Consider the following 50,322-nt stretch of genomic DNA (forward strand, 5'->3'; position numbering starts at 1 on the left):
GAGGAGGTTGCGGTCCCGGAGGTACCCGTGGAAGCGGGCTAGGTCCTCAATCCCCCCCGCGAAGTAGAACTCCCTCCCTCCCCGGTACCGCTCCCGGGTGTAGACGGCGAACTGGCGCATGAAACGGGTGAAGAGGCGGTAAGGGACGAAGCCCGTGGGCTCCAGGAGGTAACGGGCCTCCCAGGGCCGGTCAAAGGGGGTGGCGGTGGCGTAAAGGGTGAAGAGGGCCCGCCAGGCGGCCTCCACGTGGGCCTCGAGGTAGGCCACCCGCTCGGGGTCCTCCACGACGGCCTCTCCCGTCCAGAGGTCGGGGTAGGCGGCCCCGTTTTCCGTGATGTAAAGGGGCCAGGGCACCTCCCGGCCGAGGTGCTTCAAGAGGTGGTAAAGCCCCTCGGGGTAGACCTCCCACCCCATGGCCGTGACCGGCCCCTCCGGGGGAAGGTAGCGCACGGGCAAAGGCCCCGTCCCCGGGGCCACGCGGACGGGGGCGTAGTAGTTCACCCCTAGGAAGTCCAGGGGCCTTGCGACGAGCTCCAGGTCACGGGAGAGGTTGGGAGTGGGCGGGGGGTCTTGAAAGGGGCTTTCGGGATACCCCCTGCCCAGGATGGGGTCCAGGAAGTAGCGGTTGTGGTAGCGGTCAGCCACGTCCACCGCCTCGGGGTCCTCGCCGTACACCGGGGCGAAGTTGAGGACGATCCCCACCCGCTTCGCCCCCGCGGCCCTCAAGGCCTCCACGGCGAGGCCGTGCCCCAGGAGGAGGTGGTGGGCGGCGCGAAGGGCCGCCTCCAGGTTCCTGAGGCCGGGGGCGTGTTCCCCCGTCCAGTGCCCGAGGAAGGCCGAGCACCAGGGCTCGTTCAGGGTGGCGAAGAAGGGCACCCGGTCGGCGAGGGCCCGGGCCACCGCCTCGGCGTACTCGGCGAAGGCGAAGGCGGTCTCCCGGCTCCGCCAACCGCCCCGGTCCTCGAGGGCCTGGGGCAGGTCCCAGTGGTAGAGGGTGAGGAAGGGCGTGATCCCCGCCGCGAGAAGCCGGTCCACCAGGCGGTCGTGAAAGGCGAGGCCCTTGGGGTTGATCCGCCCCCGGCCCTCGGGGAGGATCCGAGGCCAGGCCACGGAGAAGCGATAGACCCCCACCCCAAGGGATTGCATAAGGGCAATGTCCTCCTCGTAGCGGTGGTAGTGGTCGCAGGCGGGCTCCCCTGTGCTTCCGCCCCAGATGGCCCCCGGGCGGCGGGCGAAGGTGTCCCAGATGGAAGGCCCCCGCCCGTCCTCCTGGGTGGCCCCCTCGATCTGGTAGGCGCTGGTGGCTACCCCCCACAGAAACTTTTCGGCGTTCTCGGCCATGCGCGTTCCTCCTCCCAACGCCTAGCCCTTCACCGACCCGGCGGTGAGGCCTTGGATGAGCTGGCGCTGCGCGAAGAAGAAGAGGACGAGGACGGGCAGCGTGGCCACCGTGGCGGCGGCCATGACCAGGTCGTAGCGGTTCTGGTAGTTGCCCACGAAGTTGCGGATGCCCACGGGAATGGTGGCGGTGGCCTCGGTGGTGAGGACCTGGGCGAAGAGGAGCTCGTCCCAGGCGGTGAGGAAGATGTAGACGGCCGTGGCCGCGAGGCCCGGGAGGGCCAGGGGCAGGATCACCCGGTGGAAGGCCTGGAAGGGCGTGGCCCCGTCCACCATGGCCGCCTCCTCCAGCTCCTTGGGAATGGAGGCGAAGAAGCCCCTGAGGACCCAGATGCTCAGGGGAACGAAGAAGGCGGTGTAGGTGAAGACAAGCCCCCCGTAGCTGCCCACGAGGCGCACCTCGAGGCCCAAAGCGGAGCGGACCCAGTTCTGCACGTAGATGTACATGATGTAGATGGGGATCAGGAAGAGGATTCCGGGGATCACCTGGGTCACGAGGACGCTTCCCCCAAAAAGCTCCGCTCCGGGGAAGCGGAACCGGGCGAGGGCGTACCCGGCGAAGGTGGCCACGGCCAGGGCGAAGGCCGTGGTCAGGGAGCAGACCAGGAAGGAGTTTTTCAAGTAGTGAAAGAAGGGCAGGACGCGCCAGATGTCCAGGTAGTTGCCCCACTGGGGCGCCTTGGGGAAAAGACTTCCCGTGGCCGCCTCCAGCTGGGTCATGAGGGAGGTGTTTGATCCGGCCCCCTGAGCTTAGCGCACCACCCGTATCCGCACGCCCGGGATCTGGCTCCAGGCCCGGTCTGTGGTGAGGATCTCCAAGCCCCGCACCTTCCCCGTGGCCAAGCAGGCCCGGTCCCCAAGGGAAAACCCCAAGGGGCGGGTCAAGGGATCCAGGGCACCCGCCTCGAGGGCTTCCTCCAAGGTGAAGGGCACCACCTCGAGGCCCATCGCCAGCAGTCTGGCCACAATCCGGTCCGCGTCTTTTCCTCTACCCTTGAGCTTGCCCACCACCTCGGCCAGGTTCACTGCGCTGATGGCCGCCCCCTCACGCAAGGCCTGGCGCACCACCTCGAAGCCGGACTCCCTTTGCAGGTAGGCGAGCAAGGCGGAAGCGTCCAGAAGTTTTTCCTCAGGCATCCCGCTCGGCCTCCAAGCGCCGTTCCCGCAAAAGCTCCTCGGTAAGGCTTTCCTTGATGTCGGAAAGCTCCTCCCAAAGCGCTTCCTCCACCCGTTCCCAAGGTTCCAGCACCAGGCGACCCTCCTCCACCAAGGCCACCAACCGGGTCCCCGGCCTAAGGCCCAAGGCCCGGCGCAAGGGGCTCGGGAGGAGCACCCTTCCCTGGGCATCAACCGTTAGTGTGGTGGAGTGGACCTTTTTCACCATATAAGCCATTCTACACCACGTTCACATCCCCCCGCACGTCTAGCCCTTCACCGGCCTCTCCTCCGGAGAAGGGTGTACAAGCTTTTTCGCGGCCCTGAGCTGAGGCTTTCCCCAGTTTGGGGTAGTATGGAAGCGCTTTTACAGGAGGGAATATGCGGCGAATCCTGGCGCTGGTAGCGGTCCTCGGCTGGGCCTTGGGGGTGCCGGTCACCTTCCGCTACACCCCGCCCCCGGGGTTGGAGGTGCGGACAGTGAGCCTCAGGGGCTCGTTCAACGGCTGGGGCGAGACCCCCATGAAGAAGGAGGACGGCTCCTGGACGATAACCTTGGATCTGGAACCAGGCGAGTACCAGTACAAGTTCTTTATCAACGGCCAGTGGCCCAAGGACATGTGCCACGACCCCACCTTCGGCACCCCAATGGTGGACCCCACGGCCGCAGGTTGTGTGGACGACGGCTTCGGCGGCCAGAACGCGGTGATCGTGGTCCAGGCCCCATTAGCCCCGGGCGGGCCGGTGGCCCTGGAGTTCGCCCATGACCCCAAGGAGGCCCGCTACCTCTCCCTGGCGGACGGAAAGCTTTCCCTTCGCTTTAGCGCCGCCGAAGGGGTGGTCGCCAAGGCCTAGCTGGAGGCGGGCGGGGAGCGGTTCCCCATGCACCGCCAGCTCTTTTTCCCGGGAACTGAGGTGTGGCGCGTGGCGGTGGCGCCTGGGATCGGGGCGTACCGCATCCGGGTCCAGACCCAAGACGGCCGGGAAGAGGTCTTTGGCCCCTTTACCCCCCCTGCGCACCCCTTTGCCGAGGTGCCCTGGGTAGGGGAAGGGGTGGGCTACCAGATCTTCCCGGAGCGCTTCTTCAACGGCGACCCCAGCAACGACGCCAAGGCCCTGGAGACCGATGAGTACCAGTTCAACCTGGTCTGGCAGCGCTCGGGAGAGATGGGACCCCACCTCTCGGGCTGGACCGACCCGCCCAGCGTGCACCACTGCTGCCACCAGTACTTCGGGGGCGACCTGGTGGGCGTCCTGGCCAAGCTTCCCCACCTCGAGGCCCTCGGGGTCAGCTTGATCTACTTCAACCCCCTCTTTGACTCGGGCTCGGCCCACGGTTACGACACCCACGACCACCTCGAGGTCTCGCCCAAGTTCGGCGACAAGACCCTCCTGAAGAAACTTTTGGAGGAGGCCCACCGCCGGGGAATGCGGGTCATCTTTGACTTCGTACCCAACCACACCGGCCTGGGCTTCTGGGCCTTCCAGGACGTGGTCCGGCGGGGGCCGGCTTCCCCCTACTGGAACTGGTACTTCATCAAGCGCTGGCCCTTCACGCCGGGGGACGGCCAGGCCTACGAGGGCTGGTGGGGCCTGGGGAACCTGCCGAAGCTCAACACCGCCAACCCGGGGGTCCGGCGCTACCTCCTAGAGGTCGCCAAGTACTGGCTGCGCTTCGGCTTTGACGGCGTGCGGGTGGACGTGCCCGGGGATCTCCTGGATGCCCACGGCTTCTTCAAGGCCCTCCGGACCGAACTCAAGGGGCTCAAGCCCGAGGCCTACCTGGTGGGCGAGATCTGGCAGCGCGATACAAGCTGGCTCCAGGGAGACGAGTTTGACTCCCTGATGAACTACGCCATCGGCCGGGACATCCTGTTGCGCTTCGCCAAGGGGGGAAGCCTGGCCCTTTACAACGGGAGGCGGGCCTTGGCCGACCTCTCCCGGACCTACGCCCTCTACCCCGAGGCCGTGGCCGGCATGGGCTTCAACCTGATCAGCTCCCACGACACCGCCCGGCTCCTCACCGAGGTGGGGGGCGGGGGCCTAGGGGACGTCCCAAGCTCCGAGGCCCGGGCCCGGCAGCGGTTGGCCGCAGCCCTCCTCTACGCCCTCCCCGGGGTCCCGGTGACCTTCCAGGGGGACGAGTGCGGCTTTACCGGGGAGAAACCCGATAAGCCCCCGTACGACCTCCAACGGTACCCCTTTCAGTGGGACCGGTGCCGCGGGGAGACCCTGGCCTTTTACCAAGGGCTGGCCTGGCTGCGCCGGGAGCTCCCCGCCCTGAGGAGCGCGGTCTTCCGGGGGTATCTGGGGGAAGGCCACCTGCTCGCCTTCTTCCGCGGGGAGCCGGGAGAAGGCGAGGTGTTAGCGGCCTTCAATAGCGGCCTCGAGGCCACCCCCCTGCCCCTGCCCCCGGGGGGCTGGCGGGACCCCCTCGAGGGGCGCACCTACCGGAACCAGGTGGAGATCCCGCCTTTGGGCTTCCGCTACCTGGTCCATTCCGGTGGCTAGGGACCTTGGGGTTGTGCTGCGGGGTCCATGCGCCTTATCGGCGGGGCCACCCAGATCCTCCCTGGCCCGAAGGTTCTTCGGGGCGTTTTTTAGCCCCACCTAAAGGCCCTCTCCCATAGGGGCCTCGCCCACGTCCCCCTAACCCCCGGAGAGGCTGGAGCGGATCCTTTCCGCCTCCCGGGGGGCGGGGATACCGATCCCGCCTGCTTCGGGGAGGGGTCCCACCCGAGGCTCCGGGGGTGAGCCCCGAGCGGGACACCCAAGAACCTTTCCTGGCCCGGTATGCGGCGGAAAAGGGCCTCCAGGGAAGGGACGTGGCCCTGGGGGGAAGCCTCTACCAGGACCTGGAGGCACAGGGCTTCCACGAGGCCCAGCGCTACCGGAAAAGCCCGCCCCATGCCCTGGCCCACGGGATGCGCAAGGAGGAGGCCCTTCGGGCGCTCTTGTAAAGGCCCACCCCTCCACCCCCCAAGAGGATCCCAGCCTGCTCGGGGTGCGCCTACTTTGAGCTCCACTTCGTGGAAGAAGGGGATGGTTAAGCCGGTCTACGCCTTCTCCTCGGGAAGGCTTGGCGGGATGGCCAACACCATCGTCCTGGAAACCCCCGAGCACAAGCGCCACCTGCCCGTGGAGCAGGTACCGGGGCTCTCCCTCTTTGGCGAGGTGGACCTCAACAAGCGCTTCCTGAAGTTCGCCGCCCCGAAGGGCCACCTGGCCGAAGGCGGTTTCCAGCCTACGGGGGTAGTGGCCGTTCTTGCGGCCGCCGTGTTCCCGAAAGAAGGCCGCAGAGTACGCCCCCTGGGCATGGCCCTGGTCGGCGTCCAGCAGGATCTGCAAGACCTCGGTCCCCGTCTCCAGGACCTGGCGCAAAAGGAGCTCGCCTTCCTCCCCGGCCACCGCCGGCCCGTGCCCTTCGCCGAGGGGCCCAGGGCTTTTCGGGTTAGGATGGGGCCGTGATCCCGACGCGCTACGCCGCCTACTGCCCAAACTGCGGCGGCGAGGCGGAAAGCGAGCGCCTCGCTGCGGGGCTTGCCTGCGCCCGCTGCCAGCCGGACCCCCAAAAGCCTCCCCTCCCCGGGGCGCTCGCCCATTTCGCCGCCCAGGAAAAGGCCCTCGCCGACTGGACCCGCTTCTTTACGGCCCAGGTGGGCGCCCCGCCCTGGCCGCGGCAGCGGGCCTGGGCCGCGCGGGTGGTGCAGGGGCGCTCCTTCGCCATGCTCGCCCCCACGGGGATCGGCAAGACCACCTTCGGCCTCCTCACCGCCAGCTGGCTTGCCAGGGAGGGGCGGCGGAGCTACCTCGTCTTCCCCACCCGCCTCCTCGTGGCCCAGGCGGCGGAGCGGCTTCGGGCCCTGGGCGCCCCCTTCGCCGCCTACACCGGGAAGCCCCGGGAGAAGGAAGCCCTCCTCGAGGGCGGCCGCCCCATCGGCCTCTTCACCGTGGCCTTCCTCCACAAAAACCACGCCCGGCTCCCCCGGCCCGTGGACTTCCTCTTCGTGGACGATGTGGCCAGCCTCCTCAAGTCGGCGCGGAACGTGGACCGGGTCCTGGGGCTTCTGGGCTTCGCCCCCGAGGACGTGGAGAAGGGCCTCGCCCTCATCCGGCTCCGGAGGAGGCACCCTGAGGAGGCCGAGCGGAGGGCCGAAAGGCTGAGGGGGAAGGCCCGGGGGGTCCTCGCCGTGGCGAGCGCCACCGCAAGGCCGCACTCGCCGCGGGTCCACCTCTTCCGCGAGCTTTTGGGCTTTGAGGTGGGCACGCCGAGCTTCGCCCTGCGCAAGGTAGCCGACCTCTACGAGGAGGCCTTCGGGCTCTCCCAGGAGGAACTCTGGGCCAGGGGGGCGGAGTGGGCGGGGCGGCTTGGAAAGGGGGGGCTTTTCTTCCTCCCCGGGGACCTGCCGAAGGAGGCCGCCCTGGACCTCGCCCGCTTCCTCCGGGCCCGGGGCCTCAGGGCCAAGGCCTATCTGGAGCCCGAGGCGCTCGAGGCCTTCCGGCGGGGCGAGGCAGACCTCCTCGTGGGGTTCGCCTCCTGGCGCAACCCCCTGCCCTTTTGCCCCTCCTGGAGGACCCAAGGCTTAAGGCCCTGGTCCGAAGCCTCGCCAGGAGGCCCGGGCTCCAGGAGAAGGAGGTCGCCCCCCTGCGAGAAGCCCTCCTGGAGCGGCTCGCCGACCCCGCCTTCCGCGCCCGCGTGGCGGAAAGCCCCGAGGTGGGGCTCACCTTCGTGGGGGAAAAGCCCGTCCTGGTCTTCGCCGACGTCACCGGCTACCTCCAGGCCTCGGGGCGGACGAGCCGCCTCACCCCGGCGGGGCTCACCCAGGGCCTCGCCCTCCTCCTCGCCGAGGACAGGAAGGCCTTCACCGCCCTCGTGCGCCGGCTCGGCTACCTCCTGGAGGCGCCGCCTCTCCCCGTGGCCGAGGCGGACCTCGAGGCCCTCTTGAAGCGCGTGGACGAGGACCGGGAACGGCTCGCCCGGGGGAGCGGGGTAGCCTTGCCCTGCCCGAGCGGGTGGTGGTGGTGGAGTCGCCCAACAAGGCCCGCACCCTGGCCGGCTTCTTCGGCCGGCCCATGCGCCGCTACCTCCCCGGCCTCGTGGTCTACGAGGCCCTCGCCGAGGAGGGGTACCTGGTGGTCACAGCCACCCGGGGCCACGTCACCGACCTCGCCCTCCGGGGCGGGCTTTACGGGGTGGAGACGACCCCCGCCTACCGCCCCCGGTACCACCCCTTGCGGGCCTGCCCCGAGGGGAGCGTCCCGGACCCCTTGTGCCCCGACGGGACGGAGAGCAGACTTGACCGTTATACCGCATAGAGCCCCAGGAACCTGAGGGCGGAGAGGGGATGGAAGGAGAAGGTCTCCAGGGCCGCCTTCTTCTTCCGCACCCCCCTGCGGTACAGCAGGGACACCAGAAAGGCCCGGAGGACCGCCAAGACTTGCGCCCCCACGCCCCGCACCTGGCAGGCGTCCTCATGGAGGAGGACGTCCCGTACCCAAAAGGACCGGTTCTCCATCTTCCACCGGGAAAGGAGAAGCTCCCCAAGCCGCCTCGCGTCTGCTTCCTCGGTCCCCAGGCTGGGGAGGGCGTAGCTCGCCGCGCGCCGTACTTCCCCCGTCCCCTTGTACACCCCACCCCCGTCCCCTTGTACACCCCACATTCCGCACCCCCTTTACTCCAGCAGGTAAAGAGGGTGTCCAGCATGCGGCCCATGCGGTCGTCGTTGAGGAGGCCTGGGGTGACGCCCTTTCCCAGAAGCCACTCCGTGGGCTTACCCTCCCAGTAGTGGCCGAAGAGGTAGAGGGGAGAAGAGACAAAGCCTAGGGCGTTCATAATGGCCGCTTACAAGGTAGCCCCTTCGGGGCTGACCAGGGCCACCCCCGTGCTCACCTTTTCCCCCGGGCGGGGGCCCACCCGTTCGTCCACCAGGGGGACCAGCCCGATACGGTCCACGGTGCTGGCCACCAGGCCCAGGTGGCCGAGGTCGTACACCCGCAGATCGGGTGTGGCTTCCATCCCAAAATCCTAAGGCCAGGGGAGGAGGGATGCGGAATGTGGGTTGAAGGCCGTCGTAAAGGTCCCCCACCGGGAGCCACGCGGCCCTGGCCAACCGCTCACCAGCAAGGGCAGTGTGGCCGGATAGACCCGGGCCGCGAAACCCGAGGGCGGGCGCTTACCTCCTCCAGAGCCGCTCCATCATCGCCCCAAGGGGAGCGGCGAAGACTCCCTCCCCCAACGGGGAAGGTCTCCCCTCCCGGGTAAATCACGAAGGCCTCCTGGGGCTTGAGGTCCTTCAGCGCCTCGTGGAACCCCCGGGAAGGCCGGGGATCAAGGCTCCGCTTGACCTCCACGGCCCAGAGCCTCCCCCCGGGCAGGAGGAGGACCAGGTCCACCTCCGCCCCGGCCCGGGTGCGGTAGAAGTAGGCCTCGCCCCCCTCGGGAAGCACCTGGAGGAGGTTCTCCACCACGAAGCCCTCATAGCTCCTCCCCACCACGGGGTGGGCAAGGAGGTCCTCCAAAGTGCGGAGCCCCAGGAGGGCGTGGACCAGACCGCTGTCCCGCAGGTAGAGCTTGGAGCTTTTCACCAGGCGCTTCCCCACGTTGGCCTCAAGGGGAGGCAGGCGCCTCAGCAGGTAGAGGTCCACCAGAAGCCGGAGACCTTTAAGCTCCTGGCTTGTGACCGAGGGGCCCAAAAGGAGCTGGTGGACCTCCTTGAAGGAAACGCGAAGGCCAACTCTAGAAGGGCAGATACAGGATGGCGTTCTCCAGCTCCCCAGGTCGCGCGGCAGTCAGAAGGAGCTCCAGATCCTCCAAGATCCGGCCCACGCCGACCCCCCGGCGCAAGAGGATGAGCCCAGACATGGGCCTGCCCTCCTCTATGCGCCGCGCGGCCTCGGCGCTCAGGGTGGCGTGGTCCCTGGACACCAGCACCCGTCCTTCCCGGGCGGCCCACTCCAGGACCTCAGCGTCTGATCTCCCCCCAAGGCCCACGTCCACTACCCGAACCACGTCTAGCCCGGGGTGGCGCCGCTTCAGGCCCAGGAAGAGGGCCCTTTCCACGTTCTCGTCCAAAAGGAGCTTCACGCCCTACCCAGCCGGGCGAGAAGGGCCTTGGGGAAGTGGACCCGGGCCCGCTCCTCCGCCTCCAGAGCCGCCCTCTTCGCCCTCTCCCGGTAGGCGGCCACCTCCTCCGGGTGGCGCAGAGCCCAAGCCAGGACGGCGTACACGTCCGCAAGGCTTAGGCTGGGGTAGGCCAGGACCATCTCCTCGGGGGAGAGCCCCCCCTCGTAGGCGTCCAGGAGGTCTTCCAGGTAGACCCGGGTGCCCTCTACCCGGAGGCCTCCGGCCTCGTCCGCCACTAGGGGGATCCGCTCGGTCAGGACCATGCGCCCCTCAGTATACTCAGGAGCCGCCCCGCGCGCCTAGACTTTGTAGTCGGTCAGCGCATGCCTTCCTGTGCTCCTTCTCGCGGAGATTGGAGTGCCCTACGCCGTTTTGCCCGCTGACCGAAGAACCTTGGGTGGAGGGCTTGCACCTTGAGGGGGGTACTGTTATAAAACAGGTAGAGGAGGAGCTATGGCACCCCCCTTGCCGGAAGGGCAAAAGCGGGTCTTTTTAGAAGCGGCGCGGCTCCTGCGCCGGGGCCTTTCCCCCACGGCCCATGACCTGACCCGGGCCTTGGGCTTGCGGCCGCAGACCGTGCGCCAGCACCTGGAGGCCCTGGCCCGGAAGGGCCTGGTGGTCCTCTATCCCCAAGGGCACGGCCGCCCCACCCACGTGGAGCTTACCCCGGAGGGGAGGCTGCTTGCGGGCCTCGCCATCCCGGTGGTGGGAAGGGTTCCTGCGGGGCCCCTGGAGGAGGCTCTGGAGGAGGTGGAGGGCCTCATCCCCCTGCCCGCACGCCCTAACCTTTTCGCCCTCGTGGTGGAAGGGGACAGCATGGCGGAGTACCTCCTGGATGGGGACGTGGTGGTGGTGGAGCGGGGAGTAAGGCCGAGGCGAGGGGAGATTGCCGCCGTGCTTCACGAGGGGAAGACCACGCTCAAGTACATCTACCCCGAAGGGGACATGGTGGTCCTCAAACCCCACAACCCCGCCTATCCCACCCTGCGCTTGCCCGCCTCGGAGGTGGAGGTCCAGGGAGTGTTTCGCTTCCTTCTCCGGGGGCGGGAGGCCCTCGAGGCGATGCGGCTTCTTTTGAGGTGGAGCTATGAGCACTGAAGCCCTTTTCCGCGTTCGGGTTGAAGAGGAAGGGAGGTCAGGGTTCCGGCTGTTGCGGTTGCTCCCCTCGCGGGAGCGGTTGGTGGTGGTTCTACGCGAAAGCGCCCTCGAGGGGCTTTTGCGCCTTCCCGAGGGCTCCTTCCGCAGGCTGGCCCACGGCGAGGCCAGCGTGGTGTCCATGGCCAGCCTGCTCCCCGAGGAGCGGCTGCAGCTGGAGACCCTGGGCTACGCTCGGACCTTCAGGCGGCCCAAGGGGGAGGTGGCGGCGGAGGTCTTCTTCCTCCAGGAGGAGATCCCCCTGGTTTGGGCGAGGCTGGACCTGGACGGAGCGGGGGTGGTGCTGGAGGCCTTCTTGGAACCCGAAGAGGTGGTTTAGGGGCCCGGGGGCCTAGCGGCCCCACGGGAAGGGGCGTGGACCCGCTCACCCAGGCGATCGACACGGTGGACCTGCCGGAGCTCGTAGCCCGGCTCTTCCCAGAGTCCGGGGCCAGGCCCGGCAGGCCCGGGCTTTACCGGGCGGTCTGGCGGGGGGACAAGAAGCCCTCCCTCTCCCTCTTCAAGGCCGGGGGAGTGTGGTTCTTCCGGGACCACGCCACCGGGGAGAGCGGCAACGCCTACCACCTGCTCCTCGCCGCGGGCTTCTCCAAGGCGGAGGCGGTGGAGATCCTCCTCGGAGAAAGGCCCCTCCCTGAGCTCCCGAAGCGGCTCCGGCGCGGGAAGGAGAAGCCCAAGCCCCCGGTGGACCTGGGGGCCGCCCTCTCCGAGGCCCAGGCCCGCCTCAGGGAGGCGAAGGAGCTCCCCGAGGTCCTGAAGGGGCGGGGGCTCACCCTGAGGGAGGCGGTCCTCCTCGGGATGGGGCTTTCCCCCGAGGGGGACCTCTACCTCCCCATCCACGACCCCGAGGGAAGGCTGGTGGCGGTGAAGGTGCGCCACCTGAGGCCCAGGGACGGCCAGCGCTATCGCTACCTCACCCGGGGGTGCGGCACGCCGCCCTGGTACGGCCCGGGCTACGGGAAGCGGGCGGGGGTCCTGGTGGTGGAGGGGGAGCTCAACGCCGTGGCCCTCTACCTCGCCGTAGGGGACCTCCTGGACGTGGTGGGGGTGGCCGGGGTGAACGGCACCCTCCCGGAGCCGGACGGGAGGCCCACCTTCCTCCTCTTGGACGGGGACGAGGCGGGCCGGGCGGCGGGAAAGCGGTGGCAGGAGGAGCTTGGGGGCCACCTCCTGGCCCCCCTGGAGGGCGGGGACGCCTGCGAGGTGGCCCACGGGCAGGGGCGGGAAGCCCTCAGGAAAGAGGTCCTGGCCCGGGTGGGGGAGGCGCTTTTGGGAGGTGAGCCCTAGTATGGAACCCATGGAGATTGCCCTCATCCCCCTCGAGGGCGGCCACGCCCTGGTGGCCGAGGTGGGGGTTTTCGCCATCGGCAAGGACGCGGAAGCCGCCCAAGCCCTGGGGCAAAGGCTTTACGCCCACCTGGGCCTCCCCGTGGTGCCCCTGGTGGTGGGGGGGCCCAGGCGGGGCTACCACCAGGGGGTCTTGCACCTGGGGAGCCTGGAGGAGCACCTGCCCCACCTCCCCCGGGTCCTCACCCCCGGGGAGGTGCAGGCCCTGGCCCGCTTCCTGGAGGGCGGGGGACCCAGGCCCGAGGTGCGGCTTCGCCTGCCCGCCAACCCTTCCCCCAAGCCTTCTCCAGCCGCAGAACAGCCCTCAGAACCCTTGCCCCCTCAGGCCCAAGAACCCCTTCCCCAGGGAAGCCCAAAGCTCCCCCCTGGCAGGGGCGCGGTCTTCGTGCGGGGCGGGGACTGGCGCAACCGGGAGGTGGTGGCCCCGTCCGCCGGGGAAGCCCCTTCCCCTGCCCGTCCCGCCCCGGCCCCCAAGCCCTCGAGGCCCCAGGCCCCTCCTTCCCCCCTCCGGCACCTGGTCTGGCTTCCCGCCCTCCTCGTCCTCTACGCCGCCTTGACCCATCTGCCCGGCCTGGTGGCCTTGGTCCCTGCCCTGGGCTTCCTCCGCACCCAGGACCGCCTCCTCAAGCGGGGGGGCTCGGCCTGGGACTGGACTGGGGCCTTCCGGCGGGTGGTCTACGGGGTGAGCCTCACCCTCTTCCTGGGGGTGGCCCTCCGCTTCCCCCTGGAGGCCTCCCTCACGGGGGCCCTGGCCTGGGCCCTTTTGCCCTCCCTGTGGGGGGCTTTGGCCCTCTACCGCCCCCTGCCCTTGGGGGAGGCCTCGAGGCTCTACGCCCTGGCCTGGGGGGACGCCCTCTTTTGGCTTGGGGCCTTCGCCCCCCTGGCCTTCTACCTGGGGGCGCCCCTCCTTGGGGTCTTGCTCCTGGTGCCCGCCCTCTTCTGGGCTTTGGGAAGGCACCTGGACCCATACATAGCAACATAAGGTTGCGCCATAGGCAAAATATGTGGCAACATAAGGGCGTATGCGAAGCGCCCTCCTTGGCCTTTTCCTTTTGGCGGGCCTGGCCCAGGCCCAGGTGGTCCTCAAGACCTACTACGCGGAAGACCTGGTGCGCTCCCCGGGCGTTCTGGAGGTGAGCCCGGGGTTCACCACCGTCCTGGACTTCTGGGACCAGGTGGATGCCGCTTTCAGCGCTAAGCGGGAACTCCTCAGGATCGAAGGCGGCGGCCCCCGGCTCCTCCTTTCGGCGGGGATGGTGGGCACGGCCACGGGTCCCGTCCCGGTGAAGTCGGGGATGACAGACCTGGTGGTGGAGGTGGGGGGGAGAACCCTCCTCTTCACCGTGCGCATCGCCCCCGGGGAGTACCCGAGGCGCTACCAGATCCTCCTCCGGCGGGGGCAGGGGGGGACCTACGCCCCCACGGGGCAGGGGGTGGCCCCCACGCCTCCCGCTCCTCCGGTGCAGGCTTCCCCTAAAGTGGAGGCTCCGGCACCCAAGCCCCAGCCGCCCCAGGACCCCGGCCCCCAGGTGGCCTTCACCACCGCTGTCCAGGCCCCCATGGACGCCTCGGGGCGGGTGAGCGTCTTCTTCACCCTGGAAAACCGGGGGCGCAACCCGGTGAGCTTCGCCCTGAACGACCTCGAGGTCCTCCAGGAGGGAAGGCCCTTACGCTTCAGCGTGCGCCGGGATCCCCTGAAGGCGGTGCTGAACCCCGGGGAGGGGCAGAGCGGGGTGATCCTGGTGGAGGGGGTAAAGCCCGGGGAGCTCCTCCTCAGGTGGCGGGGGGTGGAGCTGGGCCCCGGGCGGAGCTTCGCCCTGGAGCGGAGGCTTCTGGGGACCACCCTGGAGATCCAGACGGGGGACGGGCGTTAGGGGGTGTCCCGTGAGCCGCACCCACGAACTCCTCCGGCCCTGGACCGAGGGGCCCTTCACCCTGAAGGAGGCGGCAGAGCGCTACGGGGAGGCCCTGGTGGCCGAGGCTTTGCGGGAGCGGATCCTGAAGCCGGTGATGACCCGGCTGGGCCCCGTCCTGGTGCCCGCCTCCCGGGGCCGGGTGGCCCTGGGCCTCACCCGCCACTACACCCCGAGGCCCGCTCCCCTGGAAGACGCCCTCCTGGTGCGGCGGCAGGTGGAGGAGATGGTGGCCAGAGGCTACCGGGTCTTGAAGCGCAAAGGGGGCCGGGCGGTCTTGGAAGGGGAAGGGGAGCGGGTCTTGGTGGTGGGAGGAGCCCAGCGGGGCCTCCTGGAAAGCCGCCCCCGGCGTAAGGATCCCCTGGAGGCCACGGCGGGGCGGGTGGTGGTCCTGGTGCCCGAGGGGCAGGCGGTGCGGAGAGGCCGCCCCCGGGTGGAGGTGCGGGAGGTGGCCCTTGGAGGTGGCTAGGCAGTTTGCCGACCTGGTGGAGAGCCTGGTCCCCCCAAGGGGCTTCATCCTGGCCCTGGTGGCCTTCGCCGTGGTCATGGGCGGCCTCCTCATCGCCATCGGGGAGAAGGACCGGGGGATCCTCTACCTCATCGCCGCCCTTCTGGGGGGCATCCTGGCCGCCTTCGCCCGGCCCCTGCTGAGGGGGCTACTGGGCATATGAATGAGGTCCTCTGCGCCGTAAACCGCCTCATCTGCGCCTTCACCCCACCTGTGGCCCTGGTCCTAGCCCTGGTGGTCCTGGCGGTGGTCCTCCTGGGCTACCGGGTGCTCATGGGGGACCTGCGGCGGGCCAAGTGGACCCTGGCGGCCCTTATTCTCCTGGGGGCTTTCCTGGCCCCCATCCCCAACGGCAGGGGGGGCTACACCGCTGCCTTCTACCCCTTCGTGCGGGCCCTCACGGGCGGGTACGGGGGATGCACCTTCCGGGGACCGCCCCCGCCCTACACCCCCAGGCCGGATGAGGCCCCGGTGCGGGGGCTTTCGTGCGGGGGGCGGTAGGTTGCTAATCCCAAGCAGCCTGTAGCACCCTTGAAGCCTCGGGCAAAACCCGCTTGAGGGTCGCTACCCTTTCCCGTATGGGCACCCCCCAGACCTGCCCCACGAACCTGCGGGCGAAGGCCTCTCCCTTGGCCCTGATCCTCTCCCGGGAGTAGGCCCCGGCATCGTACTCCACGGCCACGGGGCCTTCCAGGGTGAGCCAGACGGCATCGGGCTCCTCCACGGGGTGCATTCTGCGGTAGCTCACGCGCCAGACCTCGGAGTCGGGGGGCAGGCCCAGGAGGAGGCGCATCTCCGCCAGGCCCGCCAGGTGGCGGAAGGCGGCCAGGGGCAGGTGGGCCAGGTCCGGGCGGACGAGGAAGGCCACCCGCTTGGGGGCCCGGTAGTGGGTGAGGCCCAGGTAGCCCTCCACCCGGAGGGCGTCCTCTGGCACCTCGAGGCCCCACCTTTCCACCTGACCCAAGGACCAGGCTCCGTCCAGTAGGAGGGCAGAAGGCGTCTTCACCATGGCTACAACCCCAGGACCAGGACCTCGAGGCCCACCCCCTCCGCCACCTCCGCCAGGCGCACCACCGCCTTCTGGCCCTGGGGCACGGCGAAGAGGTCTGCTGCCGCCGCCCCCAGGAAGAGCTCCAGGGGCGGGGCCTGGCCCTGCTGGATCACCGTGCCCGTGGGGCTTGTGGTGATGGTGGTCTGCTGGCTCCGGGCCCTAACGTAGTCGGAGAGGCCCCGCAGGGAACCCCGCACCAGGTCGGCCACCAGGGAGGGGGCTTCCTCCCGCACCTGGGCCTGGAGCCCCTGGGCCCGGTCCTGCCCCAGGACCACCGCCTTCACGCCGAAAGTCTTCCCCCCTAAGACCGCCTGGTCCAGGCTCACCTCCACCCGCCGGGTGGGGGAGAGCTTGGCCTTGCCCAGGAAGACCGCCCCGTCTTCCGTTTCCACGGCCACGGGGACCTCCTCCCCCTCGGGCACCACCAGCTTCACCGCCAGCCGCCCCCGCAGGCGGGTGCCCGGGAGGTAGGGGGAGGCCCCTTGGGAGGCTTGCGGCGTCTGGGAGGCCTGGGGGGCTTGGGCCTGGCCCGGCTGGGCCTGGGCTGTGGGCCCAGCGCCGAACACCTGGGGCATGGCCTCCTGGAAGTAGCGGAGCTCCCCGGAAGGGGGTGAGGAAGGGGCGGGAGCCGAAGGGGGCGTGGGGTTTTGGGCGGGCTTATAGGCCACGAAGGAGGCCATGGGCGGCACCTGCCCTTGGGCCTGGCCCTGGGAGGAGGCCTGGTAGGCGGCGAGGGCTGGCCCCTGGGCCGCCTGGGCACCTAGAGGCACCCCCAGGGAGCTTCCCTGGCCCTGCCCCTGGCCCTCCTGGGCCTGGGGGCGGAGGAAGGCGGTCATGGTGGGCCCCTGGGCCACCTCCTGGCCGGGGGCGGGGCGGGTGTAGGCGGTGAGGGGAGGGGCGGCCACCTCGGTGGGGGTCTGGTAGGTGGCGGTGCCCGTGGTCTGGGGCGGCGGGGGCACCTCCCCCACGGCCCCCGGCGTGGGCGGCGGAGGCACCGCCTCGGTTCCGGGCACGGCCCCGAGAGCTACGGGAGAGCCGGGAGCCTCCGGGTTCGTGGGGGTGGCCTCCAAAGCCCCCGGCGTTTGGGATGGGCCTGGCGCCTGTGGGGCGAGGGCTTCCCCGGAGGGCGTGGGAGAAGGGACGGGAGCGGTGCTGGCCACCGGCCCTTCCCCTGCCCGCACCTCCTGGGCGGGTGGCTTGGCCTGGGCCGCGGGAGCTTTGCCCGAAGGCAGGTTGTTCATCCCCCAGAGGAAGATCACCGCCCCCATGGCCCCGCCCACGGCCCACAGGATCTGCTTGGGCCTCGAGGGCACCCACTCCCCGGTGAGCTCGTCGTAGCGCATGAAGAGGCGGTTGATGAGGTCCCTGATGAGGGCCCGCTTTTTCACCTCCCGGCGCACCTCCTCCTCCGGGGGGACCACCTGCTCAAAGACGATGCTCTTCTCCAGAAGCTCCTGGAGCTCGGGGTCGGTGGTCCTGAGCTCCTCCAGGAGGCGGTAGAACTCCGGCTCGTCCGGTTCCGGTACGGGCCTGCCCAGCTTGCTCTCCACCTGTTTGCGCACGTCAGGATCCAACCGCATGCCCTCATGTTGCCATATAGTGCGGGTGTTGTGCTATAGTAATGGCCGTATGAGGTGGAAAGGGGGTGGGAACTGGACCAATCCCATGGGGGCTTCGGCTATAGGCAAGACCCTTGCCGGGGACCGGGCATGTTTTGCCGCAACGATTGGGGCAACCCCGGTATTTCCAGGGCGTATTCCCGGTCTGGGGCAAGCGGCCAGGGGACTGGGGCTGAAGGTGCGCTCAGCCTCAGGTGGCTAACGAGGAGGTAAACGTGCGCACTTGGGTACAAAAGGCGAAGGCTTTCCTCTTCTCTGAGCATGGCAGGTTCCTGGTTCTGGCCCTTTTGGCCAGTCTGGTCCTCTTCTCCGGCGTGGCCCATGCCCAGGCGGACCAGGCCTTCAACAACGTGACGGCAGCCATCTGCACCATCGTGAAGTACCTGAAGGGGCCCATCGGCCTGGGGATCATCGTCCTCATGTTCGCCATCGGGGGCATCAGCCTGGCCATCGGGGGGCGCAACGCCATGCCCCTCATGATCGGGGCGGGCATCGGGGGGATCGTCATTGCCGCCGCTCCCTACTTCGCCAAGATGTTCATCACCACATCGGAAAACCTTCCCCCGGCCTGCAGCGGGGTCATCTAGGGGGTGAGGCGTGCTCAGGCTCCGGGTGTGGCGGCTCTACCAACCCCTCACGCTCCTGGGCTTGGAGCTTTGGCAGCTTTTCCTGGGGGCGGTGGCCATGACCTTCGGCTTGCAGATCGGGGGAGCCCTGCCACACCCGGCTCTGGGCCTGGTGCTGGCGGGGCTTATGGGCTACGGGGCCATCAAGTATTCCGATCGGCTCCGGCTCCGCTTCCCGGGGGCGAGCCTCTGGCAGGAGGTGGCCTGGATCACCCAGAAGGAGCGGTACAAGCCGGAGCGGGACGAGGACACCACGCCTCTCATCTATGACGAGCGCTGGAACCGCTAATCCCTTCTCCCGGGCGCGGGAGGCTTCCCTCACCGCGCTCTTGCCGTACTGGGAGATCCAAGACGGCCTCATGGTCCTCTCCGATGGCCGGGTGGAGCTTGGGGTGGCCCTGGAAATGGGCCCCACCCTCTTCGTGCACACCGCCTACATGGAGGGCCTGGTGGCCGTCCTGAAGAGCCTCCTTCGCACGGCCATCCCCGAGGGGGCCCGGGCCCGGCTCCTGGTGGAGGTCTCTCCCTCCCACCCTTCCCGGGTGGAGGCCTACCGGGAGGGGGAGCCTGCCCACCCCGTGGCCCGCTTTCTACAGGACAGGCGCTACGAGGCCTGGCGTTGGCGGTGGGAGGCCGAGGGGGTCTTGGAGAAGCGGGTCTACCTCACCGTCCTCCTGGGGCGGGTGCGCCACCGGAAGAGGCGGGTGCCCTTCACCCGGGAGGAATGGGCGGAGGTGGTGCGGGAGGCCTCGAGGGTCAGGGAGCGCATCCTGCAGACGGCCATGGCCTACCGCATCCGGGCGGTGCCCCTAGGGGACCAGGAGCTCTTTGCCCTGGCCTACCGCTACCTGAACCCCGCCCTGGCCCTGGCGGAGGTGCCGGAGTACCGCCCCACCTGGCAGCGCTACCCCCGGGAGGCGGTGCGGCGCATCCCCTCCCTGCGCCCGCCCACCCTGAGGGCCCTCCTGGCCCGGAGTGAGGTGGACAACTCCTACCGGGACGCCCTCTACGTGGGGGGCATGTGGGCGGGTATTCTCTCCCTCTACACCGTGCCCGACGAAACCTACGCCGAGATGGGGGACATCCTGGCCCAGGCGGGGGGAAGCCGCTTCTACCTGGTCATGGACTTCTTCCACGAGCCCCACGAGATGGCCCTCAGGGCCCTCAAGGCCCGGGCCCGGCGCTACTACGCCGCCAGCCAGTCGGGAACCTATGTGGACCCCAACGTGCGGGTGGGGCAGGCGGAGACCGAAGGGGCCATCACCCACATCTCCCAAACGGGGGACCACGTGTTCCAGGTGGGGGTGAGCCTGGTCCTCCTGGACCGGGACCGCCGGGCCCTGGAGGGGCGCATCGCCCAGGCCATGTCCGCCCTCTCCAAGGTGCCCGGGAACCCCTTCCGGGTCCTGAGGAACGGCCTCCTCACCCCCTGGCTCAACCTGGCCCCCCTCTCTGGGGGCCTAGCGGAGGAGCGGGTCTACCTCCTGGAGACCAACGCCGCCCACTTCCTCCCCACCACCGGGGCCTGGAAGGGGAGCCCCAGGCCCGTGGCCCTCTTCCAGAACCGGCAAGGGGCCTTGGTCTACGTGGACCCCTTCGACAAGCGGCTCAGGAACTACAACGGCATCGTGGTGGGGGGCTCGGGGAGCGGCAAGACCTTTGCGGTGCAGTACCTCATCTCCGAACTCCTCCGGGACGACAGCGTGAGCGTGGTCATCCTGGACCGGGGCAAGAACTACCAGGCCCTGGTGGAGGCCTTCGGGGGGGCTCTGGTGGAGATCCGCCCCGGGGCGGGCACCGCTGTGAACCCCTTCGACCTGGACGAAGGCGAGGTGGAGCCCTCCCCGGAGAAGAAGGGAGACCTCCTGAAGATCCTCCGGGCCATGGTCCCTCCCGGGGAGGACAAGACGGAGGAGGCGGTGGAGAACGCCATCCTGGAGGCGGCCATCGAGCAGACCTACAAGCGGGCCACCACCGTGGACCTCCTCGATGACGGCACGGAGGAGAAGCGCTACCTGGGGGCGCGGCTTTCCGACCTGGTGAAGACCCTCCTCACCCTGGACGAGCTGGGCGGGCGAAGCGTCTCCCCCTCGGAGAAGGAGGTGGCCAGGAGCCTGGCGCTGAGGCTCCAGTCCTGGACGGGGGACTCCCCCATGGGCAGCTTCGTGGACCGCCCCACCAGCGTCCCCGTGTCCAGCGCCCGGGTGGTCTGCTACGAGCTCGAGGGCCTGGACGCCTACGAGGGCCTGGACGTGGTGGGGACCATGCTCATGGCGGGCCTCATCTGGAAGCGGGCCCTGGAGGGGAAGCGGCGGGGGGAAGAGAGGCGGATCCTGGTGGTCTTGGACGAGGCCTGGAAGGTGTTCAAGAACCGCTACGCCGCCAACCTGGTGGAGGAGCTCTACCGCCGCTTCCGCCACCTGGGCGGGGGCATCTGGTCCATCACCCAAAGCCTCCAGGACTTCCAGGGGGAAAGCGCCGGGCGCATCGTGCAGAACACCACCTGGTTCTTCCTCCTCCGGGTGCAGGGGGAGGACGAGTACGTGCAGAGCCTCTTCCACCTCCCCGACCGGGCCATGGCCGTCTTCCGCTCCCTGGGTGGGGTCAAGGGGAAGTTCAGCGAGCTCATGGTTTGGAGCGTGCGGGACGACCAAAAGGAGGGGGACGTGCTCCAGCTTTGGCCCACCCCCTACGACTACTGGCTTTTCACTAGCGCCCAGGAAGAGGCGGCCAAGCGGCGGAAGCTGGTGGAGGCCTACGGGGGGGACGTCCTCAAGGCGGTGCGGGACCTGGCGGAGGGGCGGGCATGAGGAGCTTCCTTTTCCTCCTACCCCTCCTTCTGGCTCCGGCCTGGGCGGTGCGGGTGGAGTGGCTTTCCCCCAGGCCCGGGGTCTACGAGGAGGGGCGGGTGGTGCGCCTCGCCGCCCGGGTGGTGCCGGAGGAGGGGGAGAGCGTCCTCCAGGTGCGGGCGGTGGCCCTGCCCTCGGGGCGGGTGGTCCTGGAGTCCCGGCCCGGCCTGAAGGGGGGAGAGGTGGCCCGGTACTGGGACACCACGGGCTTCGGGGGCACCCAGGCGGTGCGGCTGGAGGTGGCCTACGCCGGAGCCCGAAGCGGCACCGCCTACGCCCTCCTCCCCTTGGGGGTGAGGGGGGGCGTGGGGGCTTCCGCCAGCCTCGAGGCCCAGGGCCTCGCGGAGAACCTGGACAACTTCATCGCCCAAGCCTGCCGCTACATCGGCTTCTACGACCTGGCCTCGGTGCGCTGGCTTTGCACCGCCCACCGCACGGTGCGCAAGGCGGTGCGGTACTGGAACCAGCTGGGGGACATGTGGGAGGACTTCAAGAACCAGGCCATCTACTACGGCACGGGCCTGGCCTTGGACTGGCTGGGCAAGAGCCTGGGCCTCCACACCTTGAACCCCGTGGTGGACCAGATTGATCAGAGCCTGGACAGCTTCATGAGCGACATCCGCCGGAACAAGGAGGCCATCCTGCGGGCCCTGGCCCGGGCGAGGGCCAGGCAGGTGGAGGAGATCGAGGGGTGGCAGCCGGGCACGGACTACCCCTACTGGGGCCCGGAGTGGTGGACCCGGGTGGTGGCGGGGGCCGTGCCCTTCCTGGGCTTCGAGGCCACCCAGCAGAGCCTCAAGGACCTCCAGCGCACCGCCCAGCTTCTGGAAAACCAGAGCCGGGTGGCCCAGAACGTGCAGAACCAGCAGGAGAACACCAGCCTGGAGAGCACCCTGCAGGACCTCTGGGACACCCTGGGGGCCGCCTGGAACTTCGTGGCCGAGGCGGTGAGCAAGGGGTGGGCCAGCCTCACGGGAGGGCTCAGCGGGGCTTCGGCAGAAAGCCCCGGGCTTCCCCTGCCCGCCCCAGGCCCTGGGGGGAGCCCAGCCCCTTCCCCGGGAGGGGGCCTCGGTCAGGGGCAAAGCCCGTACCTTGGGGCCGCAAGCGGAGGCACCCCGGTTTCGGGAAGCAGCACGGGCCCCACGAGCCCCGGCATCTCCGAGCAGCTTCTCGCCGAGGCCCAAAGCGCTCCCTCCACCCGGGAGGTGACGGAGGTGGTGGTGCGGGGCTTTGCCGAGCTCATCCGCCTCCAGGCCCAAGACTCCTTCCGGGCGGTGCAGGAGATGAAGAACCTGGCGGCCCAGCAGGCCCTTACCGTGGAGCAGCTTGCCCAGGTGAACCAGAACCTGGTGGAGCTCATCCGCCTTCAGGAGAAAAACCAGGTGGATGAGCTCCGGGCGGCCATGTCCAAGGTGGCGGCCCAGGCGGAGGCCACCTCGGCCCGGTATGTGTCTGCCGCTGAGGCCATGAAGGTGCTGGCCCAGCAGTGGCGGGCCCAAAGCGGGGGGCTCCCCGGAGGTGGGCCGTGAAGCGGCTTTGGGTCCTCCTGCCTTTCCTCCTCCTCGCGGCCCTGGCCGATCCGCCCCCGCCCCCCCAGGGCCAGATCGACCAGGGGGTGCGGGACTTCGTGACGGGGGTCCTGGGGGCCATGCTGAACCTCAACGACTGGATCGCCCTCTTCAAGGCCGCCATGCGGGACTTCCAGTCGGGGGCCTACACCATCGGGCGGAGCCTGATCGTGGTGGGCCTCATCTGGAGCCTGCTCCGGGCAGTCTACTACGGGAGCCTGGAGGAGATCCTGGCAGCCATGGCCCGGGTGGTCTTGGCGGGGGGGTTCTTGTGGTTCGGGGAGGTCCTAGACCAGACCTTCGGCGGAGTGGATGGGGTTTACTACGCCGTCACCAACACCTTCCGCACGGAGCTCGCCGATGCCATCACCGAGGCCAGCAACAACCTGAAGGCCCTGGGGGCGGTGATCAACCCCCTCTTCACCATCGTGGCCATCCTCGAGGCAGGAGTGGTGAACGCCGCGGGCACCTACCTGAACACGGCGAACGGCCCCGACTGGTTGGACAAGGTGATGTCCGGCATCGGCACCGCCGCCCAGCTCCTGAACCCCGCCTCCCTCCTCCTGGTGCCCTTCGTCATCACGGCCATGGTCCTCACCGTGATCATCTCCACCATGTTCATGCTGGCCTCCGCCTTCTGGCCCATCGTGGCGGGGAGCATCGCCCTGCCCATCGGACTGGGGCCAAGCCTCTTCGGGCGCTGGCTTTCCGTGGTGGTGTGGGCCTTCATCATGGGGGCGGTGGGGCCCTTTGTGGTGCGGGGGGGCATGGAGCTCGGGGTGGCCCGGCCCGCCGCCTACATCGCCAGCCAGGCCAAGACCATCGTGGACGACACGGTGAAGGCCCTCACCGACCAGTACCGCACCAACCGAGAGGTGTTCGCCCAGAACCTGCAAAACCTGGCCACCGCCAACCGGTGGGACCCCAGGATCTGCGGCTTCGAGGTGGTAGTGAACCCCACGGACGGCAGGCTGGACTACCGCAACGTGGAGCCGGACCCCAACGCCGTCCTGTCCCCCCGGGCCTGCGGGATCATGACCAAGGAGGCCATCGGGCTCACCATGCGGCAGGTGGGGGTCACGGTGGCGGGGATCGCCAAGGGCCTGGTGGACATGTTCCAGGCCTGGGTGCAGACCCTCTTCATGACCATGGGGGGCATGGCGGCGGCCCTCCTCATCACGGGGTACCTGGCGAGCCTCGTCGCCAGCTTCTTCGGCGGGCTTTCCCTGGCCGTGACGGCGGCGGCCATCGGCTACGCCACCGGGCTCGCCCAAAGGTCTATGGGTGGGGTGGTGCAGGCGGGGGCCGGGGCGGTGCAGGCGGCGGGCATGGCCGCAGGGGCGGCGGGTGCCCTGGCGGGGGGCGTGGCCGCCAAGGGGGCCCAGGCCTACGGGGCGGCCAGGGAGTGGATGGCCTCGAGGGGAGGGGGCGGGGACGTGCCCCCAAGCTACGAGCGCACGGCTCTTGGTCAGGAAGACCCAGGGGCGGTGCCTTGGAGGCACCGGGCGGTGGGCTACGGGCCGGAGAGCCAGCCCATCGTGGTGCGGAGCGGCCCCGGGGAGCCCGTGAGCTACACCCCTCAAGGGCCCCTGGAGGGGAACCCGGCCCCCACGGCCCCCGGCAGGTGGACGGACAGGTCCCCCTACAGCCGCCCCTCCGGGGAGGTGGTGGAGGGGCCCCCACCCCCAGGGAGGTGGGCCGGGCGGGGGGGCCAAACTTGGGTAAAGGGCCCTGGTGAGGAAGGAGGTGAAGGATGAAGCGCTGGATCGATCGCGGACCCAAGTGGATTAGGCGGGAACCTGTGGAGCACAAGCCCTACCAGCCAGGCTTGGAGGTGGTTTTGGCGGAATACCGGGGGGCTCCCGTGGCCCCTTGGCGCTGGACCGACCGGGCCCGGAAGAGGCGGTAGATGGACTCCCTCTTCGCCACGCCTCCCTGGCTTAGGCTCCTCCGGGCCCTGGGCTTCCTCCTCTTCCTGGGAAGCCTAGGGGTGGTCTTCTACCTGGGGGGGAGGGCGGGCCTCGAGGCCGCCCACCTCCTGGCAGGAGCGGGCTGGGACCGGGCCATCGGCAGGCCCGGGGCCCGGGGCCTGGAGTTCATGGGCCCCTGCATGCTGGCCCTGAACACCCCCTGCGGGGACCGGCTCAACCAGGTCTGGACGGAGCGCCTGGACCTGGACCTCATGCGACTTGTTCTGGTCCTGGGCTTCGTGGTGGGGCTTTCCCCCTTCGTGGTGAACCCGGCGCGGCCCAGGAAGCTCCCCGGCCTCGGGCGCTGGGCCACAGCCAAGGACCTGAAGCCCTACCTCACGGAAAGGGGGGCGGGGTGGTACGGGCAGGTGGGCCGCAAGCCCCTGCGGGTGCCTGAGGGCCTTAGGGTGGCCCACACCCTGGTGGTGGGCAAGCCCGGGCACGGGAAGACCTCGGGCTACTACCTGCCCAACCTCCTCTTGGACGCCAAGGAGGGCTGGACGGCCATCGTCTACGACCTCAAGTACCCCGACCGGGGCGGGCTCATGGAGGCCATGGCCTACTACAGCCACTTCGGGCGCCCGGTGTACGCCTTTACCCCTTGGGGGGAACGCTCCTTCCGCATCAACTTCCTGGAGGGGGCCGAGGACCCGGTGCAGGCCAAGCTCATCGCCGAGATCTTCGTTCCCAGAAACCCCAAGGTGCCCGACTCCAAGGAGTTCTACCCGGGCCTCGAGCGGACCCTGCTCCAGGCCCTGATCCACGCCGAGGGGGTGGAGGGGAGGTACTCCCTGGCCCACGTCTACCGGATCCTGGGGGACGGGGTGGCCGGGCTCAAGGCCTACGTGGAGGTGCGGCCCTACCTGCAGGTGGAACTCAAGACCCTCCTGGAGATGCGGCAGGACCAGCTGGCGGGGATCCTGAACGGGGCCCGGAACCGCCTCTCCATCTGGCTGGACCCGGGCCTCGCCGCCGCCACGGAGCCCGGGCCCATGGAGGTCCCCTGGGCGAAGGTTTTCTCCGAGCCCAGCCTGGTCTACATCGGCGTGCCCCAGGAGCTCATCGGGGACAACGCCTCGGGGTACGTGCTCCTCAAGCTCCTGAAGCGCATCGTGGACCTGAAGACCCTCCAGCACGCTAACCGGAACGGGGGCAGGCTCAAGGTGCCCGTGAGCGTCTACTGGGACGAGTTCCCCAACTTCGGCTTCCTCCCCGGGATCAAGGAGAACCTGGGCACCATGCGCTCCCGGAGGGTGGCCTACCACATCGCCGTGCAGAACACGGACCAGGGGCGGGCCGTCTACGGGGAGGAGTGGGAGGCCATAGAGGGCACCTTCGCCCAGCGGGTCTACTTCCTCTCGGGGCTTTCGGACAACGACGCCGAGAGGCTTTCGGAGATCCTGGGGGAAACCTCGGTGATGCAGGAGGTGCGGGGCACCACCCGCAAGGGGGTCCTGCCTATTCCCACGGCCCGGTCCTTGGGGGAGCGGGAGGTGGCGAGGCCCCTCCTTTCCCCGGAAGAGATGCGCACGGCGGAGAAGGGGGAGGCGGTGGTCCTCCTGGAGGGGGTGCCCCCGGTGCGGATGCGCCTTTATGGCATGTGGCGGAAGGAGCACCTCCTCCATGGCCTTTGGGAGAAGGCCCGCAAGGCGGAGGCCAAGGTGCAGGGCATCCCCTTGCCCAAGGCGCGGCCCAAGGTGGAGCCCCCGGCCTCCCAAGGGCCTTCCCGCACCCCTTGGGCCGAGGACCCCTCGAGGGCTGCCAGCCTCCTCCTCTACCTGGAGGCCCTCACCGCCAGGCTGCCCCGGTTCAAGCGCTACTACGTGAAATCGGAGACCAATCGGCTGGACATGGACTTGCCCGAGGGGTTTCCCCTGCCGGAGCCCGCCTGGGCCAAGCGGGGGTGGTGCCAGGTGGAGGGGGAGCCTCCCCGGCTTTCCCTCACCAAGGGGGGCCTCGAGGCCCTAGAGAAGGAGGAGCGGGGGGGCTACCACGCCCTCATCCGCTGGTGCCGGGTGGTGGAGAGGTGGCACAAGGACCACCGGGGAGAGCCCGTGCCCGAGGCTTTCTCCCTCCCCCGGGAGGAGGCGGAGCGGGTGCTCTTGAGGCGGGTGTGCGGGGAAGGAGTGGAGGTCTTGGGGGATGAGGTGCGCTTGCGTCCTGGTCTTGGTCTGGCTGGCTTCCGTTGCCCTAGGGAAGGAGCTCACGCCCCTGGAAGCGGCGGAGGCGGTACGGAGCGCCACGGGGGAGGTGATGGTCCAGGTGGGCCTTCTGGACCTGAAGCCCCTGGCGGAGGCCCTGAGGCAGGCCCGGGTGGAGCGGGGGGTGAAGGTGTACCTGCTCACCACGGCTGAGGGCCTGGTGCACCGGGCGAGCTACGCCCCCTCCCTGGCCCTGGTGGGGGCGGCGGTGCGGTTCGCCCCCAGGGTGGAAGGGGAGTTTTTGGTGGTGGACCGCAAGGCGGCCTTTCTTTTGAGGCGGGGCTACCTGGCCACCACCCTGGAGGAGGCCGCCCCGGAGCCTCTGGTGGAGCGCTTCTACCGGGCCTTTTTGGGGGCGGTGCCCTTCGGCGTGGAGGACTGGATCCACCGCATGTACCAGCGGGAGTACCTGAGGCAAGGAGGTGGCCGATGAACCTGGAGCGCTTGGGAAGCTTGGCGGGCAAGGGGGTGGGGGTTTTGGGCCTTTTGGTCCTCCTCCTCTCCCTCATCCGGCTGGACGGGGCCGGGGTGGGGCTTGGGGTGATGCTCACCCTCTACGGGCTTGGGCTCCTCCTCCTCTCCGGGGTCTACGGGGAGCTCAAGGCGGTGCGGGAGGCCTTGGGGAAGCGGTGGGACGGCTAGCGGCCCTCTTTTTCCTCCTGGTGCCCGCCCTGGCCTGCGGGCACATCCCCCATGACCTCTGGCACCTCACCTGGCGGCACGCCCGGGCCTGGGGGGTGGACCCCTACCTGGTGGCGGCGGTGGTCTGGGTGGAAAGCGGCTACTGCCCCCAGGCGGTGGGGCGGGCGGGGGAGGTGGGCCTGGGCCAGTTCATGCCGGGCACCTGGACCCGCACCACCGGGGCCCCTCCCGAGTGGCGGGCGCACCCGGAGTGGGCCCTGTGGGCCACGGCCAAGCACTTGCGGGAGCTCTACCTGGCCACAGGGGACTGGCGGAAGGCCCTGGCCGCCTACAACGCCGGGCTCGGGGCGGTGCGCTCGGGGCGGATCCCCGCCTCCACGGAGCGCTACGTGGAGCGGGTCCTCCGGGTCTACCGGGGCTTCCTGCGGGGTGGGGGATGACGGAGTTGCCCATCCTTAGCCTCCTGGAACGCCTGGGGCACGAGGTGATGGCGGGGTCGTGGGTCCACCTGGTCCTGGGCTTCCTCTTGGGGTACGCCCTGGCCCGCTTGGTCCTGGTGGTGCTGCCCCCCTTGGCCATCCTCTACGCCCTGGCCTGGGCCATGGGCCGGGCGGACCCTGGGACCTTGGCGGGGCTTTTGGAGGGCTTGGGCCGGGGGGTTTGGGCGCTTCTTGCGGGAGCCCCCTTGGGCCTTTCCCTGGGGCTTTTTGGTGGCTTCCTTTCGGGGGTGTCGGACCGATGAGTGTGCGCATACGGGAAGGCTTTGAGCGGGAGTTCGCCCTCCTCATGGAGAAGCTTCCCCCATGGATAAGGCGGGAGGTGGAGGGCCACGGGGTGGATTTGGAGGAGCTAGCCCTGGACCTGGGCTACCCCCTGGCCTACACCGTGGGGGGCAGAACCTTCTACTCGGAGCGGGAGGTGCGCAAGGAGGACCTGGACTTCGTGCTCCACCGGGTGGGGGGGTTCAAGGAGAACAACCGGGCGGGCCTCGAGGGCACCCTCCACCGCATCAGCCGCATCCTCTCCGCCTTGGAGGAGATGGCGGGGATCACCATCCGGGTGGGGAAGTTCGTGGAAGGGGTGGCCGAGCCCCTCAGGCCCTACCTGGTGGAGGGGGGCGGGAGCCTCCTGGTGGTGGGGCCGCCCCGCACGGGGAAGACCACCCTCCTCCGGGACATCGTGCGCATCCTGGCGGAGGTCTACGGGAGCCGGGTGGTGGCCGTGGACACCTCCAACGAGATAGGGGGGGATGGGCTCATCCCCCACCCCGGGATCCGCCCCGCCCGCCGGATGCAGGTGCCGGACCCCCCCAGCAGAAACCAGGGGCGGGTCATCTACCAGGCCATCGCCAACCACTCCCCGGAGATCGTGGTGGTGGACGAGATCGGCTACAACGAGGACGTCCAGGAATGCCTCACCGCAAGCCGTAGAGGGGTGCGGGTGGTGGCCACCGCCCACGGGGAGAGGCTTCTGGACGTGCTGGAGAACCCCGCCCTGCACCCGGTCCTGGGGGAGCCCGACCTCAAGGCCCGGGCCCGGCGCACCCGGCCCGCCTTCGCCATGGCCCTGCAGGTGGTGGGCAAGGGGCGCTTCCTCCTCTACCCCGACCTGGGCCAGGCCTTGGACGACCTCCTGGAGGGAAGGGAGCCCGAGGGGGTGCGCTTGGGGGTTTGGGAATAAAGGGTGGCCGCACAAGGGCCCGATCTACAGGGCTTCGAACGCTTCCCATTCGGTAGCCCCCTGGCTGGCCACATCCACCCGGGAACACCAGAAATCCCCTCCGGCACGGCACAAGCCCCCTCTGTTCCCGGTATTCCCGGAGATTCCGGGGCCTACTCCCTTAGGCGGTTGCGAGAGGACCACAGCTTTTTTCGCTCCTTGTGGGGACTACAGCGTTTCGTCTGCCGGGTCCAAACCACACCAGAGGATCAGGGCGATGCGGAGACCAGGTATGGAAAGGTGTCCCGTGGCCACCAAGACCATCACCGTAGCGCTAGCCAGAGGCTGCAGGCGCACCCTGTAACCGTTCGCCCCCAGGGTCCATACCATGGCGTGCAGGGCCGTGCGCTTGTTGCCGTCTATGAAGGGATGCCCCTGGCAGAGCCGGTATCCCACAGCAGCCACCTTAGTGAACAAGGTGGGGTAAGCGTCCTGCCCTCCGGCACTCTCCGTGGGTGCATAGGCCGCACGCTGCAAAGCTTCCTTGTCCCTAAGTCCCGGAAGACCCCCCGTTTCGCCTATGATTTCCCGGTGAGCCTCCCGGATGGCCTCCGGGGTCAAAAACTTGTGCCCGCCGTGGCGGTAGTAGAGCTTGGCAGGCACAGCAGGGCCTTAGTACCGCGCTAGGAGCTGGAAGGTCTCCAGGTTCTCCTCCAGGATGCGGCGCATCAGGGCCCGGGCCTCCCTGTCCTCCTTGAGGCTCCCACGCTTGACCCCGACCAGACCCTTGCGCACAAGCCCCTTCTTCCCCTTGATCCCAAGCCGCCTCATGCCCTTAGGGTACCACCGGGAAACCTACGGGAAAAGCTCCCTCCCACGCTTCCTCGAGATTCCCGGGAACACAGGGGCATTGGGGCCGGAGGCCTGCGGCCTCGAGGCGCCTCACCTCCCGGAAGGAGAGGGGCCTAAGCGGCCCCAAGCTCCACCTCCACCTCCCGCACCACGGGCACCCGGGTGGGGGTGGGAGGTTCAAAGTAGAGCTCCAGGGCTTCCTTGAGATTGGCCAGGGCTTCCTCTTCGGTAGCCCCCTGGCTGGCCACATCCACCTCCAGGCACTGGGCCACCCAGAGGTCCCCTTCCTGCCAAAGGTGGGCGGTAAAGGTGCGCTTCACGCCCTAAGGATACAACTTCCCCTTCATCCGCTTACTCCCCCGGTGCGCAAGGTAAGTAATGTGTTGCTATTCAATCATAGGTCATGTATTCTATGACTGACATGAAGCGCTTGTCCCTTCTCGCAGGTATGGCGGCGGTGGGGCTTCTGGCCAAGGCCCAGATGGCGGACGTGCCCCGGGGGCACTGGGCGGAGGCGGCGGTGCGGGCCCTTCTGGAGAAGGGCATCCTCACCGGCTACCAAGACGGCACCTTCCGGGGCCAGCAGGCCCTGAGCCGCTACCAGGCGGCGGTGATGCTCTACCGGGCCTACCTCACCTGGACGGAGGAGGTCCTGGCCCAGGTGCGCAAGACCTTGGAGGACGCTGGCCTAGCCCCGGAGCGGGTGGCGGAGGCGCTTTCGGGCCTGGCCGCCCTGCAGGAGGCCTTGCCCCAGGTGGAAAGGGCTTTGGCGGAGCAGGGGGTGCGGCTTGAGGCCCTGGGCGCGGACTTGGAGGAGCTCAGGGCGGCCCTCGTGAGCCTCCTGGAGGCCCAGGGGGAGGCCAAGGCCCAGGCCGACAAGGTGAAGGCCCTGGAGGAGGCCCTGGCCCGGGCGGACGGGGCCTACCGGGAGCAGGCCTCGAGGCTGGCCGCCCTGGAAGCCCGGCTCGCCGCCCTGGAGCGGGCGGTGGAGGAGCTGGCCCGAAGCCTCAAGGAGGCGGAGGAGGCGAGGCTCAAGGAGGCCCAGGCCACGGGGCGGCGGGTCTACGCCCTGGAGGAGCGGGCCAAGGCCCTGGAGGAGGCAACCCGGAGCCGGGCGCAAGGGGAGGTCTTCCTGGGGGTGGGGGAGGGAGGCCCCCTGGCGGGGCTCTCCTTGCGCTACGGGGAGGCGCACCTGCGCCTGGGGACGGACGGGGCGGAGGCCGCCTTGCGGGCGGGCCCCCTGGAGCTCCGCTACCGGGACGCCCTGGGCCGGGAGGCCCTGGCCCGCTACGGCCTCTTCAGCGGGATCCGCTTCCTGGGAGAGGTGGGGGTGGGGGACGGGGGCTACCTCTTCGGGGCCGCCTACGTGGAGCACGAGCGCCAGGGGGGGCTTCTCCCTGGGGTCTACGCCCGGCTTGGGGCCGGGGCGGGCCTGGTGGGGGGCGAGCCCGGCAGGTACTGGCTTGAGGCCCAAGGGGGCGCCCTCCTGGGCCCGGTGGACCTCACCCTGGGCTTCGGGCGCTACTTCGGCCTGGGGGAGGGGGATACGCCCCTTTCCGCCCTTTTCCTGAGCGCCACCTACCCCGGGGCGGGCTTCGCCCTAAGCCTGCGGGGAGCCTATGCGGTGCCCCACGAGGACATCGGGCGGGAGAGCGCCTACTTCGTGGCGGGCGGGGTGGAGGCCTCCCTGGCCCCCTTCCGCCTCACCCTCACGGGCGGCTACCGGGACGGCCTCCGGGGGTTCGGGGTGGCCTCCTATGCCGAGCGCTTCCGCTTCACCACGGCCACGGGGTTCTTCGGCGGGGTGCGGGTGGGGTATGAGGTTCGCTTCTAAGGCCGGGCTCCTCGCCCTTTTGGGCCTCCTCTCCGGGTGCGGGGAGTTCGCCCAGGAGTTCCAGGGGCCCGCCCGGCTCCAGGTGGTGGGGGCCAAGGAAGGGGCCTGCCTCACCGTGAAGGTCCAGGGGCAGGCCCAGACCCGGTGCGACGGGGACCTCTTCCGCTTCCGGGGGCTTTCCGGGGAGTACCCGGTGGAGGTCCTGGCCGAGTGGCGGGGGGTTCCCGTGCAGGGCTTTGCGGGACGGGTGCGCCTCCAGCCTGGGGCCACAGCCCGGGTGGAGGTGGCCCGCAAGACCCTCTCCTTGCAGGTGGAGGCCTCCTGGGCGGGGGGCGGGGCGGTTTACGAGGCCTGGGTCGGAGGGGAGTGGGCCTTTGGGGTGAGCGCCTTCCCCGACAGCCCCCCGGGGGGCCTCGAGGGCATGGTCCTGGTGGCCCGAGGGGGGCCTAGCCTCGCCGTGCCCACGGCCCCCAGGGTGGCGGTGCGGGTCAGGGACGGGGCGGCGGAGGCCCGGGTCTTGGTGGAAGGCCCCGCTGAGGGCCTCCGGGTGCGGGTGCCTGCCCCCCAGTACGCCCCCATCCGGCTCACCCCAGAGGGGCTGGCCTCGGGGACGGCCTGCGTGGCCGCCTTTTTGGGGGAGGTGGAGGCGGCCCGGTCCTGCACGCCCCCCTTCACCCTCTCCCTGGTGCCCCCGGACGGGAACTACCGGGCGATCGTGGTGCGCTCCTTCCGGGACGGCTTCCCCTACCAGGAGGGAGAGGTGAGCGCCAAGGCGGGGGAGAGCCGCACCGTGCCCATGGCCCGCAAGCGGGTGCGGGTGGCCCTCACCGCCCCCGGGTTCACGGCGGACACCACGGCCTACGGAGAGGTCTGGCTGCGCCCGGAGGACCAGGAGGGGGTAGCCCTCTACGGGGACCCCTCGCCCCCCGGGTACCCCGGCTACCGCCTGGCGGACCGGGCCATGGTGGTGAACGGGGTGGCGGAGCTTTCCGCCCCCACGGGGCGCATGGTCCTCTTCCGCCTGGTGGGGGCCAGGACCACGGAGGGGGTGGTGGACCTCCTGGACGGGGAGAGGCGGGTGGTGCTGCCGTGATCCTGGCCAAAGAGGTGGTTCCCTTGGCGGGCCTGGCCCTTCTCACCCTGCTTGGGGCCTACTTCCTGGTGGAGCTATTGGGCCAGAACCCCGCCACCACCCTCCTGGTGCTCTCCCCCGGGCTTCGCTACCTCTTCCGGGGGCGGGTGGGGGTGGTTTACGGGGGAGCGGTGCTGGGCCTGGCCGGGGGCATGGTCCTCTATCTGGGGGGGCCTTACGCCGCCCTGGCCTACCTGGCCCTGGCCCTGGCGGTGGACGGCTTTCTTCGGAAGGAGGAGGAGGGCTACGGGTTCATTGTGGCCTTTTTCCCCGCCCTCCTGGGTTCCTACCTGGTCCTGGTGGCGGCGGGTTAGGAGGCGTGTATGGCGCTGGAAGCGGTGTGGCAGGAGGTGGAAGAGCGCCTGGCCGCCCTGGAGCCCGGGGTGGCCCAAGAGGTGGTGCGTAAGGCCAGGGAAACCCAGGTCTCCCGGCGAGCCCTCGAGGTGTACCGTGCCCTCACGGGCAAGCGGGCCACCCCCCTGGAGGGGCCCCTGCTCCAGGTGGCCACGGTGCTCGTGAACGAGCGTCTGGCCGCAAGCTACGAGGAGGCCCTGGTCGCCTTGGGGGTAGAGGGAAACCCGGAGGGCGGTGCCCTTCAGGAGGGGGAGGGCGGGGACGTTCCGCCCACGCCTGAGCCCCCAGAAGGGGAAGAGGGCCCGGCGAAGCCCCTCGCCTCGGGTGAGGTGGAGGGCGAGGGGGCCAAGGACGAGCGCAAGTGGCGCCAGGCCTACCAGGCGGTTTTCGGGGAAGACCCCTCGAGCAACCCCCTTCTCTACAGGGAGCGCTTGCGGCAGGCCCTGCTCTTCTACCACCCCGACCGGGGCAGGCGGGCGGCCCTCGAGGCCGTGCGGGAGATGGAGGAGAGGCTGAGGGCTTCCCAGGCCCGGGCCAGCGAGCTCTTGCGCCTGGCGGAGGCGGTGGCCCCACCGGGGGATGGGTCCGACCTCCCCCGCAGGGACCTTGATGCCGCCCTCATCCAGATCGGCAGGCTTTCCGCCCAGGTAGAGGAACTGGGAAGGAAGCTGGCCCGCCTGGAGGAGCGGGTCCAGCGGGAGGCCACCCGCTACGGGGGCGTGAAGGCGGCCCTGCAGGGGCACTACGCCGAGCTCAAGGCCCTGAGGAGGGGCCTCGAGGCCCTGGAGGGCCATGGGGGCGCCGACCTCAAGCGGGTGGAGGGTCTGGTGCGGAGCGCCAAGGCGGAGGCCCTGGCGGAGATGGAGGAAAGGCTCCGCTTGGCCACGGACCTCTGGCGGGGCGAGGTGGAGCCCCGGCTCAAGGCCCTGGAGGAGTGGGCCAAGCGCATCACCGAGGCCTTCCGCCGCACCCTCGAGGCCAAGGGCCGGGGCAAGGGCCTCTTCGGCCTTTTGGGAGGGAAGGAATGAAGGAGACCGTGGTCCTGCGGGCGGGGGACATGGTGGTCTTCCTCCCCCGGAGCCTGTTTCGGGAGGACGTGGAGGGCGTGGTCCAGGTGGGGGAGCACCAGGTGCCCGCCAAGGTGATCTACGCCGCCTGGGCCCTGGGGGCGGACCAGGGGGTGAAGGCGGGGGTGGTCCTGGGGGCGGGGCTGGTCCTCTTTGGGCTCCTCCTGCTCCTGCTCCTAAGGCGGGCCCTGCGGGGGGTTTGGGCCCGGAGGGTGCCTAAGGTGGAGGGGTGGCGCCCATGGTGAGGCTCTACGCCCAGGCGGCCATCGCCGCCGCCGCCATGCCCGTGGTGGGCTTCATCACCGGGAAGGTGGTGGGGGAGGCCTCCGACAAGGCCCCCATCCTGGCCTGGACGGGGGTTTTGGTCTACGCCACCGCCCTGGCCGCCAGCTACGCCCACCTAAGGCACTACTACGCCCGCTTCGACGCCGAGGGGGTGCGGGCCGCCCCCTTTATCGCCTTCGCGGTAGAGGCGGCTACCTTCTACCTCTCCTTCGCCTCCGTGATCCTGGGCTCCACCTGGGCCCTTTGGGGGAGCCTGGTGGGGGCGGGGGTGGTCTTCTGGGGGAACCTGACCTCCATGGGCCTCGGGCTCAAGGGGCGGCTGGGGGCGGAACGCCGGGAGAGGGCCGTGTCTTTGGAGGCCGATTTGTCCCGGACCAGCCGGGAGGGGGTGTTCCCCCCGTGGAACGGAACGGATGCCGTTCGCACCCCACGGGACGGAACGGATCCCGTTCGCACCCCATGGAACGGGAACGGAACGGATGCTGTTCCCACCCCGCCCCCGGGGGAACGGGAGGCCGGAACGTCCTGGGTACGGGAAGCCCCGCCCGTGAACGGAGAGGCCGGGGCGGAGGAGGAAGGGGAGCTTTCCCGGCTCCTCGAGGCCCTCTCCTCCCCCAAGGGGCCAAGCGCCTTAGCCCGGGAGCTCTCCTGGCCCAAGTCCACCGTGGCCCGCAGGCTCAAGCGCCTGGTGGAGATGGGCCTGGTGCAAAGCGATGGCGGCGTCTACCGCAGGGCGGAAGGGGCTTCCGCCTGAGGTGGGCGGGGTCTTGGCGGGCCTCCTGGAGGGGCCTTACGGGGCGCTCTTCACGGGGGTCCTCCTGGGCCGCAAGGTGGGGTGGCGGGAGGCCCTCTTCTCCGGCCTCGGGTGGATGGGGGCCGGGATGCCGGGAGGAAGCCTTCCCATGGCCCTGTGGGTGGGCCAGGGAGTCTTGCGCCTTTGGGAGAGAGGGGGAGGGCACCGAGCCCTTGGGGTTCTGGCCTTCCTCCTGGGAGGGCTCCTGTTCCGGGGGCTTTGGCTTGCCCCCTTGGGCGTTCTCCTGGCGGAACGGGGCCCCTGGCCTCGGGCGGGCCACGCCCTGGTGGGGCTTGGGGTCTACGGCCCCTGGGGGGTCCTGGCGGTCCTCGGGGCCTGGGGGGCGGAACGCCTGGGGTGGAAGGACGGTGGGGGGTCGTTCCGGGGGATGGACCTCCCGGTATTCCTCTATGGAACGGCCCTGCTCCTGCGGGGAATGGTCCTGATGCTATGGTCCTGAGCCTCTTAGGGCTGTTCCTGGTCCTCGTCCACTTCCTTTGGAGGGCCGCCGCCTCCTCCGGTGGAGCCGGGTGCCCACGGAGGAGGCGGCGGGGGCTTTTGCGGAACGGGCGCTGAGGCGGTACATGACCGGGTTCCGGGTGGAACGGGGATGGCGGAACGGGGTGCGGCACGTGGTGGGGTGGTTGTGGGGGGGGGTAGGGGTGGGCATTTCTTAGCTACAAGGTGCTTTGGTGAACTCAGTATGTAGCTAAGACAACGCCCATCAAAAACCCCGGAGCCTCTCGCCCCGGGGTGCCATGTAGGAGAAGGCTGAGCCTTCCAAGAGCTAGTCTATCACGCCTCTGCCTTCTTGGGGGGGAGAACGGTGGCTTCCAGACCCCCTTCGCCCTCCCTGACCTTCAGGGTACCCCCCGCTTCCGCCGCCTCCCGGAAGGCGGCGAGCCAGGCGTGGGTCTTGGGAGCTTCCCGCAGGTCCACATCCAGATAGGGCCCCAGGAGGGGGTCTTCCCCCAGGAGGAGCCGCACCTTCTCCTCCTCGCCGTTTTCCCGGGCCACCAGCTGGAAAAAGCCCGCCAGGTTCTCCAGGTAGCCCCGGTCCTGCCCCTTGGGCTTGGCGTACTCGCGGAAGACTTCAGCCAGCATGGCAACAGTGTAGCATATTGGTCATCAGTTGCTAAGTGTGTGTCAAATTGGATATCCTGGTAATGCCATGAAGGAGAAGGTGCTGATCCTCAAGGAGATGCGGCAGGTGCAGGTCTTCAAGGATGCCTTGCGGAAGGCCGTACCGGGTGGGGTAGAGGTCCAAGAAGACCACGGCTGGCCTCGCCCGGCCCTCAGGGTGCGGGGTGCTACCCCGGGGCAGATCCTGGCCGCGGCCACCTGGGCGGGCTTTGAGCCGCAGGCGGTGCTGGAGTAGAGCCTTCCAACCTTTCCGCCCTGGAAGGACTTCCTTATCCTTCCGGGGTTTTGCTTTTGGAAGAGCGTAGAATAGGACGAGGTGGCGCCACGGGCTCCCCACGGGGCCCATCGGGAGGAAGCGATGAGCCGCATCCGCGAGCAAAACCGCAGGCTGGCCTTCCAGGCCCTGAAGGAGGCCTCCTTGAGCCCCTGGTTCTGGGGGCCCCTCCTCCTGGCCTTTGGGCTCCACCTGGCCCGGACCGAGCCCTGGCTTCTCCTCTTCGTGGGAGCCCTGGCCCTGGCCCCCTTCCTCCTCCGGGCCCTGGCCCGGATGGAGCCTAGCCCCCTCTTCGACCCCGAGTGGGCCACCTACCGGGAGACTCGGAGGCTCCGGGAAGAGGTAGAGCGCCTCAGGCGGGCCTTGGACAGGCGGTAAACCTTTCGGCCCCCAGCTTGCGCCAGGGGCCTACTCGGTGGAGGTACAGCCGACACCATCCGGCAAGGGGCATCGGCTGGCACCCTTAGCCTAGCACGGTTGCGCCTTCCCCGCAAGAAGTAGTACTATGCGGGTGGAGGTACAAGATGAAGGACACCATCCGGCTCATGGCAGAGGCGGTCCGGCCTTTGGCCACGAGGGAAGAGGTCATGAGGAGCTTCGTCGCCGGGGATCTGGAGGCTTTGGGGCGGCACTACTACGCCCTGGCCCTCAAAGAGGGGCTCTCCCGGGCCCATCTCTTGGGGGAGGAGGCCCTGGACCTGGCGCAGGAGGTGGCCCTCAAGACCCACAGCGCCCTCAAGGCCTGGCGGACGGGGGAGCGGAAGCTTCCCAAGCTCAACTCCAAGGGCCTCACCTTCTGGGTGGTGGTGGAGGCCGACCGCGCGGTGCGGGAGTGGTTCTACCGCAACCGGGGGGTGGGGTACACGAGCTCCCGCCTGGTGGCCAAGGTGAAGCAGGCCGCCGAGAGGCTTCAGGGCGACCTCGGGCGTGCCCCCACGCCGGAGGAGATCGCCCAGGAGCTTGGGGTCCTGACCGAGGTGGTGGAGGAGGCCCTGGCCCTGGCGGAAGCCGAGGCCATCCTGAGCCTGGACGACACCACGGAGGAAGGGGACACCCCTTACCGGGAGTTTGCGGGGTACGACCCTCACGAGCGGGAGCGGGAAGAGGCTCTGGCCTTCGAGGCCCTGGAGGAGGCCATCGAGCGCTACGGCCTCCGGCAGAAAATCGGGGCGGAAGAGGCGGAGCTTCTGGAGCGCTTCCTGGAGGAGGGCACCTTGGAGGAGGAGGAGCTTTCCAGGCTGGAGGCCGCCCTCAAGCAAGCCATGAACAAGGCGGCGGCGTAGGCTGGCAACCCTTTGGCCCTGGGAGGACGCCCTTTTCCTTCCGGGGTTTTCTCTTTTGTTGCTACTTCCTCGCCAGAGTGATAATCTGAGGTCGGAGGTACAGCCATGACCAAGGTCAGCGTGCGGTCGCTCTTTGGCGGCAGGGAGGCGCGGTCGGTGCAGGAGGCCCTCGAGGTTCTCCGGGAGCTCTGGAAGGAGGACGGGACGGTGCGGAACCTCTTGAGCAAGGCGGCCCGGGAAGGCTACGTCCTGGTGGACACCAAGGACATGCCCGCCCACCTTTTGGCCGCCCTAAAGACCGCCCTGGCCCGCCTCCGGGAGCGCCTGGGGGAGGAGAAGCCCTCCACCCTCCTGGTCAAGCAGACCGGGAAGGGCCAGGAGGAGCGCAAGCCCATGACCTGGGAGTCCCCGGAAGGGGTGCGCTACGCGGTGCATCCCCACGACCTCGCGCCCCGTGAGGAGCGCCATTGGGGCTACCGGGACCAGCGGGTGGAGGAGGCCAAGGCCTGGGTGGAGCGGTTTCTCGCCCACGCCGAGGTGGAAGAGGGGCCTTCCCTCCTGGAGGAAGCCCTGGAGCGGGAGGACAACCCCCACTTCCGCCGGGACGACCTCATCCCCGCCGACCTGGAGGCCAGGCTCAGGACCCTGGGCTGGAAGGGCACCCTCGAGGAGCTCCCGACCCTGGTGGCGGGCCTGCCCGCCAGGGAGGAGGCGTTCCGGCAGGCCGTGGGGTCCATCCTCGCCCTGGTGGACCCCGTGAGGAAGGAGGCGGTGGCCCTCAAGACCCCCATGGGCTGGGAGGTGCGGGGGCAGGCGTCCAAGCGGGTCATGAAGGCCGTGCTCGCCCTGGGCCTCCTGCAGGACCTCTTGCAGGGGGAGTGGAGCGTGGGCGAAGCCCGGCGCCTGGCCCAGGACGTGGAGCCCTACGCCCCTGGCCTTTTGGACAAGCTGGAGGCCATCGGCGCCCTCCGGCAAGCCGCCTACCTCCTCAAGCAGTACGGGCGGAAGCGCCAGGTCGCCGTCTACCGCGACCTCGCCACCGGGGAGCCTGTCCTGAAGGCCCCGGTCCTCGCCTAGGTAGACGCCCTTAGCCCTGGAAGGATGCCCTTATCCTTCCGGGGTTTTCGCTTTCCCGCCCGGTTGCGATGCACCCCAGGGGGCGAGCATAGCAAGTGTTGCCCTACTACCCCCCATTTCCCCAAAATCCCGCCTCATCCGTAGTGCTACCCCCCAAGGGGTGGCAAACCTTCGTGATGCTCGCCCCTAGGGGGGTGGCAAAGCTTTGTTGTGCAACCCCCCCAGGGGTGGCAAAGTCTTGGAGCGCTACCCCTAAGGGGGTAGCAAACCTTTGTGGTGCTACCCCTAAGGGGGTGGCAAAACCCAGGAGCGCTCAGGTGAAGGGCGAGCACACCCGTGGAGCGCACGCCCCCTGGGGCGGGCAAAGCGCCGGGGCGAGGCCTCCCGGGGGTGGGCGTGTGCCTTCCTCTGCTCGGGGCCCTCGAGGCCATCCCCCTGACCCCCGGCTTTCTGGTCTTATGGGGGCCTCGAGGTCCTCGGGGTAGTCCCTGGGGCTGACCCAGGTGGCCTCGAGGCCAACCCAAGTCCATGAGGCCAGGGGGCACGGGTGCCCCCCAGGTGCGGGCGCTATGGAACATCTACCCTTGAAGCTTTACCAGGCCAGCGAGCGGCTCAAGGCCTACGCCCGGATCGCCGGGAGCTTTGCCATCGCCTTCCGAGGGGGCAGGCCCACGGGGGTGAGCGGGCAGGCCCGGGAGACGGACTACGCCCTCCTTTTGGAGGACGCGGGGACCATCTTCCAAAGCACGGCCCTTGGGGAGGACGGCATCGTCCTGGTGAGCCCCGAGGGGGTGCGGGTGGCCTATAAGGCGAGCCTGGGGGCCTAGCGGCCCCACGGCCAGGGGCAGGAGGTGGGCGATGGTGGCCCTCATGCCCAACCTGGACGGCAAGCCCCTGGCCAAGGTTTCGGACAAGGCCCTCGAGGCCCTGGTGCGGCGGCACGGGGCCCAGGTCCACCCCCGCCTGGTGGCGGAGGGGTGGGTGGACTTGGAGGCCCTCGAGGCCCTGGGCTTCGTGGAGGTGGTGGAGCTCACCCCCCTTCCGGGGGAGCGGGTCCTGGTCCCCACCCCCACGGCCTGGCGGGTGGTGGAGGTGGCTTAGGGGCCAGGGGGGCCGGATGGCCCCCCGGGCTTCCTCGGGAGGTGCCCATGCAAGACCCCCTGGAAGAACTGGAAGCGGCGGCCCGGATGCTCCTGGCACAGGCCAGGGCCTTCCGGGAGCTCAAGGGGCGTTCCCCCCTGGCCTTCAAGGCCCTGAGGAGGGAGCTTCTGGAGGCGGGCGAGGCCTTGAGGGGTCTGGTGTCCCGGCTCTACGCCCTGGAAGTGCAGGTCAAGAGGACCCTGGGCGAGGACAACTCCGCCGAGGCCTTGCGGCGGGAGTACCTGTCTTGAAGGAGGTGGATATGGGCTACGGACACGCTTGGCACATTCCCTTGGAGGGCCTTCCCCTGGTGCAGGAGCGCCTTTCCGCCATTCTGGAGGACTTCGGGCGGCTCCTTCCCCACCTACCCCCCTTGGCGGGGCCCTTGGGGGAAGGGGAGCCCGTCTTCGGCCCTTCCGAGGTGGCCTTCAACGGGCCCCGGCCCGAGGACTACGAGGGCTTCGCCTTCCCTGGGCTTTTGGAGGGGGAGCCCTTCCTCTCCTCCCTGCACCCCGGCCACCACTACGGCTTCTGCAAGACGGGGCGGCGGCCCTACGACCTTGCGGTGCAGGCCTTTCTCCTGGTGGCCAAGGCCCACTTGGGGGAGTACCTCGCCCTCTCCAGCGATGGGGCCATGGCGGACTGGGCGGAGGCGGCGGACCTGGTGGAGGCGGTTCTGGGCCTCCTGGTGGACCTCGAGGCCGCCCTGGGGGTGCGCCTGGTGGAGGTGGAGGACGGCCAGGGAAGGCGCTTCCTCTTTGAGCGGAGCCTGAAGGCCATGGCCGAGGGCAAGCCCCTCCCGCCCCACCTGGAGCGCCTCGAGGCCTTCCTCCCCAGCTGGCCCTTCCGGGGGCCTTACCGGGTACTGGGGGAGGCCCGGCTTTTCCGCCCGGTCTTGAAGGCCGCCCACCTGGGGATGGGAGTGTACCGGGGGAAGGCCACCCCCTAGCCTTCCGCCCGGGCCACCACCTGGATCCGCACCTCGCCGCCCAGGGCTCGAGCGAAGCGCCGCAAGCTCTCCAAGCTGTGGCCGAAGTAGAAGGGGTCAAGGAGCCGGGAGAGGGCCGAAGGGGTAGTGCCCATGCGCTTGGCCACCTCCCGGGCGGTGAGGCCGCTGGCCTTCAAGGCCCGGCGGAGCTCCAGGCTCGTGGGGTTTACAGGATGAGGCTCCACGTAGGCCAGGAGGTAGCCCTCGCGGTCCCTCTCCGCTTCCTCCTCGGGGGTCAAGGGGCGGCCAGGGGGAGGAGGAGTCTGGCCCCCCTCCTGGAGCTCCAGAAGGGCCAGGGCCAGACCCTTGGCCAGGCTCCGTTCCACCTCCTCCGGGGTGGACTTGCCCCAGGCGTAAACGGGCAGGTCCAGGGCAAAGCCCCCCCACCTGCCTTTCTCGTCTTTCTCCAAGTAGCAGGGATAACCTTTCATCGCTCTTCCTCTGGGGCCGTTGCCCCGCTTCAACCCTTCTTCCGCTTCCCCGCCTTGCCCCGCTCCCGGAAGGGCGCTTCGGGAAGCCCGGCGTCCCGGAGGATTTTCTTGAAGGTGCCTATGGGAGGGGGGTCCTCACCGGGATCCAGGACCACCAGACGCCCGTCTGGGTGCTTCCACACCTCGTGGTCTCCCTTGCCTCTTTCGGACTGAGGTTCGAACCCCGCTTGCCTGAGCCAGCGCCGAAGCTCGCGGTACCTGGGAGGCACAAGTTTTCCGCTAATGGGAACCTCCTGGGAAACTGGGGCCTCTCGGGAATGGAACCCTCGAGGGTCCCCCTATATTCGCAAATCTGCGAACCCTTGTCAAGGGGTTTTGCCAAGCGAGGCCAGGGGGCCTTGCGGCCCCCCGGTCTTAGGCGAAGGAGGTCAGCAATGAGGGAGATTGCTGAGAGGATCAAGACCCTCCTGGACCGGGTGATCGCCCATGAGGGCGACCTCATCGCCTTTTACACCCTGGAAACCGAGAAGGCAGAAGAACTCCTGAAGCTTCTGGCCTTCTTGGAGGGCGAGCTGGAAGACTTGCTCTGGAAGTAGAGCTGGGGGGGCCAAAGGCCCCCCCTGGAAGAGGCGCAAGGAGGTGAAGGATGAAGATCACGGCCAAGGCGTACCTGGCGAGGAAGCCCGAGCTCATTTATACGGAAAAGGGCGTGCCCATCTGGAAGAGCTCGGTGGCGGTGCAGGGGCGGAGGAAGGAAGACGAGAGCCTCTTCATGGAGGTCCTGGCCTTCAACGGCCTGGCGGAGGCCCTGGGGGAGCTTGACCCAGGGAAGGGCACTTACGCCCTCCTGGAGGGGAGGCTTCAGACGGAGACCTACGAGGGGAAGGAGGGGAAGAAGACCCGCCTTGTCCTGGTCCTGGAGGCCTTTGCTCCCCTGGTACGGCCCAAAGTCAGCCGTGAGGCTACCTTGGAGGCGGAGGCCAAGGAGGGCGAGCCCGAGGAAGACCTCTTCTAGGTAAAAGGCTTAGGCCGGATGGTGTCCTGGGGGCCCCGGGGGCAAGTCCCCCGGGGCTGCCCCTTGAGGTGGAGCATGCGCGTGCGCGACCTTCCCTCTGAGGCCCTTCTTGTGCAGGACTCCCAGGACCGCCGAGCGGTGCTGGAAAGCGTGGGCCTCGGTCACGGGCCAGGCCTGGACCTCGAGGCCCTGGTGAGGGAGTACCCCACCCTTTTTGTAGAGGTGGGAGAAGGAGAGTATCGGAAGGTTTGGGGCATCCGTCGTTTGGTGCCCTACCTGGACGAACCCGTGGAGGTGCTTTATGCGGCAGCTTGAAGCGGATGTGCGTGAGGCCTTTACCCGGTTGCGGCAGGCCCTGGAGGGCCACCTGGAGGCCAGCCTGGCCCGGACCCGGGCGAAGGAGGCTCTTGAGGAGGCGGTGGCCCGGGGCCTCCTTTCCGGGGAGATCGCCGGGAAGAACGCCGAGGAGCGGGAGGCCAGGGCCAGGGCCCTCTACGCCCCCCTCTACCAGGCCCTCCAGGAGGCGGAGGAGGCTCTCCTCGTGGCCCGGGCGGAGGTGGAGGCGGCCCGGGCCCGGGCGGAAGAGGTTTCGCTTCTGGTGCGGCTTGCGGCCTCCGAGGTAGCATGAGGGGGATGCCGACCACCTTGCCCCCCAAGGTCCTGGAGGCGGCCCGCCGGGTGGAGGCCCTCCTGGAGGAGGCCAAAGCCCGGGGGGTGGTGCGGGCTTGGAGCCTCAGGCACCTCAGCGGGGAGCCCCTGCCTGGGGTGGAGGGGATCGCCTTCTACGGGCGGGAGGTTCCCCAGGAGGAGATCGACCGCCTGGAGGAAGCCTTCTTGGACCTGGAGGACGACCTGGACCTGGGGGTGGCGGTGATCCTGGTGCCCCATGACTGAGGTGGAAGCTCGGCGGGCCAGGGCTGGGGAGGACCTGGCCCTGGCCTTTGCCCTGGCGGAGAGGAGCCCCCGCTGGGCGGCGGTGGTGCTCTTCTATGGGGTGCATCATGCCCTTCTGGCCTGGGCCCTGGAGCGCTTGCCCCAGGCGCCCACTCCCCAGAGCTACGCCCAGGTCCAGGGCCTCTTGAAGCGGGCGGGGCTTCCCCGGGGGGTGCGCAAGGCCTACGAGCGCCTCCTGGGGCTTAGCTGGCAGGCTCGGTACGACCCCAAAGCGGGGGACGAGGCCCTTTGGACCCAGGCCCTGGAGGAGTACGCCCGAGTGGAGGCCTTTCTCCTGGGCCCTTGAAAAGGCATAAGGGGGGCCGGGTATAGACCTGGCCCCTTCCCCTTCTGGCCCCGGGGGCCTTCCGGCCCCACGGGGAGGGGTGGGAGGTGGGCGATGATTATCACGGCCACACGGCCTGTCCTGGTGGAAACTGGCCTTTTGCTGAAGACCCTAAAGCGCCTGCCCCCCGTCCGGTGGGGCCGGGATGCGGTGGCGCTTGCGGGCGGGGAACACCTCACCCTGCGCCGGGCAGGGGACGGGGTAGAGGCAGAGGTGCGCCTGCCCTTTCCCGCCGAGGGGTTCCCGGGGGCGGTGGTGCCCCGCAAGCCCCTCCTGGAGCTCCTGGAGGGGGCGGGCGGCATGGTGGAGCTTACTTTGGAGGAAGGCTGGCTCAAGGTGCGGGGACGGGGCTTCAGCGCCCAGATCTTCACCTACGACCCCGAGGCGAGGCCCGTGGGCGTGAGCCTCCTCACCGGGGAGGCCAATCCCCTCTTCCGGGTGCAGGCCCTGGCCTTCCTGGAGGCCTTTGGGGAGGCCGCCACCCTGGCCCGGGCCTCGAGCCACGAGAAGGCCCGCAAGGTGCTCCTGGAGGTGGAGGCGGGCAGGGTTCGCCTGGTGGCCACGGACGGCTACCGTCTCTACACCTTCTCCCTCGAGGCCGAGACCCCCACCCCCGGGGTGGAGCTCCTCCTCAAGCCGGAGGAGGCCCTGGCGGCCCTGAAGGCCCTGGACCCGGGGCTTTCCTTCACCTTCCTCCAGCCCGAGGCCCACGCCCTGGTGGCGGAGACCCTCTGGGGCCGGGCCGCCTTCCCCCTGGCGGAGGAGGGCTTCGTACCCTACCGGAAGGTCCTCCCCCAAGGGGAGCCTCTGGGCCGCCTTCGGGTGGAGGCCAGGGCCCTGCGGGAGGCCCTGGGGCGGGCCCTGGTGGTGGCAGAGCCCAAGAACCACGGGGTGGAGCTCCAGGCCTTGGGGGAGGAGGTGCGGGTCCAGGCCCTAGGGGAGGACTTCACCCCCCTCTCCGAGGAGGTTCTGCCCGGGGAAGGGGAGGGCAGGCTTAGGGTGAACGGCAAGTATCTTCTCGGGGCCCTGGAGGTCTTCGGGCCCGGGAAGGCGGAGCTTCGCCTCTACCCCCACGCCCAGGGGGGCCTGGTGGCCCTGGGAAGGGAGGGCTTCCATGCGCTTATCGCCCTGCTCAAGCCTGCCCAAGACGCCGGAGGGGAGGGCTAGCCGCATCCTGCAGGGGCTCCTGGAGGAAGCCCTTTTCGGCTTGCCCTTCCTGGGGAGCAGGCTCTTTCAGGAGCTTCTGGAAGGGCGGGAGGGGCGGAAGGCGGAGGCCCTGGTGGCCCGCAGGCTCCGGGCGGATCCCGTCCTGGCCCAGGCCCTCCTCCCCCTGCCCCTGCCCGAGGCCTGGCGGGAGGCGGCCCGGGAAGGGGCCAAAGGGGATAGGCGCATCCCCCTCTTCCCCGAGCTCCAGGCGGCATAGGGCAAGGGGGCCTAAAGGCCCCCCGGCTTGGGGCGAGGGAGGTGCCCGATGCGGGAGCTCAAGCTCACCCCCGAGCAGGCGGTGGCCCTCCTCAACCTGCTCCAGGCGGAGGAGGACTGGGAGGGCGAGCTTCCCCGGACCCTCCGGGAAGTGAAGGAGGCCTTGAAGGCGTGGCTAAAGGAGGAGGGGCTGAAGCGGAGCCCCACGGGGAGCTACTACCTGGTCAGGCGCTAAAGGGCAGGGGGGGCTTTAGCCCCCCCCGTAGGCCCGGCGAAAGGAGGAAGGATGAAGGCGATTCTGAAGGCGTACCTGGCGAGGAAGCCCGAGCTGGTCTACACCAACCAGGGCGTGGCGATCTGGAAGACCTCAGTGGCCGTGCAGGGGCGGCGGAAGGAGGACGAGGCGGTCTTCCTCGAGGTCCTGGCCTTGGGCGGCCTCGCCGAGGCCCTGGCGGAGATGGACCCGCCCAAGGGGACTTACGCCCACCTGGAGGGCAGGCTCCAAACGGAGACCTACGAGGGAAAGGACGGGAAGAAGACCCGGCTCACCCTGGTCCTGGACGACTTCGCCCTTCTGGTGCGGCCCAAGAAGGCAGAAGGGGCGGAGGGAACGCCGAGCGAGGACCTGTTCTAGAGGGCAGGGGGGCGGCGGAGAGCGAGGTGTGGGGGTTTGAGGAGCTACCGTTCTGAGGCCCCTTTAGTGCCCGGGGGAGGGTTCCCTTCCCCCGGGCCTTGCTTGGGGTAGCCTGCCCTCAGCTCTCGCAGGCTTGGCAGGAGAGGAGGAGGTCCCGGCTGTAGGCCTGGGCCACGCTCTGGCTGAACTGGTAATAGAGGGCCTTGAGGCCCGAGCGCCAAGCGTGGAGGACCAGGGCGTTCACGTCCTTGGGCGGGGCCTCCGGGTGGATCACAAGGTTCAGGGACTGCCCCTGGTCAATGTGCTTCTGCCTCGAGGCCGCCAGGTTCACCAGGGTCATCTGCGAGACTTCGGCGAAGGTCTTGAACACCGCCTTTTCCTCATCGGTGAGGAAGTCCAGGTGCTGCACGGAACCGTTGTGCTCCAGGATGCTCCGCCAGACTTTTTCCTCGTCCTTGCCCTTTTCCCTCAGCACCTCCTCCAGGAAGGGGTTCTTGAAGGGGACGCGAGCTTTCTGTAGGTCCTTCAGGTAGTAGTTGCTGGTGTAGGGCTCTATGGAGGGAGAGACCTGGCCCAGGATGAAGGCGCTGGACTTGGTGGGAGCGATGGCGAGGAGGGTGGCGTTGCGCCTTTCCTTAAGCTCCCCCACCCCGGCGAGCTCGTCCTCGGGGTGCCGCTTCCTCAGCCACCTCGAGGCCTCCTCGGCCCGCTCCCGTATGGTCTTGAAGATCTCGGCGTTCCTACGGAAGGCCTCGGGGCTTTCCAGGGGGATTCTTTGGGACTGGAGGTAGCTGTGCCAGCCCAGGACCCCGAGGCCGATGGCCCGGTAGCGCTTGGCGAAGCGCACCGCCCGCTCCATGTAGGGGATGCCCTCCGCCTTCTCAATGAAGTCGTCCAGCACGGAGTCCAGGAAAATGACCAGGGTCTCCACCGCGTCCGTGTCCTTCCACTCCTCGTAGTGGAGGAGGTTCAGGGAGGAGAGGCAGCAGACGAAGCTCTCCTCCTCCGAGGAGGGGAGCATGATCTCCGTGCAGAGGTTGCTGGCCCAGATGGTCTTGCCGAGGGTTTTGAAGACCTCGGGGGCCTTTTGGTTGGCGTTGTCCCGGAAGAAGAGGTAGGGGATGCCCACCTCGGCCCGGCTCTTCAGGACCTTGGCCCAGCGGGCCCGCTTCTCCCCGTCCCCGGCGATCATCTCCTCAAGCCAGCGGTCCCCCACGCTCACCCCCCAGAAGAGGGACTGAACCGGGGAGTGCTCCCGCTGGATGGAAAGCCACTCCTCGAGGTCAGGGTGCTCTATGTCCAGGTAGGCGGCGCACTGGCCCCTGCGGGTGGAGCCCTGGTTGAAGACCTCGATCACCCGGTCAAAGAGGGAGGCGAAGGCAAACGAGCCGTTGCTCTCCCCGTTGTCCCGGATGGGGGCCCCCCGTGGGCGGAGCCTTCCCAGGTAGAGGGAGGTCCCTCCCCCCTGCTTGCTCATCATCCCCACCTCAGCCACCGCCCTCAGGATGGAAGCGGTGTCGTCCTCCACGTAGGTGCCGTAGCAGGAGATGGGAAGGCCCCGCCTGAGGCCGTAGTTGGCCCAGATGGGGGTGGCGAGGGAGTACCAGCCCCGGGCCACGTACTCCTGGAACTTGCGGCCAAACCCCTCCACCTTGGTGAGGGCCTCGGCCCGCTGGGCGATCTCCCTCACCCGCTCCTCCACGCTCACCCCGGGCAGCAGGTAGCCCCGGCGCATGTAGAGGCGGGTGTGCTCGTTGGCCCAGTACCAGGGCTCGTAGGTCCGCTTGGTCTTGGTCATGCCTCCTCCTTCAGAAAAGCTCCTCCGGATCAAAGCTTTGTACCCTGCGCGCGTAGGCCACGCTCCGCTTGTTGAAGAAGTCCACCTCCTTGTCGGCGAGGAGCTCCAGGGTGAACCACTCCGTGTCCCGAAGCCTCGCCCGGTCCACAGGGAAGGCTTCGGGGAGTCCATGGAGGGCGAGGACTTCGTTGAAGCGTCCCTTGAGGAACTCCAGGGTTTCTCCGTGCCCCACCAAAGAGGGTTCCCCCATGGCGAAGAGCCAGTCCAGGAGGTTTTCCTCGGCCCGGAAGAGCTTCTGGGCGAGGCGTAGAGACTCTTCCTGAAATTCCTCCCCCAGGGCCTCGGGGTGCTCCGTCCTGAGGAGACGGAGGAGCTCCACCCCAAAGAGGCCGTGGACGTTCTCCTCCTTGCTGGTGGCCTCAATGGCGTTGGAGATCCCTTTGTAGCGGTTGCCGCGGCGGTTTAGGGCCATGAGGACGTAGAACTGGGAGAAGAGGGAGACGTGTTCCGTGAAGGCGGAGAAGAGGAAGAGGGCGAGGGCGTATTCCCGCAGGTCCTTCCCCTGGGCGCGCCGAAGGGCCTCTCCCAGGGCTTGGGCCCGATCCCGGAGGGCGCTCGCCCCCTCCAGGGCCTGTCCAAAGGCCTCCTCCAGGCCCAAAAGCTCCAGGAGGTGGGCGTAAGCGTTGGCGTGCCGTACCTCGCTCTCGGCGAAGGTGAGGCCCACCTCGGCGATCTCGGGCTTGGGAAAGCGGTCGTAGACCCGGGCCCAGAAGAGCTTGACGGCGAGCTCCACCTGAGCGATGGCGAGGAGGGCGCGCTCCACCAGGGAGCGCTCCTTCTCGTCGGCCAGGGCGTGGTCCTGAAGGTCGGACTGGAAGCTGAACTCCGTGTGCACCCAGTAGCTGTGCCGGATGGCGTCCCGGAAGCGGAGGAGCTCGGGGTACTCGTAGGGGCGGTAGGCGAGCCTAGGCGCCGTGAGGGGCACGGGCCTCACCTCCTTCCAGGGGAGGCACCGGGCTTGGCCTCCCCCTTTCGTCCACCGCCACCAGGACAAACCCGCCCCGGGCGGCCAGGTAGGCCTCCTCGCCTTCCTTCACCGGCTCCACCCACATCTCCACCTCCACCCGCATGGAGGTGCGCCCCACCTCCCGCACCCGGGCCACCAGCTCCACGATGGCCCCCAGGGGGACGGGGCGCTTGAAGTCCACCGCGTCCGCGTGTACCGTTACCACCTTCTTGCGCGCGTGGCGCGTGGCGGCCACAAAGGCCGCCTGGTCCATCCAGGCCAGAACCGTTCCGCCAAACAGGGTTCCGTAGTGGTTGGTCTCCCCGGGGAAGACGGGGTAGACCATCCGCGTCTCCCGCATAGCGCCTCCTTGGGCGGGAAAAGCTTCCTAGAGCCGAAGGGCCTCTTTCGGGCGCTGGGCCCGTGACGGGTTTTGGGGGTTAGGCTAAGGTCCCACGGGTCTCACCACCTTCACCCTTGCCTCGAGGGCTACGGGGCAGGGCCGCGAAGCGGGTACTCGGGCTTCCGGCCGGGGCGGAGGGCGCGACGCTTGGGCCGGTTACCGTTGCGGGACAGCGCCGGACTTTCACCGGACTTCCCCCACCGCCTTTGGGCGTCCAGGCCTGTCGGCCTGGCATCGCGGCCAGGACACCCTAAGTCTTGGGCGTCCTGCCCAAGACCCTACCACAGGTTGGGTAAGGGGTCAACGGGAAGGGGGGCGCCTCGAGAGGCCCTTCCGCCATCGCGTTTTTGGGCCAATCCCCTGGGCCGACCCGGGTGGGGGGCGGTCCCTCGCCGACCCCCTCGAGGACCGGCAACACCCCCCTATCCCCCGTGCGGCTAGACAGTGCGAGGTTGTGCGCCAGGGGAAGGGCGGGCCTCCCCGAAGAGGTGGAGGAAGAGGGCCTCCAGGCTCGGCGTTCCCCTGGAGACCTCGAGGACCTCCACGGGAAGAGTTCCCAAGGCCTCCCGCAGCGCCTCCCACGGCCCGAGGAAGAAGAGGACCTCGGGGCCCTCGGCGCTCCAGCCGGGGCCTAAGGCCTGGAGGAGGGCCTCCGCCTTGGGCTCGGCGAGGCGCACCCGGTACCCCTCCCCGGCCCAGTCCCGGAGGAGGGCCCGGGTGGGGCCCTGCCGCCGCACCTCCCCCCGGTGGAGGAAGGCCACCCGGTCGCTCACCCGCTCCACCACCTCGAGGTCGTGGGAGGTGAGGAGGATGCCCCAGCCCTCCTTCTTAAGCTCCAGGAGGATCCCCTCAAACTCCCTCCGGCTCACGGGGTCCAGGCCCAGGGTGGGCTCGTCCAGGAGGAGGAAGCGGGGCTTGAGGGCGAGGGCCAAGGCCAAGGCCGCCTTCTGCTGCATGCCCCGGGAGAGGGAGGCGAGGGGGGCGTGGAGGCGGTCCTTTAGGCCGAAGCGCTCCAACCAGGCCTCAAACCGGGGGCGGACCTCCCTGGGGGGAAGCCCCCGGATGCCCCCGAAGTAGAGGGCGTTCACCAGGAGGCTCAGGTTGACGTAGAGGTTGCGGCTTCCCTCCAGGAGGACGCCGAACTCGTGGCCCTGGGGTCTGCGCCGCGCCCCGCCCTCCTCCAGGACCACCTCCCCCCCATCGGGGAGGAGGAGGCCGAGGACGACCTTGATGAGGGTGGTCTTGCCCGCCCCGTTGGGGCCCAAAAGGCCCAGGATCTCCCCGGCCCCAAGCTCCAGGCTCACCCCCTTGAGGGCCTCCAGCTTGCCGAA

At 69.3% G+C, this 50,322-nt stretch carries 69 protein-coding genes, 3 pseudogenes and 1 riboswitch (1 of these 73 only partly in view); of the genes and pseudogenes, 51 read left to right on the top strand and 21 right to left on the bottom strand.

Annotated features, from left to right (window positions below; all coding sequences use genetic code 11):
* The 4 genes from ABXG85_RS09210 to ABXG85_RS09225 form a co-directional block, all read right to left on the bottom strand.
* A partial coding sequence (locus ABXG85_RS09210) for a GH1 family beta-glucosidase (protein ID WP_353513412.1) occupies positions 1–1,341 on the bottom strand: 1,341 nt, incomplete at its 3' end.
* Positions 1,342–1,362: 21 nt separating this feature from the next.
* The gene (locus ABXG85_RS09215; protein ID WP_016330315.1) at positions 1,363–2,118 is read right to left on the bottom strand and encodes a carbohydrate ABC transporter permease; all 756 of its coding nucleotides are present in this window, start codon (positions 2,116–2,118) and stop codon (positions 1,363–1,365) included.
* A 30-nt stretch (positions 2,119–2,148) separates the two neighbouring features.
* The gene (locus ABXG85_RS09220) at positions 2,149–2,535 is read right to left on the bottom strand and encodes a type II toxin-antitoxin system VapC family toxin (RefSeq protein ID WP_014516135.1); all 387 of its coding nucleotides are present in this window, start codon (positions 2,533–2,535) and stop codon (positions 2,149–2,151) included.
* On the bottom strand, positions 2,528–2,782 hold the full coding sequence (locus ABXG85_RS09225) for an AbrB/MazE/SpoVT family DNA-binding domain-containing protein (protein ID WP_014516134.1): 255 nt from the start codon (positions 2,780–2,782) through the stop codon (positions 2,528–2,530). Before ABXG85_RS09225 ends, ABXG85_RS09220 begins: the two co-directional genes overlap by 8 nt.
* A 152-nt stretch (positions 2,783–2,934) precedes the next feature.
* Between ABXG85_RS09225 and ABXG85_RS09230 the strand changes: the two are divergent.
* The 5 genes and pseudogenes from ABXG85_RS09230 (at position 2,935) to ABXG85_RS09250 (ending at position 7,869) form a co-directional block, all read left to right on the top strand.
* Positions 2,935–5,064 (top strand): annotated as a pseudogene (locus ABXG85_RS09230) (alpha-amylase family glycosyl hydrolase).
* Positions 5,065–5,303: 239 nt separating this feature from the next.
* Positions 5,304–5,513 (top strand): gamma-glutamyl-gamma-aminobutyrate hydrolase family protein, encoded by a 210-nt coding sequence (locus ABXG85_RS09235; protein ID WP_014516132.1) that lies wholly within the window; start codon positions 5,304–5,306, stop codon positions 5,511–5,513.
* Positions 5,514–5,595: 82 nt separating this feature from the next.
* Complete coding sequence (locus tag ABXG85_RS12915) at positions 5,596–6,021, top strand: hypothetical protein (RefSeq protein WP_014516131.1); 426 nt, start codon at positions 5,596–5,598, stop codon at positions 6,019–6,021.
* Positions 6,018–7,499, top strand: coding sequence for a DEAD/DEAH box helicase (locus ABXG85_RS09245; protein WP_014516130.1), 1,482 nt, complete (start codon positions 6,018–6,020; stop codon positions 7,497–7,499). The genes ABXG85_RS12915 and ABXG85_RS09245 overlap by 4 nt, the downstream gene beginning before the upstream one ends.
* 67 nt (positions 7,500–7,566) lie before the next feature.
* A complete protein-coding gene (locus ABXG85_RS09250; RefSeq protein ID WP_295426144.1) occupies positions 7,567–7,869 on the top strand; it encodes a toprim domain-containing protein in 303 nt (100 codons plus the stop codon).
* Here ABXG85_RS09250 and ABXG85_RS09255 read toward each other — a convergent pair.
* From ABXG85_RS09255 to ABXG85_RS09275, 5 genes and pseudogenes are all read right to left on the bottom strand, one after another.
* A pseudogene (locus ABXG85_RS09255) lies at positions 7,857–8,180 on the bottom strand (transposase); the annotation flags it as partial. The gene ABXG85_RS09250 and the pseudogene ABXG85_RS09255 sit on opposite strands and share 13 nt — an antisense overlap.
* Positions 8,181–8,239: 59 nt before the next feature.
* Positions 8,240–8,569: pseudogene (locus ABXG85_RS09260) on the bottom strand (DUF4277 domain-containing protein); the annotation flags it as partial.
* 98 nt (positions 8,570–8,667) lie between these two features.
* Positions 8,668–9,246 (bottom strand): DUF4143 domain-containing protein, encoded by a 579-nt coding sequence (locus ABXG85_RS09265; protein ID WP_279231285.1) that lies wholly within the window; start codon positions 9,244–9,246, stop codon positions 8,668–8,670.
* Positions 9,247–9,289: 43 nt separating this feature from the next.
* Positions 9,290–9,637, bottom strand: coding sequence for a DUF5615 family PIN-like protein (locus ABXG85_RS09270; protein ID WP_014632318.1), 348 nt, complete (start codon positions 9,635–9,637; stop codon positions 9,290–9,292).
* The gene (locus tag ABXG85_RS09275; protein WP_014632319.1) at positions 9,634–9,939 is read right to left on the bottom strand and encodes a DUF433 domain-containing protein; all 306 of its coding nucleotides are present in this window, start codon (positions 9,937–9,939) and stop codon (positions 9,634–9,636) included. The genes ABXG85_RS09270 and ABXG85_RS09275 overlap by 4 nt, the downstream gene beginning before the upstream one ends.
* Before the next feature lie 190 nt (positions 9,940–10,129).
* Between ABXG85_RS09275 and ABXG85_RS09280 the strand changes: the two genes are divergently transcribed.
* From ABXG85_RS09280 to ABXG85_RS09315, 8 genes are read left to right on the top strand one after another with little or no spacing between them, the layout of a single operon-like run.
* Complete coding sequence (locus tag ABXG85_RS09280) at positions 10,130–10,774, top strand: LexA family protein (RefSeq protein WP_135343467.1); 645 nt, start codon at positions 10,130–10,132, stop codon at positions 10,772–10,774.
* The gene (locus ABXG85_RS09285; RefSeq protein ID WP_014677642.1) at positions 10,764–11,150 is read left to right on the top strand and encodes a hypothetical protein; all 387 of its coding nucleotides are present in this window, start codon (positions 10,764–10,766) and stop codon (positions 11,148–11,150) included. Before ABXG85_RS09280 ends, ABXG85_RS09285 begins: the two co-directional genes overlap by 11 nt.
* Before the next feature lie 35 nt (positions 11,151–11,185).
* Positions 11,186–12,115, top strand: a complete 930-nt coding sequence (locus ABXG85_RS09290; RefSeq protein WP_353513413.1) for a toprim domain-containing protein — start codon at positions 11,186–11,188, stop codon at positions 12,113–12,115.
* A 10-nt stretch (positions 12,116–12,125) separates the two neighbouring features.
* A complete protein-coding gene (locus ABXG85_RS09295; RefSeq protein WP_353513414.1) occupies positions 12,126–13,157 on the top strand; it encodes a hypothetical protein in 1,032 nt (343 codons plus the stop codon).
* A gap of 40 nt (positions 13,158–13,197) precedes the next feature.
* Complete coding sequence (locus ABXG85_RS09300; protein WP_353513415.1) at positions 13,198–14,049, top strand: hypothetical protein; 852 nt, start codon at positions 13,198–13,200, stop codon at positions 14,047–14,049.
* A 10-nt stretch (positions 14,050–14,059) separates the two neighbouring features.
* Positions 14,060–14,557 (top strand): hypothetical protein, encoded by a 498-nt coding sequence (locus ABXG85_RS09305; protein ID WP_295426148.1) that lies wholly within the window; start codon positions 14,060–14,062, stop codon positions 14,555–14,557.
* Positions 14,550–14,759 (top strand): hypothetical protein, encoded by a 210-nt coding sequence (locus ABXG85_RS09310; RefSeq protein ID WP_295426155.1) that lies wholly within the window; start codon positions 14,550–14,552, stop codon positions 14,757–14,759. The genes ABXG85_RS09305 and ABXG85_RS09310 overlap by 8 nt, the downstream gene beginning before the upstream one ends.
* Positions 14,756–15,097 (top strand): hypothetical protein, encoded by a 342-nt coding sequence (locus ABXG85_RS09315; RefSeq protein ID WP_295426149.1) that lies wholly within the window; start codon positions 14,756–14,758, stop codon positions 15,095–15,097. Before ABXG85_RS09310 ends, ABXG85_RS09315 begins: the two co-directional genes overlap by 4 nt.
* 4 nt (positions 15,098–15,101) lie before the next feature.
* Here the strand turns inward: ABXG85_RS09315 and ABXG85_RS09320 are convergent, their stop codons facing one another.
* On the bottom strand, positions 15,102–15,605 hold the full coding sequence (locus ABXG85_RS09320; protein ID WP_295426150.1) for a hypothetical protein: 504 nt from the start codon (positions 15,603–15,605) through the stop codon (positions 15,102–15,104).
* A gap of 2 nt (positions 15,606–15,607) precedes the next feature.
* Positions 15,608–17,227, bottom strand: a complete 1,620-nt coding sequence (locus ABXG85_RS09325; protein ID WP_295426151.1) for a hypothetical protein — start codon at positions 17,225–17,227, stop codon at positions 15,608–15,610.
* A 254-nt stretch (positions 17,228–17,481) separates the two neighbouring features.
* On the opposite strand from ABXG85_RS09325, the gene ABXG85_RS09330 reads away from it, so the two are divergent.
* Genes ABXG85_RS09330 through ABXG85_RS09385 form a run of 12 tightly spaced genes read left to right on the top strand, consistent with a single transcriptional unit; the run spans position 17,482 to position 28,802 of the window.
* The gene (locus ABXG85_RS09330; protein WP_295426152.1) at positions 17,482–17,853 is read left to right on the top strand and encodes a TrbC/VirB2 family protein; all 372 of its coding nucleotides are present in this window, start codon (positions 17,482–17,484) and stop codon (positions 17,851–17,853) included.
* A gap of 10 nt (positions 17,854–17,863) precedes the next feature.
* The gene (locus ABXG85_RS09335; protein ID WP_295426153.1) at positions 17,864–18,181 is read left to right on the top strand and encodes a hypothetical protein; all 318 of its coding nucleotides are present in this window, start codon (positions 17,864–17,866) and stop codon (positions 18,179–18,181) included.
* Positions 18,159–20,702, top strand: a complete 2,544-nt coding sequence (locus ABXG85_RS09340; RefSeq protein WP_295426154.1) for a TraG/VirB4 family ATPase — start codon at positions 18,159–18,161, stop codon at positions 20,700–20,702. The genes ABXG85_RS09335 and ABXG85_RS09340 overlap by 23 nt, the downstream gene beginning before the upstream one ends.
* Complete coding sequence (locus ABXG85_RS09345; protein ID WP_297715747.1) at positions 20,699–22,270, top strand: hypothetical protein; 1,572 nt, start codon at positions 20,699–20,701, stop codon at positions 22,268–22,270. Before ABXG85_RS09340 ends, ABXG85_RS09345 begins: the two co-directional genes overlap by 4 nt.
* On the top strand, positions 22,267–24,066 hold the full coding sequence (locus tag ABXG85_RS09350) for a hypothetical protein (protein ID WP_295425679.1): 1,800 nt from the start codon (positions 22,267–22,269) through the stop codon (positions 24,064–24,066). Before ABXG85_RS09345 ends, ABXG85_RS09350 begins: the two co-directional genes overlap by 4 nt.
* Entirely contained in the window at positions 24,063–24,218 is a 156-nt protein-coding gene (locus tag ABXG85_RS09355; RefSeq protein ID WP_295425680.1) for a hypothetical protein, read from the top strand. Before ABXG85_RS09350 ends, ABXG85_RS09355 begins: the two co-directional genes overlap by 4 nt.
* Entirely contained in the window at positions 24,219–26,633 is a 2,415-nt protein-coding gene (locus ABXG85_RS09360; protein ID WP_353513416.1) for a type IV secretory system conjugative DNA transfer family protein, read from the top strand. It abuts the gene before it with no gap.
* Positions 26,533–26,913, top strand: coding sequence for a hypothetical protein (locus ABXG85_RS09365; protein WP_156919403.1), 381 nt, complete (start codon positions 26,533–26,535; stop codon positions 26,911–26,913). Before ABXG85_RS09360 ends, ABXG85_RS09365 begins: the two co-directional genes overlap by 101 nt.
* Positions 26,910–27,122, top strand: coding sequence for a hypothetical protein (locus tag ABXG85_RS09370; RefSeq protein ID WP_295426796.1), 213 nt, complete (start codon positions 26,910–26,912; stop codon positions 27,120–27,122). The genes ABXG85_RS09365 and ABXG85_RS09370 overlap by 4 nt, the downstream gene beginning before the upstream one ends.
* Positions 27,110–27,562, top strand: coding sequence for a lytic transglycosylase domain-containing protein (locus tag ABXG85_RS09375; protein ID WP_295426793.1), 453 nt, complete (start codon positions 27,110–27,112; stop codon positions 27,560–27,562). The genes ABXG85_RS09370 and ABXG85_RS09375 overlap by 13 nt, the downstream gene beginning before the upstream one ends.
* Positions 27,559–27,864: a hypothetical protein gene (locus ABXG85_RS09380; protein ID WP_295426790.1), complete on the top strand. Its 306-nt coding sequence runs from the start codon at positions 27,559–27,561 to the stop codon at positions 27,862–27,864. The genes ABXG85_RS09375 and ABXG85_RS09380 overlap by 4 nt, the downstream gene beginning before the upstream one ends.
* Positions 27,861–28,802, top strand: a complete 942-nt coding sequence (locus ABXG85_RS09385; protein ID WP_295426788.1) for an AAA family ATPase — start codon at positions 27,861–27,863, stop codon at positions 28,800–28,802. Before ABXG85_RS09380 ends, ABXG85_RS09385 begins: the two co-directional genes overlap by 4 nt.
* 207 nt (positions 28,803–29,009) lie before the next feature.
* On the opposite strand, the gene ABXG85_RS09390 is transcribed toward ABXG85_RS09385, so the two are convergent.
* From ABXG85_RS09390 to ABXG85_RS09400, 3 genes are all read right to left on the bottom strand, one after another.
* Positions 29,010–29,444: a type II toxin-antitoxin system death-on-curing family toxin gene (locus ABXG85_RS09390; protein ID WP_038029200.1), complete on the bottom strand. Its 435-nt coding sequence runs from the start codon at positions 29,442–29,444 to the stop codon at positions 29,010–29,012.
* Positions 29,445–29,453: 9 nt separating this feature from the next.
* Complete coding sequence (locus tag ABXG85_RS09395) at positions 29,454–29,612, bottom strand: hypothetical protein (protein WP_156919402.1); 159 nt, start codon at positions 29,610–29,612, stop codon at positions 29,454–29,456.
* Positions 29,613–29,746: 134 nt separating this feature from the next.
* A complete protein-coding gene (locus ABXG85_RS09400) occupies positions 29,747–29,953 on the bottom strand; it encodes a type II toxin-antitoxin system HicB family antitoxin (RefSeq protein WP_038029197.1) in 207 nt (68 codons plus the stop codon).
* 101 nt (positions 29,954–30,054) lie between these two features.
* Here ABXG85_RS09400 and ABXG85_RS09405 point away from each other — a divergent pair, with 101 nt between their 5' ends.
* Genes ABXG85_RS09405 through ABXG85_RS09440 form a run of 8 tightly spaced genes read left to right on the top strand, consistent with a single transcriptional unit; the run spans position 30,055 to position 35,775 of the window.
* Positions 30,055–31,467, top strand: coding sequence for an S-layer homology domain-containing protein (locus tag ABXG85_RS09405; RefSeq protein ID WP_295426778.1), 1,413 nt, complete (start codon positions 30,055–30,057; stop codon positions 31,465–31,467).
* On the top strand, positions 31,451–32,560 hold the full coding sequence (locus ABXG85_RS09410) for a hypothetical protein (protein WP_038029191.1): 1,110 nt from the start codon (positions 31,451–31,453) through the stop codon (positions 32,558–32,560). Before ABXG85_RS09405 ends, ABXG85_RS09410 begins: the two co-directional genes overlap by 17 nt.
* A complete protein-coding gene (locus ABXG85_RS09415) occupies positions 32,557–32,913 on the top strand; it encodes a hypothetical protein (protein ID WP_253269361.1) in 357 nt (118 codons plus the stop codon). The genes ABXG85_RS09410 and ABXG85_RS09415 overlap by 4 nt, the downstream gene beginning before the upstream one ends.
* Positions 32,914–32,922: 9 nt before the next feature.
* Positions 32,923–33,981: a hypothetical protein gene (locus ABXG85_RS09420; protein ID WP_295429129.1), complete on the top strand. Its 1,059-nt coding sequence runs from the start codon at positions 32,923–32,925 to the stop codon at positions 33,979–33,981.
* Positions 33,978–34,265, top strand: a complete 288-nt coding sequence (locus ABXG85_RS09425) for a hypothetical protein (RefSeq protein ID WP_295429131.1) — start codon at positions 33,978–33,980, stop codon at positions 34,263–34,265. The genes ABXG85_RS09420 and ABXG85_RS09425 overlap by 4 nt, the downstream gene beginning before the upstream one ends.
* Positions 34,259–35,059 carry a helix-turn-helix transcriptional regulator gene (locus ABXG85_RS09430; RefSeq protein ID WP_353513417.1) on the top strand — a complete coding sequence of 267 codons (801 nt, stop codon included), beginning with the start codon at positions 34,259–34,261 and terminating at the stop codon, positions 35,057–35,059. Before ABXG85_RS09425 ends, ABXG85_RS09430 begins: the two co-directional genes overlap by 7 nt.
* 1 nt (position 35,060) lies before the next feature.
* Positions 35,061–35,558, top strand: a complete 498-nt coding sequence (locus ABXG85_RS09435; protein WP_295429133.1) for a hypothetical protein — start codon at positions 35,061–35,063, stop codon at positions 35,556–35,558.
* Between the two features lie 37 nt (positions 35,559–35,595).
* A complete protein-coding gene (locus ABXG85_RS09440; RefSeq protein ID WP_318768557.1) occupies positions 35,596–35,775 on the top strand; it encodes a hypothetical protein in 180 nt (59 codons plus the stop codon).
* Between the two features lie 118 nt (positions 35,776–35,893).
* On the opposite strand, the gene ABXG85_RS09445 is transcribed toward ABXG85_RS09440, so the two are convergent.
* A complete protein-coding gene (locus ABXG85_RS09445; protein ID WP_295429137.1) occupies positions 35,894–36,202 on the bottom strand; it encodes a hypothetical protein in 309 nt (102 codons plus the stop codon).
* Positions 36,203–36,269: 67 nt separating this feature from the next.
* On the opposite strand from ABXG85_RS09445, the gene ABXG85_RS09450 reads away from it, so the two are divergent.
* The 8 genes from ABXG85_RS09450 (at position 36,270) to ABXG85_RS09485 (ending at position 40,964) form a co-directional block, all read left to right on the top strand.
* Complete coding sequence (locus ABXG85_RS09450) at positions 36,270–36,476, top strand: hypothetical protein (protein ID WP_295429140.1); 207 nt, start codon at positions 36,270–36,272, stop codon at positions 36,474–36,476.
* Positions 36,477–36,599: 123 nt separating this feature from the next.
* Positions 36,600–36,893, top strand: coding sequence for a hypothetical protein (locus tag ABXG85_RS09455; protein ID WP_038029183.1), 294 nt, complete (start codon positions 36,600–36,602; stop codon positions 36,891–36,893).
* Between the two features lie 146 nt (positions 36,894–37,039).
* Positions 37,040–37,798, top strand: a complete 759-nt coding sequence (locus ABXG85_RS09460) for a sigma-70 domain-containing protein (RefSeq protein ID WP_038029181.1) — start codon at positions 37,040–37,042, stop codon at positions 37,796–37,798.
* 105 nt (positions 37,799–37,903) lie between these two features.
* On the top strand, positions 37,904–38,875 hold the full coding sequence (locus ABXG85_RS09465; RefSeq protein WP_038029179.1) for a hypothetical protein: 972 nt from the start codon (positions 37,904–37,906) through the stop codon (positions 38,873–38,875).
* A 584-nt stretch (positions 38,876–39,459) separates the two neighbouring features.
* Positions 39,460–39,702, top strand: coding sequence for a hypothetical protein (locus tag ABXG85_RS09470; protein WP_038029218.1), 243 nt, complete (start codon positions 39,460–39,462; stop codon positions 39,700–39,702).
* Positions 39,703–39,733: 31 nt separating this feature from the next.
* Positions 39,734–39,976, top strand: a complete 243-nt coding sequence (locus tag ABXG85_RS09475) for a hypothetical protein (protein WP_038029177.1) — start codon at positions 39,734–39,736, stop codon at positions 39,974–39,976.
* Positions 39,977–40,023: 47 nt separating this feature from the next.
* Positions 40,024–40,266: a hypothetical protein gene (locus ABXG85_RS09480; RefSeq protein WP_038029175.1), complete on the top strand. Its 243-nt coding sequence runs from the start codon at positions 40,024–40,026 to the stop codon at positions 40,264–40,266.
* Positions 40,267–40,277: 11 nt separating this feature from the next.
* A complete protein-coding gene (locus ABXG85_RS09485) occupies positions 40,278–40,964 on the top strand; it encodes a hypothetical protein (protein ID WP_295429150.1) in 687 nt (228 codons plus the stop codon).
* Here ABXG85_RS09485 and ABXG85_RS09490 read toward each other — a convergent pair.
* Both ABXG85_RS09490 and ABXG85_RS09495 read right to left on the bottom strand, forming a co-directional pair.
* Positions 40,961–41,413 carry a helix-turn-helix domain-containing protein gene (locus tag ABXG85_RS09490; RefSeq protein WP_295429153.1) on the bottom strand — a complete coding sequence of 151 codons (453 nt, stop codon included), beginning with the start codon at positions 41,411–41,413 and terminating at the stop codon, positions 40,961–40,963. The two genes, ABXG85_RS09485 and ABXG85_RS09490, sit on opposite strands and share 4 nt — an antisense overlap.
* 50 nt (positions 41,414–41,463) lie before the next feature.
* Positions 41,464–41,703, bottom strand: coding sequence for a type II toxin-antitoxin system HicA family toxin (locus ABXG85_RS09495; protein ID WP_038029173.1), 240 nt, complete (start codon positions 41,701–41,703; stop codon positions 41,464–41,466).
* 165 nt (positions 41,704–41,868) lie between these two features.
* Here ABXG85_RS09495 and ABXG85_RS09500 point away from each other — a divergent pair, with 165 nt between their 5' ends.
* The 10 genes from ABXG85_RS09500 (at position 41,869) to ABXG85_RS09545 (ending at position 45,784) form a co-directional block, all read left to right on the top strand.
* Positions 41,869–42,030 (top strand): hypothetical protein, encoded by a 162-nt coding sequence (locus ABXG85_RS09500; protein ID WP_156919400.1) that lies wholly within the window; start codon positions 41,869–41,871, stop codon positions 42,028–42,030.
* Between the two features lie 50 nt (positions 42,031–42,080).
* Entirely contained in the window at positions 42,081–42,449 is a 369-nt protein-coding gene (locus ABXG85_RS09505) for a single-stranded DNA-binding protein (protein ID WP_038029171.1), read from the top strand.
* Between the two features lie 75 nt (positions 42,450–42,524).
* A complete protein-coding gene (locus ABXG85_RS09510; protein ID WP_126200113.1) occupies positions 42,525–42,764 on the top strand; it encodes a DUF6839 family protein in 240 nt (79 codons plus the stop codon).
* Positions 42,751–43,077, top strand: coding sequence for a hypothetical protein (locus tag ABXG85_RS09515; RefSeq protein ID WP_295429169.1), 327 nt, complete (start codon positions 42,751–42,753; stop codon positions 43,075–43,077). The genes ABXG85_RS09510 and ABXG85_RS09515 overlap by 14 nt, the downstream gene beginning before the upstream one ends.
* A 5-nt stretch (positions 43,078–43,082) precedes the next feature.
* Positions 43,083–43,343 (top strand): hypothetical protein, encoded by a 261-nt coding sequence (locus tag ABXG85_RS09520; RefSeq protein ID WP_038029167.1) that lies wholly within the window; start codon positions 43,083–43,085, stop codon positions 43,341–43,343.
* Positions 43,336–43,689, top strand: a complete 354-nt coding sequence (locus ABXG85_RS09525) for a hypothetical protein (RefSeq protein ID WP_126200234.1) — start codon at positions 43,336–43,338, stop codon at positions 43,687–43,689. The genes ABXG85_RS09520 and ABXG85_RS09525 overlap by 8 nt, the downstream gene beginning before the upstream one ends.
* A 93-nt stretch (positions 43,690–43,782) precedes the next feature.
* Positions 43,783–44,895, top strand: coding sequence for a hypothetical protein (locus ABXG85_RS09530; protein ID WP_295429177.1), 1,113 nt, complete (start codon positions 43,783–43,785; stop codon positions 44,893–44,895).
* Complete coding sequence (locus tag ABXG85_RS09535) at positions 44,843–45,151, top strand: hypothetical protein (RefSeq protein WP_126200232.1); 309 nt, start codon at positions 44,843–44,845, stop codon at positions 45,149–45,151. Before ABXG85_RS09530 ends, ABXG85_RS09535 begins: the two co-directional genes overlap by 53 nt.
* A 48-nt stretch (positions 45,152–45,199) precedes the next feature.
* Positions 45,200–45,385, top strand: coding sequence for a hypothetical protein (locus ABXG85_RS09540; RefSeq protein ID WP_353513418.1), 186 nt, complete (start codon positions 45,200–45,202; stop codon positions 45,383–45,385).
* Positions 45,386–45,436: 51 nt separating this feature from the next.
* Positions 45,437–45,784 (top strand): single-stranded DNA-binding protein, encoded by a 348-nt coding sequence (locus tag ABXG85_RS09545; protein WP_038043756.1) that lies wholly within the window; start codon positions 45,437–45,439, stop codon positions 45,782–45,784.
* 118 nt (positions 45,785–45,902) lie between these two features.
* On the opposite strand, the gene ABXG85_RS09550 is transcribed toward ABXG85_RS09545, so the two are convergent.
* From ABXG85_RS09550 to ABXG85_RS09565, 4 genes are all read right to left on the bottom strand, one after another.
* The gene (locus ABXG85_RS09550) at positions 45,903–47,582 is read right to left on the bottom strand and encodes a ribonucleoside-diphosphate reductase subunit alpha (RefSeq protein ID WP_014511005.1); all 1,680 of its coding nucleotides are present in this window, start codon (positions 47,580–47,582) and stop codon (positions 45,903–45,905) included.
* 10 nt (positions 47,583–47,592) lie between these two features.
* Positions 47,593–48,567: a ribonucleotide-diphosphate reductase subunit beta gene (locus ABXG85_RS09555; RefSeq protein ID WP_038043754.1), complete on the bottom strand. Its 975-nt coding sequence runs from the start codon at positions 48,565–48,567 to the stop codon at positions 47,593–47,595.
* On the bottom strand, positions 48,548–48,949 hold the full coding sequence (locus ABXG85_RS09560) for an acyl-CoA thioesterase (RefSeq protein ID WP_014511003.1): 402 nt from the start codon (positions 48,947–48,949) through the stop codon (positions 48,548–48,550). The genes ABXG85_RS09555 and ABXG85_RS09560 overlap by 20 nt, the downstream gene beginning before the upstream one ends.
* Before the next feature lie 130 nt (positions 48,950–49,079).
* A riboswitch (cobalamin riboswitch) is annotated at positions 49,080–49,251 on the bottom strand.
* 177 nt (positions 49,252–49,428) lie between these two features.
* Positions 49,429–50,322 carry the 3' portion of an ABC transporter ATP-binding protein gene (locus tag ABXG85_RS09565; RefSeq protein ID WP_130842620.1) on the bottom strand. Its footprint extends 33 nt past the window's final position, so only the last 894 of its 927 coding nucleotides appear in the window; its start codon lies off the right edge, out of view; the stop codon is at positions 49,429–49,431.

Source organism: Thermus sp. LT1-2-5, from assembly GCF_040363165.1.
GTDB lineage: Bacteria > Deinococcota > Deinococci > Deinococcales > Thermaceae > Thermus.

Bases quoted from the DNA above. Each gene is read 5' to 3' on its own strand.
- ABXG85_RS09395 (WP_156919402.1), bottom strand. From the start codon at position 29,612: ATGAGGCGGCTTGGGATCAAGGGGAAGAAGGGGCTTGTGCGCAAGGGT.
- ABXG85_RS09450 (WP_295429140.1), top strand. From the start codon at position 36,270: ATGAAGGAGAAGGTGCTGATCCTCAAGGAGATGCGGCAGGTGCAGGTC.
- ABXG85_RS09445 (WP_295429137.1), bottom strand. From the start codon at position 36,202: ATGCTGGCTGAAGTCTTCCGCGAGTACGCCAAGCCCAAGGGGCAGGAC.
- ABXG85_RS09285 (WP_014677642.1), top strand. From the start codon at position 10,764: ATGAGCACTGAAGCCCTTTTCCGCGTTCGGGTTGAAGAGGAAGGGAGG.
- ABXG85_RS09340 (WP_295426154.1), top strand. From the start codon at position 18,159: ATGACGAGCGCTGGAACCGCTAATCCCTTCTCCCGGGCGCGGGAGGCT.
- ABXG85_RS09430 (WP_353513417.1), top strand. From the start codon at position 34,259: ATGGTGAGGCTCTACGCCCAGGCGGCCATCGCCGCCGCCGCCATGCCC.
- ABXG85_RS09560 (WP_014511003.1), bottom strand. From the start codon at position 48,949: ATGCGGGAGACGCGGATGGTCTACCCCGTCTTCCCCGGGGAGACCAAC.
- ABXG85_RS09535 (WP_126200232.1), top strand. From the start codon at position 44,843: ATGCGCTTATCGCCCTGCTCAAGCCTGCCCAAGACGCCGGAGGGGAGG.
- ABXG85_RS09540 (WP_353513418.1), top strand. From the start codon at position 45,200: ATGCGGGAGCTCAAGCTCACCCCCGAGCAGGCGGTGGCCCTCCTCAAC.
- ABXG85_RS09475 (WP_038029177.1), top strand. From the start codon at position 39,734: ATGGTGGCCCTCATGCCCAACCTGGACGGCAAGCCCCTGGCCAAGGTT.
- ABXG85_RS09500 (WP_156919400.1), top strand. From the start codon at position 41,869: ATGAGGGAGATTGCTGAGAGGATCAAGACCCTCCTGGACCGGGTGATC.
- ABXG85_RS09355 (WP_295425680.1), top strand. From the start codon at position 24,063: ATGAAGCGCTGGATCGATCGCGGACCCAAGTGGATTAGGCGGGAACCT.
- ABXG85_RS09215 (WP_016330315.1), bottom strand. From the start codon at position 2,118: ATGACCCAGCTGGAGGCGGCCACGGGAAGTCTTTTCCCCAAGGCGCCC.
- ABXG85_RS09545 (WP_038043756.1), top strand. From the start codon at position 45,437: ATGAAGGCGATTCTGAAGGCGTACCTGGCGAGGAAGCCCGAGCTGGTC.
- ABXG85_RS09425 (WP_295429131.1), top strand. From the start codon at position 33,978: ATGAAGGAGACCGTGGTCCTGCGGGCGGGGGACATGGTGGTCTTCCTC.
- ABXG85_RS09510 (WP_126200113.1), top strand. From the start codon at position 42,525: ATGCGCGTGCGCGACCTTCCCTCTGAGGCCCTTCTTGTGCAGGACTCC.
- ABXG85_RS09380 (WP_295426790.1), top strand. From the start codon at position 27,559: ATGACGGAGTTGCCCATCCTTAGCCTCCTGGAACGCCTGGGGCACGAG.
- ABXG85_RS09385 (WP_295426788.1), top strand. From the start codon at position 27,861: ATGAGTGTGCGCATACGGGAAGGCTTTGAGCGGGAGTTCGCCCTCCTC.
- ABXG85_RS09365 (WP_156919403.1), top strand. From the start codon at position 26,533: ATGGTCCAGGTGGGCCTTCTGGACCTGAAGCCCCTGGCGGAGGCCCTG.
- ABXG85_RS09505 (WP_038029171.1), top strand. From the start codon at position 42,081: ATGAAGATCACGGCCAAGGCGTACCTGGCGAGGAAGCCCGAGCTCATT.
- ABXG85_RS09360 (WP_353513416.1), top strand. From the start codon at position 24,219: ATGGACTCCCTCTTCGCCACGCCTCCCTGGCTTAGGCTCCTCCGGGCC.
- ABXG85_RS09280 (WP_135343467.1), top strand. From the start codon at position 10,130: ATGGCACCCCCCTTGCCGGAAGGGCAAAAGCGGGTCTTTTTAGAAGCG.
- ABXG85_RS09370 (WP_295426796.1), top strand. From the start codon at position 26,910: ATGAACCTGGAGCGCTTGGGAAGCTTGGCGGGCAAGGGGGTGGGGGTT.
- ABXG85_RS09325 (WP_295426151.1), bottom strand. From the start codon at position 17,227: ATGCGGTTGGATCCTGACGTGCGCAAACAGGTGGAGAGCAAGCTGGGC.
- ABXG85_RS09485 (WP_295429150.1), top strand. From the start codon at position 40,278: ATGGGCTACGGACACGCTTGGCACATTCCCTTGGAGGGCCTTCCCCTG.
- ABXG85_RS09550 (WP_014511005.1), bottom strand. From the start codon at position 47,582: ATGACCAAGACCAAGCGGACCTACGAGCCCTGGTACTGGGCCAACGAG.
- ABXG85_RS09420 (WP_295429129.1), top strand. From the start codon at position 32,923: ATGGCGCTGGAAGCGGTGTGGCAGGAGGTGGAAGAGCGCCTGGCCGCC.
- ABXG85_RS09220 (WP_014516135.1), bottom strand. From the start codon at position 2,535: ATGCCTGAGGAAAAACTTCTGGACGCTTCCGCCTTGCTCGCCTACCTG.
- ABXG85_RS09410 (WP_038029191.1), top strand. From the start codon at position 31,451: ATGAGGTTCGCTTCTAAGGCCGGGCTCCTCGCCCTTTTGGGCCTCCTC.
- ABXG85_RS09530 (WP_295429177.1), top strand. From the start codon at position 43,783: ATGATTATCACGGCCACACGGCCTGTCCTGGTGGAAACTGGCCTTTTG.
- ABXG85_RS09460 (WP_038029181.1), top strand. From the start codon at position 37,040: ATGAAGGACACCATCCGGCTCATGGCAGAGGCGGTCCGGCCTTTGGCC.
- ABXG85_RS09525 (WP_126200234.1), top strand. From the start codon at position 43,336: ATGACTGAGGTGGAAGCTCGGCGGGCCAGGGCTGGGGAGGACCTGGCC.
- ABXG85_RS09480 (WP_038029175.1), top strand. From the start codon at position 40,024: ATGCAAGACCCCCTGGAAGAACTGGAAGCGGCGGCCCGGATGCTCCTG.
- ABXG85_RS12915 (WP_014516131.1), top strand. From the start codon at position 5,596: ATGGTTAAGCCGGTCTACGCCTTCTCCTCGGGAAGGCTTGGCGGGATG.
- ABXG85_RS09345 (WP_297715747.1), top strand. From the start codon at position 20,699: ATGAGGAGCTTCCTTTTCCTCCTACCCCTCCTTCTGGCTCCGGCCTGG.
- ABXG85_RS09275 (WP_014632319.1), bottom strand. From the start codon at position 9,939: ATGGTCCTGACCGAGCGGATCCCCCTAGTGGCGGACGAGGCCGGAGGC.
- ABXG85_RS09315 (WP_295426149.1), top strand. From the start codon at position 14,756: ATGAATGAGGTCCTCTGCGCCGTAAACCGCCTCATCTGCGCCTTCACC.
- ABXG85_RS09405 (WP_295426778.1), top strand. From the start codon at position 30,055: ATGAAGCGCTTGTCCCTTCTCGCAGGTATGGCGGCGGTGGGGCTTCTG.
- ABXG85_RS09225 (WP_014516134.1), bottom strand. From the start codon at position 2,782: ATGGTGAAAAAGGTCCACTCCACCACACTAACGGTTGATGCCCAGGGA.
- ABXG85_RS09455 (WP_038029183.1), top strand. From the start codon at position 36,600: ATGAGCCGCATCCGCGAGCAAAACCGCAGGCTGGCCTTCCAGGCCCTG.
- ABXG85_RS09465 (WP_038029179.1), top strand. From the start codon at position 37,904: ATGACCAAGGTCAGCGTGCGGTCGCTCTTTGGCGGCAGGGAGGCGCGG.
- ABXG85_RS09515 (WP_295429169.1), top strand. From the start codon at position 42,751: ATGCGGCAGCTTGAAGCGGATGTGCGTGAGGCCTTTACCCGGTTGCGG.
- ABXG85_RS09295 (WP_353513414.1), top strand. From the start codon at position 12,126: ATGGAGATTGCCCTCATCCCCCTCGAGGGCGGCCACGCCCTGGTGGCC.
- ABXG85_RS09300 (WP_353513415.1), top strand. From the start codon at position 13,198: ATGCGAAGCGCCCTCCTTGGCCTTTTCCTTTTGGCGGGCCTGGCCCAG.
- ABXG85_RS09520 (WP_038029167.1), top strand. From the start codon at position 43,083: ATGCCGACCACCTTGCCCCCCAAGGTCCTGGAGGCGGCCCGCCGGGTG.
- ABXG85_RS09320 (WP_295426150.1), bottom strand. From the start codon at position 15,605: ATGGTGAAGACGCCTTCTGCCCTCCTACTGGACGGAGCCTGGTCCTTG.